Raw genomic sequence first — 57,671 nt, 5'->3', positions numbered from 1 at the left:
TGATAAATTGAGGTTCGACGCTGTCATTGCGATCGAAACGACGCAATCGAGCCTTGTTAATATCGAGGACTGCCCTCGCCTCCTGCGAGCACGAGTCAAAAGCGACGGCCGTTGATTTTATCTGATCAGATTTGCCACTCTGATCTCCGAGGGCGTCGCATCGTAGCGTTTCCGAAACGCCCTGTTGAACGATGAGATTTCGGCAAATCCGGCATTATGGGCGATGGCGGTAATGGTGCTGGATGTGGCACCGTGCTCCTTCAGAAGACGAAAGGCCAGTTCAAGCCTGCGCTCGCGAACGAAGTCCGTAAAGGTCGTTCCTTCACGCTCGAAAAGGCGTTGTATGTAGCGCGGTGTCACGCCCTGGCGTTTCGCGACAGCATCGATGTGAAGGCCATGGTCGGACAGCCGCTCCAGAATATCCTTTTGAACGAGTTTCAGTCGCGCTGTCGCAATGCTGCCTTCGTTTCGCTCGGCGCCGCCGCGGACAAATCCATCGAGGACCAGGGCGGTTAGATCGTAGACATGACGGGAGGCGACTTCACCAGCCTTGATCGAGTTCGGCGGATCCCGACGGAGCGCCTCGACATAGCTGGCCAATAGCGGCACCGATCCGGCCGTCGAAGAGATGACGTAGCTCGCCTCCAGCGCGATACGCGGGGCGAGACCGGTGAGCGACCGATGATCGAGCGAGACGACATCAACGGACATGGGCTTGCCTAGCCAGAATTCAGAGCAAATCCCTTCATTCACCAGCGTGACGTCACCGGCCGCCACCTTGACCGGCTTCTTGCCGTCGACTGATACCTCATGGTCCTCGTTGTGGATCGTCAGCAGATAATGCTCGCGCCCGTCCCGAAGCAGGTCGCGCGTCCGAGCGCCGTGCATTGGTGCGTACAGACTACGGCCGATGGTCAGCCCGCCAGGGAGCAGCATAGCTTCCAGATCGATGCGAACGTTGTTGCTGTCGGCAGGGCGAAAATAGAGTCCGCCGACATGACGCGCCACGAAATCATGCACGAAAGCCATCCGCTCTCGACGAGGAACGTCTTCCGTGGATAGTCGCTTCATCGCAAATGGAGTTGCAGTCACCGAGCGATCCCCCGCCCCATAGCGCCGGCATCAGCGCCGATCCGATCTGTGCGGCGAAAGCGGCCGCGCGGCCCCCGCGGAGCAATAGCTCCAAAGGCGCGCCCGAACCGTCTGCGAATTCGTGCAGGAGCCGGAGACCCTTGGACAGCCGGTCTACTATTACTATCACCGGTCTATTGTTACTATCATTAGACTGATCTCGCGCAAAGAAGGGACTTTCCGGGGCCTTTCGCTACGCGGTCAGATCGCCAGGCTCATCGACGGTTCGTCGGCCGCCGCTACGGCTTTTGTGGAGGGCCTGGTTAATCCGAGTGCCCGAAATCTCATTGCGACGCCCGTACGGCACTTTCTTATTCGTCTTGCTGTCCGGCCACGAGATCATTGAGCCGCGGAGCGAGGGGACGCACGATCGCCAGACTGGATTTCCCCTGCTCCCGCCAGGCGCGCAACTGCGCGGCCTGCTCCTCGATGAAGTCCAGGAGCGCGCGCTTCTGGTCTGCGTTCAGCTTGCGATCATCGTTTGCCCGCTTACGGAGCTTGCCGAGCCTCGCCTCGATTTCGGGTTCGGGGATTGAGGCAAGGAAGCCTTTCATGGTCGCGTCGAGGGCCGCCTTCCACGTCGCCTTTGTGAATCCGGCCTTGGCGATCAGGCCGCGATGGTCGCCGTCCTGCTCGAACCATGCGTCGGCGATCTCCTCGTCGTAGGCAAGACGCCCGAGGTCCGGCTTTAGCGCTTCGAGCAAGCCGACAACCCAATCTGCATCGCGTGCGGTGAGTGTCTGCGCGGCCGCAGCCACGGTCGCCCACGCGAGCAGAAGCGCGGCCAGGACGTGCATTGCTTGCTTCGAACGTTGCGCCATCATCGACAGTCGCGTTCCAACGCAGCGGCCGCATTGTCATTGGCTTGCGACTGAATGACGGAGCCGCCCATCGACGCCGCCTGGGCCGCCACTTCGCCACCGCGCCCGCCCATCCCACCGAAACCGCCGACCATAGAAAGCGCACTGCCAACAATGACGCCGTTCGTCTGGGCGTCGGCGGCCCGTTGGGCGGTTTCGGCGCAGCGGACTGCGGCCTGCTTGGCCGAGGTCCGGCCGGCCGTCGCCTGCTGGCCCATGGGCAATCGGTCGGCGGTCGAACTCGTGGTCTGATTGCATCCGGCGACTGCAACGCCGAGCACCAGAACGATCGCTATCTTCATTTGCACCGGATTCCCTTTCGACCTGTGGCGGATGGATTCCCATGACGAACGGCCTGCGACCGTCAGTCGACGGATCGGGCCGGCCAGCCAACGGTCGTGAGCCGCACCTCATGTGCGTGTACGATTCAACCGCTCGGGCGTCTTGGCGGAAGGCGAACAGAGTTGGGTGAAAGCGAACTGGCGCACGGTCCACTTCCATGGGCCGTTTGCCCCTGAACGTGCTGCCGTCCTTCGCTCAATTGGAGCGGGAGCTGGCGTCGGAGAGTGTCAGGAGCAATGTCGCGGCCACCTCCATCATGCTGGCGACGGGTCGATTGTGTTGGAAAAGTCCTCTCCGGCGTTGGGACCAATTTTCTAAGAGCCGGTCACAAAACGCCAAGCACATCAGCGTGCGGGACCCGCTTCGGCTTGAGCGGATTCCTTCAGCGCCCCTCCTCACATGCTCTGGCATCGCCAGCCTCATGAGGGCTTTGGCGGCCCGTAGGTCCAAACAAAGTTATGGACAGTCGCACTATTTTATCAATATCTTGACGTTCTGAGGGTAGGAAAGATGCAGCGGCGCGCAAAAAAGGCGGCGATTGACAGGACTGCGCCGAAGCAGGCGCGTGGCGTTGCCATGACGCCGCGTGATGAACTAAACAACCGCTTGATCTTTCGCCTGTTTCAGACAGCAAACCTCTACCAGTCAAGCACTCCGCGCGAACTTGACGTGTCTGCGGTGCAGGGTGTCCTTCTCGGCGCGCTATATCGCGATGTCGATCGCGGTATGTCGTTTTCGGATCTTTGCGGCTATTTGGCGGTCAGCCGTCAAAATCTCGATGCTGTGCTCAAGCGATTGGAAGGCATCGGCCTTGTCGAGCGGATCGAAAGTGAGGCCGATCGTCGCGTCAAGATTGTTCGCCTGACAAGGGGCGGCGTTGCTGCGTGGCTTGATCTGCACGCACGTTCATTGGAATTTTTCCGCAAGATTACGGCGACGCTTTCCGCGGCGGAGGTCGAGGCCTGTGCGGACGCTCTGGCCAAAATCGGACGTGCGCTCAAGGCGTCGCGGAAGGCTTGAAAAGCTCACTGCAGGAGGAAATGATGTCCGAGCCCACATCCGTCGCGGATATTCGCGTGCCGGACCGGGAAGATTGCGTGTTGCGCTACGTGCTGGACAAGCGCGCGCAGATCCATCCAGATCGCCCCTACATCCGCCTTCCGGACGGGAGCGCTATCACCTACCGCGAATATCGCGATTCTGTGGAGCGCACGGCTGCCGGTCTCGCCGCGCTTGGTGTCAAGCAGGGCGACTTCGTCAACGTCTGGATGCCCAACTGCGTACAGATGCTGCGCGTCTGGCACGCGATCAACTGGCTCGGCGCGACCTACGTGCCGATCAATACCGCCTACCGTGGCAATGTGCTGGCGCATGTCATCGCCAATGGCGGCGCGCAGGTGATGATCGTGAGTGCGGATCTGGTCGAACGGCTTCGCGATATCGATCGCGCGGCGCTGCGTATGCTCGTGGTGTCGGGCGATCTCGCCACGACAATTCCCGGCATACAAACCACGTCGCTGGCCGATCTCGACCGCGATCCGGCAACGCTGCCTCCGCTGTCGCGGCCGATCGAGCCGTGGGATGTCCAGTCGATCATCTACACGTCAGGGACGACGGGCCAGTCGAAGGGTGTGCTGAGTTCGTACGCCCACATGTGGCACATGAGCGGAACGGCCTCGTTTCCGATGCTCGATGAGAACGACTGCTACCTCGTCTATCTGCCCTATTTCCACGTCGGCGGAACATTGCCGGCGATCGGCATGCTCAATCGCGGCGGCTCGCTCGCCGTAGCCGGTGATTTCGAGACCGAGGCGTTCTGGCCGGCGATCCGCGCGACCGGCGCAACCTATACGATCCTGCTCGGCGTGATGTCGACCTTCCTGTCGAAGCGACCGCCCTCGCCCGAGGATCGCGGGCATACGCTAAAGAAGGTCACGCTGATACCCTTGCCCGATGACTCCAGCAGTTTCGCCGAGAGATTCGGCGTCACGGTCTGGACCCTTTTCAACATGACGGAGATCAACGTCCCGATCGTTTCCGATCCCAACCCGGCGGCCATCGGGACCTGCGGCAGGCAGCGCCCGGGCAACGAACTGCGGATCGTCGATGCGCATGATCGCGAGGTGCCGGTCGGCACTGTCGGCGAGCTGATCATTCGCAGCGATGCGCCATGGGCCCTCAACTCCGGCTATTACAAGAATGCCGAAGCCACGGCGCTGGCCTGGCGTAACGGCTGGTTCCACACCGGGGACGCATTCCGTCGCGATGCGGACGGCAATTACTTCTTCGTTGACCGGATGAAGGACGCAATCCGCCGCCGCGGCGAGAACATCTCGTCGTTCGAGGTGGAAACCGAAATCGTCGCGCATCCGAGCGTTCGGGAATGCGCCGTCGTCGCCGTGCCCAACGAGATGGCGGAAGACGACGTGCTGGCCGTGGTTGCACCGGCGCCCGGTGCGACCATCAATCCGACGGAGCTGCTGGAGTTCCTTCAGCCGCGGCTCGCCCATTTCATGTTGCCGCGCTACATCCGCATCATGACCGACCTGCCGCGCACGCCGACCCAAAAGGTCGAAAAATACGTGCTGCGGCAGCAGGGGTTGACACCCGATGCGTGGGATCGGGAAAAAGCCGGCATCAAGATCCGTCGGGAGAAGATCCGCTAGGGGCCGGAGAGGGGCGCAGACTGTTTTGACCTATTATGTAAAGATATTGACAGAAAAACCATCGTCGGAGAACATGCACCGCGGGATCAGGTTTGCGCGCGAAAAGCACAGGTCGGCGATCTCCTACAAGACGGAGGCATCATGCCGTTTCGCAAGATTCTGATCGCCAACCGCGGAGAGATCGCGCTGCGCATTGCGCGCGCGGCCGGCGAGCTCGATGTGGCCACGGTCACAATCTATCCCGCTGATGACGCCGGCTCGGCCCATGCGCGGGCCGGCAACGAGGCCCTCGAACTGCCCGGCGTCGGCGCGGCAGCCTATCTCGACATAACAGCGATCATCGATGCCGCACGACAGACGGATTGCGATGCGGTGCATCCGGGATACGGGTTCCTGTCGGAGAATGCGCAGTTCGCCCGGGCCGTCGCTGCCGCAGGCATGACGTTCATCGGACCTGCTCCGGAAACGCTCGAACTGTTCGGTGACAAGTCCTCGGCCCGCGCGCTTGCCCGCGCCAACAACGTTCGCGTGCTCGAGGGATCCGATGGGCCGGTCACGCTGGAGCAGGCGTCGGCCTTCCTCGCCGGTCTCGGCGCAGACGGGGCTATCATGGTCAAGGCAATCGCAGGCGGCGGCGGACGCGGCATGCGCGTGGTGTCCTCGCCATCCGAACTGACTTCGGCCTGGGAGCGGTGCCGCTCAGAGGCGCAGACTGCCTTCGGCGCCGACGGGCTCTACGTCGAGCGTTATCTAGCCAACGCACGTCACATCGAGGTGCAGATCGTCGGCGACGGCCATGACGTCGTGCATTTTGGCGAGCGTGAATGCACCATCCAGCGACGTCATCAGAAGATCATCGAGATCGCACCGAGCCCGGGACTCAAGCCCGCGCTTCGCGACGTGCTCTGTGCTGCGGCGACAACGATGGCATCCCACGTCGCCTATCGTGGCTTGGGGACCTTCGAATTCCTTGTGGAAGCCAACGGCGAAGGCTACGTCTTCATCGAGGCAAATCCGCGCCTGCAGGTCGAGCACACGGTCACCGAGGAGGTGTTCGGCGTTGACCTGGTGAAAACGCAAATTCGCATCGCTTCGGGCGCGCGTCTTCGCGACCTCGGACTTGATCGTTCGCCGACGCCGCGCGGAACAGCAATCCAGTTTCGTGTCAACATGGAGAAGTTGACCGCCGACGGCGGCGCGCATCCGACCGGAGGTACGCTGACAGGCTTCGTGCCGCCCTCCGGCCCCGGCATACGCATCGACACCTTCGGATATGCGGGCTATCGCACCAATCCGCGGTACGATTCGCTGCTGGCAAAGGTGATCGCCTATTCGCCCGAAGACATGTCGGATGCGATTCGTCGTGGACGGCGCGCGCTGGAAGAGTTCCGCATCGAAGGACTGCAGACGAACATCCCGGTGCTGCGTGCGATCACCGAGGACAAGGATTTTCTCGCCGATCACATATCGACGACCTTCCTCGAGACGCATGGCAGCGAGATTCTCGCCGCTGCTGCGGCCTACGAGTCCAAGGCGGCAAGCCTGGGAAAAAAGGCACGCGACGTACGCGACGTCGATCCGCTCGGAGTGTTCGACGCGTCCGCAGCGATCGCGAAGGCACGAGCCGACGTGGCGCCAGATCGTCTCGCCGTCCCGACGCCGGAGGGGCTGATGCCGCTCCCGGCGCCGCTGCAGGGCACGATCGTGGCGTGTTCGGTAGTCCGCGGCGAGCAGGTCCGCGCCGGGCAGCAGGTGCTCATCATCGAATCCATGAAGATGGAGCATCTCATCTCCATGCCGGTCGCGGGCGTGGTTGAGGAAATCCTGGTGACCCCGGGTGATACCATCTTCGAGGGCGATGTGCTGCTGCACGTGGCGCCGTCGGACGATGCGGGGGCCGGCGCGGAAACCGAGCAATCGGTCGATCTCGACCACATTCGCGGTGATCTTGCCGAGGCCCTCGCCCGGCGGGCCGAACTGCTCGACGAAAATCGGCCGGATGCGGTCGCGCGCCGGCGCAAGACCAATCAGCGAACCGCGCGCGAGAATATCGCCGATCTCTGCGATCCCGGATCGTTCGCCGAATATGGCGGCCTGGCGCTTGCCGCGCAGCGGCAGCGCCGCACGCCGGCCGAATTGCGCCGGATGAGCCCGGCCGACGGTCTGATCACCGGCATCGGCTCGGTCAACGGACCGCTGTTCGAGGAGGAGCAGTCGCGCTGCGCCATCATGGCATATGACTACTCTGTTTTCGCGGGAACGCAGGGCGTCATCAATCACAAGAAGAAGGATCGCCTGCTCGGGCTTGCGGACCAGTGGTCGCTGCCCCTCGTTATGTTCACCGAAGGCGGCGGCGGCCGTCCCGGCGACGAATGGCCGACGCCAGCCGGACTTGAGACGACGACGTTCGGCCGCCTGGGTGCGCTCAACGGCAAGGTGCCGATCGTGGGCGTCGTCTCGGGCCGATGCTTTGCCGGCAATGCCGCGCTGCTCGGCAGTTGCGACGTCATCATTGCCGATCGCACCTCGAACATCGGCATGGGTGGCCCTGCGATGATCGAGGGGGGGCGGTCTCGGCGTCTTCCGGCCGGAGGACATCGGGCCCGTCGAGGTGCAGGCGCCGAATGGCGTGATCGATGCGCTGGTCGAGGATGAAGCCGAAGGCGTCGCCGTCGCCAAGCAGTATCTCGGCTATTTCCAGGGACGAGTCCGTGACTGGTCCTGCGGCGACCAGCGCGTGCTCCGGCATGCCGTGCCCGAGAACCGCCTTCGCGCCTACAATATCCGGCCCATCATCGAAGCGCTCGCCGACACAGGTTCCGTTCTCGAACTGCGGTCATCCTTTGCCAAGGGGATGATCACGGCCCTGATCCGTATCGAAGGCAGGCCGGTCGGCTTGATCGGGAACAATTCGCATCATCTCGGCGGCGCCATTGATGCCGAGGGCGGCGACAAGGCTGCGCGCTTCATCCAGCTTTGCGACGCCTTCAACATTCCGATCGTCTCGCTGTGCGACACTCCGGGCATGATGGTCGGCCCGGAGGTCGAGAAGACCGCGCAGGTGCGGCACGTCTCGCGTCTGTTCGTGGCGGCCGCGCGCGCGACCGTTCCCATTTTCGCGGTGGTGCTCCGCAAGGGCTATGGGCTGGGTGCGCTTGCCATGATCGGAGGCTCGAACCAGAAGCCGTTCACGATTGTCGCGTGGCCGAGCGCCGAATTCGGCGCCATGGGCCTCGAGGGTGCTGTCAAGCTCGCCTATCGCAAGGAACTCGCGGCGCTCGAAGACCCCACCGCCCGCAAGGCCTGGTTCGATGACATGGTCGCCAAGTCCTACGCCGAGAACAAGGCTCTGAGCAGTGCGACGTTTCTCGAGATCGACGACGTCATCGATCCCTGCGAGACACGGAGCCGGATCGTTGAGGGACTGAAGTCGACCGCGCATGCCAGTCGTTTCGAGCGGAGAGTGACGCGCGTCGATCTGTGGTGAGCAGGCCGCGACCAGGGAGGAAGAGATGACGGAGAATAAAGCCACTTCAGACTATATGCGCGACGAGAACAGCTATCTGGCACACGCCCGTGCGCTACAGAGCGCTGCGTGGCCGGCCGACGTGCCGCGCGACCCAATTTTCCCCTTGGGGCGCAAGCCACTTGCCGAGTACTTGGGCGAATGGGCACGCCGTCAGCCGGACAAGGCTGCGGTGATGTTTTACGGGCGCGCGATCAGCTATGCCGAACTCGATCGTCTCAGCGACCGGTTCGCCGCTGTCCTCGCGCGGCTGGGCGCACGCAAGGGCGACCGTGTTGCCGTATTCCTCCCGAACTGCCCGCAGTTCTATATCTGCTTCTTCGGTATCCTGAAGGCCGGCTGCGTGCACGTTCCGGTCAACCCGATGTTCACGCGGCCCGAACTCGTCTACGAGATCAACGATACCCAGGCCCGCATCGTGATCGCACACGATCGCCTGGCGCAGCTCGTGGACGAGGTGCGCGACGAGTGCAAGATCGAGCACGTGCTCGTCACCAGTTTCCTCGACGCGCTGCCGGCGGAGCCGGAAGGTCCGTTACCGGCGGGATTGACCGATGTGCGAATCGAGGTGCCGCGCACGATCGACCTGATGTCGACGATTGCGCAGGAGGCCGGAGCGCCCCCGCAGGTCGATGTCGGGATCAACGATATCGCCGCGCTGAACTACACGGGGGGCACCACCGGCATGCCGAAAGGCTGCGTGCACACGCAATCCGACATGCTGTTCACGGGTGCCGTCATGAGCTCGATCTCGATGAGCGTGACGTCGAGTGACACTATCATCAATTTCTGGCCGATCTTCTGGATCGCTGGCGAGGACGTCGGCATCATCCTGCCGGTCCTGACCGGAGCGACCTGCGTTCTGCTGGCAAGGTGGGACCCGGTCGCCTTCATGACGGCGGTCCAGCGCCACCGCGCCACGGTGTCCAACATGGTTGTCGACAATGTCGTCGAGATCATCAACCATCGGGATGCCGGCCGCTATGACCTGTCGTCGCTGCGGGAGGTGATCGTGGCGTCCTTCGTTAAGAAGCTCAATCCCGCATTCCGGACGAAGTGGCGCGAATTGACGGGCACGACATTGCGCGAGGCCGCCTGGGGCATGACGGAGACCCACTCCTACGACACCTTCACCCGTGGCTGGCAGGACAACGATCGGGATCTTAAGCAGCAGCAGATTTTCGTCGGAATTCCTGTCCCGCAGACGGATTTCAAGATCCTCGAATTCGGATCCAACAAGCTGGTGCCGTTGGGCGAAGAGGGCGAGTTGTGCGTCCGCACGCCGTCGCTGTTGCGGGGCTACTGGAACAAGCCGGACGCGACGTCCGAAGGGCTGATCGACGGCTGGCTGCGCACCGGCGATATCGGCATGATCTCCGAGCACGGGACGATCCACTTCCTCGGACGCCGCAAGGAGATGCTGAAGGTGAAGGGCATGAGCGTGTTCCCGTCGGAAATCGAGGCGACGCTCGGCCAGCATCCCGCCGTGACCGGCAGCGGCGTGATCGGTCGCGCCGACGACACGCGCGGGCAAGTTCCGGTAGCCTTTGTAACTATCCTGCCGGAGCACAGGGCAGACGTTACGCCGGAGACGCTGACGGCGTTTTGCCGCGAACGTCTCGCGGTCTACAAGATTCCCGAAGTCCGGATTGTGGACACGCTGCCGATGACCGCCACAGGCAAGGTCAAGAAGGAAGAACTGACGCGGCTTTACAGCTGACGTAAGTCTCCCCTCTCCCCGTTTCTTACGGGGAGAGGGCTCTCTCCGCGGGCGAGGCCACCAGAGCAATCGGCCCGCGCTTACTTCTTCAGGAGCTTGCACTCGCTTTCGTCGGCCGGGACAAAGGCTTCCGAACCCGGCATTTTCTTCACCAGCGTGATCAGATCCGTCGGTCCCTGCATCGCGTCCGGCTTCTTCGCTTCGGCATAGTAGATGTCGCGCATCAGACGGCCGTCGGCACGGATGCGGGCACCCGAGGTAAAGAGATCCTCGACCGGCATCTCCTTCATTTTCGCCAGCACGGCCGTCGTATCTGTCGTCCCCGCAGCTTTGACCGATTTCAGGTAGTGCAGGACCGCGCTGTAGACGTTGGCCTGGGGATCGCTCGGCAGTTTACCGAATGCTTTCTTGAAGCGCTCTGCCCAGGCCTTCGTCTTCTCCGACTCGTCCCAGTAATAGCTGAGCACCAGAGGCATGCCCTGCGTCGCCTTGTTGCCGAGCGCTTCGATATCGACCGTGGTCAGGGAGAACGGAACGAAACGTTGTCCCGTTCTGCCGATCTCAAATTCAGCGGCTTGCTTGATCGCGTTGGTCATATCGGCGCCACCGCCGATGAACCCGATGTTCTTGGCTCCAGAACTCTGGGCGCGCAGCAGGAAGGAGCTGAAGTCCGGAGAGTTGAGCGGAAAGCGCACCGCACCAAGGAATTTTCCGCCGCCGGCTTCGATGATCTTTTGTGCGTCACGCTCGATCGAATGCCCAGCGGTATAGTCGACCGTAATAAAATACCAGGATGTGGGTTTGTCGCCCGACGATCCTTTGACCGTTAAATTCGCGACCTCGTATCCGTCATTGGCCCATTGCATTCCGTTCGGCGAGCACGACTTGCCGCCGATGTCTCGGCTCGACGCCATCGAGACGACCAGAATCTTGTTCTTCTGCTCCGCGATGCCCTGCACCGCAAGCGCGACTCCGGAACTGTAAATGTCAAATATCGCGTCGACGCCCTCGGTATCGAACCAGCGCCTGGCGATTGTCGAGCCGACATCTGGCTTATGCCCATGATCCGCATATACCAGTTCGATCGGCTTGCCGAACATCGAGCCGCCCATGTCCTCGATCGCAAGACGCGCGGCCGCGACCGAACCCGGACCGGTGATGCTAGAATAAACTGACGCTTGATCGTTCAGGACGCCGACCTTGACGGCCTTGTCCTGCGCTGCGGCAACGCCAAAAAGCAAGAATGGCGACAGAGCCGCAGCAAACATAGAAGCGGTATTTCTCCACATTGTTTCCTCCAATTCTCCGCGTGCTCTCATGCGGCCTGCGGCTTCGCCTATAGTTTCAATTGCCCGCAGAAACGTCAATATATTGACGTTTCTACATCGATCCACTAGGCTTAAGGGACAAACATCCAGCATCGAGGCGGCAAGCGGCCTCGGGCAGTCGCTGCAGACGCCGAGGACCGACGATGTCGAACCTCAGCTCGATCTGCCCATCTAACGCTGCCCATGGATGCGACTTCCGGCCTGTCGGCCGAGATGGCGCCAAAAGCTTCGCCTGGCTGGACGGGCTGCGGCGCGGCTTATCCGGCTACAAGATCGTGGATGACGGGTCTCACCCCGTCGGGCGTGACTTCGAGGCTCGCAAGCGTGATCGGCAGCCTGAAGCGTCGACGCCCGGCACTGCCGGGATTCACGTAGAGCAAGCCGTCTACGGTGTTGATCTTCGGTATGTGGGAGTGGCCGGAAACAATGACATCGATGCCCTGAGCTACGGGATCGATCTGCAGGGTGTTGAGGTCGTGCAGGACATAGAACAACCGTCCGGCGAGCCGCACGAACTCGGTTTCGGCAAATTCGGTGGCCCACTCGCCCGTGTCCGCGTTCCCTCTGATCGCCGTGACGGGGGCAATCCTCCGCAGCGCGGTGATGATCTCGGGATCGCCGATGTCGCCGCCGTGAATGATGTGGTCGGCATAGGCCAGCACGCGCAGAGCCTCCGGCCTCAGCAGGCCGTGCGTATCCGAGATGATGCCGATCGTGAAGGTCATCGAAGCGTCCGGTCGAAGCACCCTATCGCGCCACATCTCATCCCAGCGCGAAGGCTCGGCGTTCGAGATGAGCGCGCGCCGAAGTTCACAGTTGGCGATCATAGGATTCCAGCCGACGTCCGACGCGCGAGCCATTCTAGATTCGGTACCCGCAGCGGTCTATCGAGGAAATAAGCCGACTTCCGTCGCTGGCCTGTCGCCGGCTTCTTCGCCGCCGCTCGTCACCGGTATCCGCGTCGACCTTCGCGTAAACGCGTCGTTGGGAGCAAATTGTCCCTACTTTTTGAGTTCGGTATAGAGCTGCACAAGACGCTGTGGCAATACGTCGATGCGAGGTACCCGCAGGGCCCGTCGTTGTCCGAAGATCCGGTCGAGCTGTGAGAACGGACCTTGCCCCAAGCCGAACCCGAAGATATCGATCCCATTTCGAATAAGTTGATGCGCGGCGCGTCTGGCATCTTCCGCAAGATAGCGCGGATCCGGCACATCGATGTCTGATGGCTCGCCGTCGGTCAACACCAGCAAAACCTTGCGGAACGCCCGCCGCTTTGAAAGGTAACTGCCCGCGTGCCGGAGCGCGGCCCCCAACCGGGTCGAGTGGCTACTTTGCAGACCGGCAAGCCGAGCGTGTACGACTGCGTCTATATCCTCCTCAAAACTCTTGATTCGGAGATATCGAACGTTATCCCGCCCATCTGAGTTGAAGCCGTGGACCGCAATTGCGTCGGCGGCGGCTTCTGCAGCCGTCGCAATGATCGCGGCGGCCTTCCGCTCGACGTCAAGAATGGTGCGCCCCGAGCGATCACGATCGGCGGTCGATTGCGAGAGATCGAGCAGGAGGAGGAGGGCGAGATCGCGTGGACCCGGCGCATCGCGAAGGTAAACCCGAGGTTCGGCAAAGTGTCCGGCGCGTCTCTCGATCGCGAACGCAATGGAGGCGTCGAGATCGAGTGTATCCCCGTCATACTGGCCCTTGTATCGTTGTCGGCGGCCTATGGATGCATCACGCGTGACCGTCGAGGCTCTGCGGGTTGTCACTTCGTCGAGGAGCAGATCACCTGCGCGAGGCGAGATCGCCGCGTCGGCCTCCAGGACTGTTGTCCAGTCCGGGCGCTCGATCCGAGCTGCATAGTCCCATTCCGGATAGGACGCGACAGGGAGCCCGTCGAGCACGGCGATCGCTCGAGCTCTCGCGCGCCCGCTTTCCTCGGGCGGAGCCTTATCGTCCGGCCGATCTCCCTCGTCATCATGCCGCCGCTCGATGCGGACGGAATCGACGGGGAGCTCGATCTCCTGGGCCTGCCCATCCGACTGATCACCAAAATCCCATAGCGCCAGATTGTCGTCCCTGTAGGTGGGTTCGACGACATAGCTCTTGGCATTGAATTGCAGCCGCATCTGCCCGATGTCGTTGCCCAGCAGGCCTCCGATCTCGCGGCTGGTCAGTGGATCGGTCCGTCGGTCGCACGCCGCCGCGAACAACGTCCGCCCCTTCTCGATCCAGGCGTCGTGATCCTCATAATCAGGATCAACCAGGGCCCGCGCCAAGCGCACCATCAGACCTGCCGCAGTGGCTTGTGGCGAAGGCGTCGCCGTATGGAAGGGCAGCCAGAGTTGCCGCAAACCCGGCATATCGCGTAGCGCCAGCGCCTCAATACGCGCGTCCTCGATGAGGGAAATGAGTGCGATCTGAAGCGGCTTCAGGCGCCCAATAGGAAAACGCTGGTTCGAATGTACCAGGTGTGCACCGGCGTGTGCCGCTGCAGCAAGATAGAGACGCTCTGCGCGTTTTCCCTCGAAGCCAGGACAGGTCCCGGGCAGCCCAAGCAGCCCCCCTGCGAGGGATGCCCGCCGCGGAATGGTGGGCATTGCCGCGGCAGCAAGCTTGCGCAGCCGCGGCTTCTTGTTCCAAAGGGCCAGCATCGTCGCCCCGATCCGCTTCTCCAGGCGCGTAAAGTCGTCCCCCGCTCCACCATGGCCGTCTAACAGGCGCATCGAGAGAGCATCATTCAGGCCGAAGAAGGCGCGCCGGCTGGTCGCGTTGCCGCCTGCAGCACGCAAGCCGCCTGACACCCAGACGGAGAAGCCAGCGGGAGTTGCATGCCCCAATAGCCGCTCAAGCCGTCCCAGAACCAGGCCGAGAGATTCTGGTCCCTCCTCGGCAAGCTGACCAAGGGCAGTTAGGACGGTCCTCAACTCGTCGGTCGTCGCGATCCCCATGAGAACCTTTGGCAGTTCCGCGAGCGTCGCATACGCGACCCGGCTCCCGGCGAGCTGGCCAATGCGATGTACCGCCCTGCCAATTGCGACCACATCTGCAATAGGTCGTCGCGTGGGCCATTGGCCCGACAAACGCAGAAAGCTGAGCACGACGGCTTCGCCGAGATTGGCTTCGAAGAGGTCGAGAGTCACGTCGTTCCAAGGCGGAAGTTGACTAACCGCATCGCTACGTTCACCGAGCCTTTTCTGCGCAGCTCGCGCGGCCGCCAGGACGACGTCGTGCCCACGCAGCCGCTCTTCAAGCCGGCCTCCTGACCCAATATGATCGAACGGGCTGATCTGCACGACCTCGTGTACCTTAGTTCATCCTAGGCGCAGGCCTGGACCACGTCCCGTAGCGCATTCCTCGTGTCAAAATCATCGGTTAAGGGCACCACGATCGTGGTTTCGCAGGCCTCCTTCAGATCGATGCCACATCCAATCAGCCGGCCGGCGTTCACAAGCATGCGTGTGGACGCACCCTCGTCGAGCCCCTGGCCCTTCAGGTTGCGGCTGTGGGAGCCGACTTTTACAAGGAGGTCGGCGATCCGGGGGTCGATACCCGCCTCCCGCGACACGACCTCCACCTCCACGCGGTGCTCTGGGTAGCCGAAATCCAGCGCCGCGAAACGCTGCTTGGTGGATTCCTTGAGATCCTTGATCGCGCTTTGGTAGCCAGGATTATAGGAGATCACCAATTGGAAATCGGAATGTGCACGGATCAGTTCTCCGCGCTTTTCCAAGGGTAAGACCCGACGATCGTCGGTCAACGGGTGAATTACGACGGTCGTGTCCTGGCGAGCTTCCACGATCTCGTCCAGATAGCAGATCGCACCATGCCGTACAGCAGTCGTCAGCGGGCCGTCGTTCCACACGGTCCCCTCGGGATCGAGCAACCATCGGCCCACCAAGTCTGCCGCCGTCATGTCTTCGTGACAGGCGACCGTGATAAGCGGCCGAGCAAGCCTCCATGCCATGTATTCGATGAAGCGGGTCTTGCCGCAGCCTGTCGGCCCCTTCAGCATGACAGGCATTCGGCTGGCATAGGCCGCCGTGAACAGCCCGACTTCATCCCTCAAGGCCCGATAATATGGCTCGTCGGGAATACGGTACTGATCAAGCAGCAGTGGGTTACTGGACAATCTCACGTTCTCCTTGCACGCGTCCGGAACGATCGCAACGGATGATCGTCACGACGCGAGGAGCTCCTTCAGCTTGGAATCAATGAACGTGACGTCCACCGGGTTGGTGCCTGGACCTCCTGCGAAATGGCCCCACACCGAGGGGACAGACACGAGCTTGGCGTTCGGCATGTGCGCCACCTCGAACTCGCTGTCCTCCGGCGGGAAGTACAGGTCGGTCTGGCCCGGCATCACATAGGTTTTCGCCTTGATGCCGCCGAGTGCTGCCTTGACATCTCCCTTGTAGATCTCGTTGTCGCTGATGTCGCCGTTCTGCCAGGTCCACAACATCGTGAGCAGATTGTTCGCATCCTTCGGCAGGAAGAAGCCCTCCCAGAAGGCCACGAGGAAGTCCTCGAGCGATGAGTAACCGAGCGTCTTGATGTCGAGTTGTTGGCGGTAGAATGCCTGCGAGAAGCCCCAGCCGGCATAGACGCGGGCAGCCGCGCGCAATCCCCGGGCCGGCTTCTCGGTGTACCAGCCCTCGTTCCACGCGGCGTCAGCGGTCAGCGCCGCCTTGACGCCCTCCAGGAACACGAAGTTATGGCGCGAGCACTTGGCCGAACCACAGAACGGCGCCAGCAAATCCATCATGTCCGGATAGAGTGCCCCCCAGTGGAAAGTCTGGAGCGCGCCCATCGACCAGCCTACCACCAGGCGGATGTGACTGATGCCGAACTTCTCCGTGATCAGGCGGTGCTGCGCGCGCACGTTGTCACAGGCCGTCACCTTGGGAAAGCGCGGCCCGTTGTATGGCTCCGGCGTGTTGCTCGGTGACGACGACAGGCCGTTGCCCAACATGTTCGGGATGATGATGAAGTATTTCGCGGGATCGAGCGCCATGCCTTGCCCGATGAGCCACTCGTTGTCGTAGTGTTGGCCGGAATACCAGGTCGGATAGACTATGACGTTGTCCCTCGCCGCATTGAGCTGACCGAAGGTCTTGTAAGCGAGCTTGCAGTCGCGGATGGTCGCGCCCCGCTGCAAGGAAACGTTGCCTAGATTGTATATCTCGTAATCGACGCTCATCTATTGACCCTTCTCGTCTCTTTGGCCGGCCTGTTTGGCTGGGCCTTGATTGCTTCAACTATGTTTGGTTCGGCTTTGTCGCTCATGCGACGCGCGCCGCCTTCTCCACCGGAGACTCGACCCGCGCGATCATGAGGTAGGCGACGCCGGCGACGAGCGCGGCTGAGATGGCCGTCGACAGTCCCGGCATCAGGTTCTCCACGGCGAACGCGCATAGTGACCCGATGCCCCATGCGATGAACGGCTTGGAGCGCCAGTCTGCATCTGCCTGCGCACCGACGCGAAGCAGATACTGGTCGACCAGGATGATTGCGCCGATCGGCGGCACCAGAATGCCAAGCAGCGAAAGCCACTGGATGAAGTACGCCCAGACGTTGCCGGCGGCGACGATGATGCCGATGCAACCGAGCACGATCGCCATCACACGCATGTTGGTCCCGAGGATTCGCGACCATCCGGTGGCCGCGTTGTACAGACAGTGCGAGCACACCGAGCCGAGATTGGTATAGAGGAAGATGAAGGCGAGAATGCTCAGCCAGGTAAGCTGCTTGCCGTTCATGTAGCCGAACATGTTATCGACACCGAATGGGTTGGCATTCGGTACCGCCAGCGCAGCGGTCATCACGCCCCCGACCAGCATCGCTACCAGGTTTGCGAACGGAAATGCGCTGAACGTCGCCGCAAGTGACGAGCGTGCGCTCGGCGCCCAGCGGTTGAAGTCCGCCGTGACGGTGCCGGCGTCGATGAACAGCGCCAACACGACCGTGAGCCCCACACCCATCGACATGTTGGCGACACCATTGTTGCCGGCATAATTAAAGATCGCGGATGCCGTCGTAGTCGAGGCCGCATCGACCGCAACCCACAGGCCGAGAATGACGAACAGCGGCACCGAGGCAAGTCCGATCCAGTGCAGGCCCTTCACACCGACGAAAGTGATGCCGATGTAAAGCACGCCGGCCAGAACGGTCATGGCGACGTAGTTTAAGCCGTAGGTGGAAGAAATCAGCGCCCCGGTAATACCGGTCTGCACCGCATACCAGCCCAGGAGCAGGGTCGACAGCAGGCCTGAGGCAAGCACATATCCTTTGCGACCGAACACGATGCTCGCGATCAGCGCAAAGTTCATGCCCCGATTGGTGCCGATGAGGCCAAGCGCCCCGACATAGGCGAACATGATCAGATTGCCGATGATCATGGCGGCCAGCGCAGCCTTGAAACCCATGCCCAGCACCAGCAGTGATCCCGTCATGGCGCCGGTGATTATCATCGGGAAGCCGATCCAGACCATGGTAACGGAAAAGGCGCTCCGCCGCGCGCTCATCGGTACCGGCTCGTGTTCGTATTCATGGCCGAGAAGTTCGTCGATCTGCTCCTCGGCCTGGTGCACGATCCCTGTGTTCGTCTCACTGCTCATGTTATTCCCCGATCAAATCCATCTCGTGAAATGCATGTCGCCGCGTCATGCCGCACCGCCACGAAACATCGCGACGGCGCGGCGACGCATTGATCAACGGTGAGCGGCGCGCTGGTTGGGAATGCCCTCGATCGGGCAGTCCTCGGTACCGACAGTCGGCCGCGTCATGGCCTCAACCATCTCGCGGGTGCCTTCCGGATCGCTGATCCAGTTCTTGTAGAAAGTATACGGGCAGACCGCGTGGCCGCGATCGCCATCTCCCGAGTTGATCAGGCCCGTATAACCCCGGTGCATCAACTTGAAGAGATGGTTCTGAGACTGCATGTTCTGGCGTGCATCACGGATTAGCGACACCGAGAGCTGCGCATATTGGATGCCGTTCTCTTCCGTGCCGCACTCGCCGAGTGTCCGTCCATCGAACCCGATGATCGCGGAATGCCCGAAATACGAGTACACACCGTCGAACCCCGCCGCATTGGCTACCGCGACGTAGCAATTGTTCGCCCAAGCCATGGACTTCGAAATCTGGATCTGCTGCTCCTTGGCCGGATACATGTACCCCTGACAGCGAATGATCAGTTCTGCACCACGCATGGCGCAATCCCGCCAGATTTCGGGGTAGTTGCCGTCGTCGCAGATGATCAAACTGATCTTCAGGCCCTTCGGTCCTTCCGAGACGTATGTGCAGTCCCCAGGATACCAACCCTCAATCGGCACCCAAGGCATGATCTTTCTGTACTTTTGGACGATCTCACCCTTGTCGTTCATCAGGATCAGGGTGTTGTAAGGCGCCTTGTTCGGATGCTCTTCATGGCGTTCGCCAGTGAGCGAGAACACGCCCCATACTTTGGCTTTCCGGCAAGCATCGGCGAAGATCTTTGTCTCCTCGCCTGGCACGCTCGATGCCGTCTCGTACATCTCCTTGGAGTCGTACATGATCCCGTGCGTGGAATATTCGGGGAAGATAACCAGATCCATTCCCGGCAGGCCCAGCTTCATGCCTTCGACCATCTTTGCGATATTCCGCGCGTTATCGAGGACTTCTGCCTTGGTGTGCAAACGTGGCATCTTGTAGTTGACCACGGCCACGCCAACCGTGTCCTTGCTGCTCGATATGTCTCCATGCAACATTTGTCCGACTCCCTTTCAAGTGAACGACGCTTCGTTCTGTTAAACCGCCATATGCCGCTGGATGAGATCATCCGTTAGCTCGCCGATCGCGCCTTTTGCGACCACCCTTCCCTTCTCGAGCAGGGCAAACCGATTAGAGGCCCGCCGCGCGAACGAGACGTTCTGCTCCACGAGGACCACGGTGATGCCACGTTCGCGATTCAGTCGTACGATCACAGCCTCAATCTGCTCAACGATGTTGGGTTGGATACCTTCGGTGGGCTCGTCCAGGAGAATGACTTTTGGCTGCGCTAGCAGCGCTCGCGCGATCGCGAGCTGCTGCTGCTGACCGCCGGATAAATTCCCGCCGTGCCGATTCAGAAATTCCTTAAGGACCGGGAAGAGCTCGATAACCCAATCCTCGATGCCGCTTGCCGACTTTGCGGCGAAGGTACCAAGCATCAAGTTCTCGCGCACCGTGAAGCGAGGCAGGATGCCCCTGCCCTGTGGCACATAAGCGATTCCGGCTTTTGCACGTTGGTGGGTGCGCAGGCCTGATATATCGGAACCGTCGAGGCTCAGGTGCCCGGTCACCCGGTCCATCAGGCCTAGGATACTGCGCATCAGCGTGGTCTTGCCTACGCCATTGCGGCCCAGCACCGAAAGAAACTCGCCGTCCCCGACCTTGAGGTTGATATTCTGCAGTGCACGGCTGTTGCCGTAGAAGGCGTCTACATCGGTCAGTTCAAGCATTGGTGATGCCTCCAGATCCGAGATAGGCGCGTCGGACTTCCGGATGTGCCTCAACCTGAGCGGCAGTCCCCTCCGCGAGTAATTGGCCCATGTGCATTACCGAGATGATGTCGCCGATGGCTTTGACGAAACCCATGTCGTGCTCGACGACGACAAGAGTGTGCTTGCCTTTCAAGCGCCCGAATAATTCGGCTGTCTTCCGCGTCTCTTGGGCGGTCATGCCTGCAGTCGGTTCGTCCATCAGGATCAGGTCGGCATCCTGGGCGACCAGCATGCCGATCTCGAGCCATTGGGTTTGTCCGTGTGAAAGATAGGCCGCCGGCCGGTCCAGCTGCTCTGCGAGACCGACCAATTCAGCAAGGCGCTCGACATTGGGTCGCCTTGCTTGTCCCAGATCCCAGCGCAAATTGGCCCAGACACCGGGCCGTCCCGCGCGTGCGACCTCGAGATTTTCCGCCACGGTCAGATCGCGAAATACGCTCGGCACCTGGAACTTGCGACCAACGCCGGCGCGGGCGATCTCGTGCTCCTCCAATTCATGCAGAGCGGCACCGTCGAAAGTAACCGTACCCGCGGTCGGCTTGACCTTGCCGCAGATGATGTCGAGAGCGGTTGTCTTTCCGGCACCATTAGGACCGATCAGGCAGCGCAGCTCACCTTTGCGCACGCTCATATTGAACCCGTTCAGCGCTTTGAACCCGTTGAAGGACACGGAGATGTCGCGCAGGTCGAGATGCGTCGTCATGCGCTACCCTCCCTGGTCCGTCCGACGCCGTGGGCAATTCCCTGCGTGACCTGACGACGGTGCACGATCCAGTGCCATGCGACTTGTGCCAAGCCGGCAAGCCCTTTCGGCAGGAACAGCACCACCAACACAAAGAGCACTCCCATCACCAGCGTCCAGGTTTCGAGGAACGCCGCAGATTCGGAGAGCGCACCCTGCATGCCCGCCACGAGCACTGCACCGAGGAATGAGCCGACGAGACTTTGGCGGCCGCCGACCGCACACCACACAACCACCGACAGCGAGAGTTGCACCCCCAGGAAGGTCGGCGAAGCGAACTCCATTACGATCGTGTAAAGCATGCCGGCCAGCCCCGCGATTGCAGCCGACAGCGCGAAGACGAATATTTGATAGGTGGCCACATCATAGCCGAAGTATCGAACCCGACCTTCGTGGTCGCGGATCGCTTGTACGATCAAGCCGGCACGGCTGCAAGTGAAGGCGAAAGCAACGAGCAGGCTCAACATCACGCAGGTCGCGACGAGGTAGAAGGTCGCACGGCCGTAGGCATCGAACGCGATGCCAAATAGCTCGAGTTGCGCGAGGTCGGTGATGCCGTTGAAGCCGCCGGTGTAACTCTGCTGGTCAATGATCACCAGATTCAGAACCACCATGGTAGCGAGCGTGATGATCGAAACGTAGACGCCCGTGACACGGCTGCGGAAGATGAACCACCCGAGCCCGGCGGCGACCAGCGCCGGCACGATGATGCCGGCTGCGATAGCAAAGCTGATCGATTTGAACGGCTCCCAGAACCACGGCAACCGCGCCACATTGTTCCACACCATGAAGTCGGGCAATCCGCCCGAGCCGGTATGTACGGGGATTGTCTTCAGCTTTAGGGCCATCGCCATGGCGTAAGAGCCGATGCCAAAGCTCATGGCCTGGCCGAGGTTGAGGATCCCGCCGAAACCCCAGGACAGCGCGAGCGAGATCGTCAAAATGCCGAGCACAAGATACCGGGCGACCTTATTGAGCAGGAAGTCGTTGTTGAGAACCAAAGGCAGCGCAAAGACGACCGCGCAAACGATGAGGATAGGTGCGATCTGCACGCCGATCCGTGAAACTCCGAATTGAGATGATGTGCTAGCTGACATGAACAGGCGATCTGATCTCAGGCGCGAACGCGCGTTGTAAATAGCCCTTCGGGGCGGAAGCGGATCAGCACGACGATGGCCAGCAGTACGAGAGCCTTGGCGACCGTGTCGTTTTGCAAAAAGGCGATCGCGCCGGAGAGTTGACCGAGTATGAAGGCGCTCGCAACGGTGCCTGCGAGGCTCTGTACGCCTCCCAGCACCACCACCATGAAGGCGTCGACCACGTAGCCGGTGCCCATGTCCGGTGACACGCTCTTGAGCGGTGAAACCAACGCGCCGGCGAGGCCCGCGAGCCCGGCGCCGTAAGCGAACGTCAAGCCGTAAACGCGCTTGGCGTTGATGCCAAACGATGCCGCCACGGAACGGTCCTGCATGATTGCACGCAGCTTCATTCCGATTGTGGTGCGGTTCATCAGTAGCCAGGTCACCGCGAACAGCACGATCGTCACGAGAAACAGGAACACTCGATAGGATGACACTGACAACCCGACTATGACCATGCTGTCGGACAGCGAAGGCGGTAACTGCACGTACCGCAGTTCGCTTCCGACCGTGAGACGAACGCCCTGCTGGAGCACAATGCCCACGCCCCAGGTCGCCAAAATGGTGTCGAGCGGGCGATTGTTGAGTAAACTCAGCACAAAGCGCTCGATGACCCAGCCTATGAGCGCCACCGCGACAAAGATCGGGATGAGGCTCGCGAGCAGCCCAAGCCCGAAGTGGGACTGCAGGAGCCACGCTGTATAGGCGCCGAGCATCACGAATTCGCCGTGAGCCAGATTGATGATTCCCATGGAGCCGTAGATGATCGACAATCCCAATGCGACGAGCAGTAGGATCGATCCGATGCTGAGGCCCGTGATGATCTGTTCGAAAAATTGGTCCACGCCGCTTCTCCGGAAAGTCGGCCGGCGACACGAAGTCGCTCGCCGGCCGGCAACGTCCCAGCGTCAGCTCTTCTCGGCTAACCCCTTCTCGGTACAGACCTGTCCAGGATAGGCGGCATACGGAACGGGTTTCAGCCACTCCTTGGTTTCGACGAGAATTTCGAACTGGCCGTTCGACTTGCACTGCGCGATCTTCGGCCACAGCCACGTGTGGAGATTTTCGGATTCGATGCGCACTTTGCCCTGCGGGGCGATCGTCTCCGCACCCTTCACCGCGTCACGGATGTTCGGAGGGGTGATGTCGCTGGTGGCGAGCTTTTCCACGGCTTGCTTGAACAGGTAGGTCTGGAAATAGCAGGCCTCGGATACGAAGTGCGTGACTTTGTCGGCGCCCCAGCGTTTCTGGTAGGCGGCAACGAACTTCTCGTTCTCTGGCGACTTGTGAACCTGGAAGTAGGGCGCCGAAGTGAAATGGCCGGCAGCCGCGTCTCCGCCCATCGCCGCCACCTCGTTCTCTGAAGTGGTCAGGCTCGCCATCGGCATCTTCTCGGGATCCAGACCTGCTGCACGATATTGACGATGCAGTGCCACGACCGAGTCGCCGACGACAGTCGAGAAGATTACGTTAGGCTGGGTCGATCGGATCTTATTGATGACCGACGAGAATTCAGAATGCCCGAGCGGCACGTATTCTTCAGCAACAACCTCGCCGCCGTGCTTTTCCAGGAGCTTCTTGCAGTAGTTGTTCTCTTCCTTCGGATAGATGTAGTTCGAGCCGATCAGGTAGAACTTCTTACCGAATTTCTTGACCAGCCAAGGTACGAATTCGTCCTGCTGCTGGTTTGGCACTGCTCCTGTGTAGATCACATTCTTCGAGCATTCGCGGCCCTCATAGAGGGTCGGGTACCAGTAGAGATTATTTTGCCGTTCGAACACGGGCAGAACGGCCTTGCGGCTCGCTGACGTATATGAGCCGAACACGCTGACGCATTTGTCGCCAACAACGAGCTTTCGGGCCTTCTCCGAGAAAGTTGCCGGATCCGACGCTGGATCTTCGACGATCGGAACGATCTTGCTTCCCTTTATCCCGCCGGCAGCGTTGATTTCCTCGATAGCCAGGATCGTGGCCTTGTTCAGGGACTCTTCGATGATGGCCGTGGTTCCTGTGAGCGAGAACAGCACGCCGACCTTGATTTCACCTCCAGCTGCGCGTGCAAGATCCGCGTTCTTGATCCAAATGTGAGGAAATCCCGCGCCAGTAAACGCGCCAAGCGCAGCTGCATTTTTGATCAACGTCCGCCTAGAAATGCCCATCTCTCTTGCTCCTGGAATGAAAAACAAAAAAGCCCTCCCGATGCGCGCTTACGCGAGCATTGGGAGGGCTTTGTTGCCGATTGTCAGACTAGCGGCAGTGTCGCCGCCGAATCCCCGCTATTGGGGATTAATGTTGAGGATCGTAGCCAAGCAATTCGAAGGAGTCAACGATCGCCGCAGCGACAGCGCTCGCCGACACGCGCCGATCCATCGCTTGCCGGCGGATGAAGCCGTAAGCCTCGGTCTCCGGCATCTGCCGCGTTGCCATGAGTATAGCTTTCGCCCGCTCGACCGTGCGCATCGAGCGGAGGTTCTCGTCCAACTTTTCGATTTTGCTGCGCAGGCGACGTTCATAAGCGAACTGACTTCTCGCCAGAACTAGACTTGAAAGCACTGCATTCGGCGAAAACGGCCGCGGCAGCACGGCGTTGGGCGTTGCATGGGACAATGCTTCTGCCTGAACGGGCTCCGTGGCCGGAACGATCACGACCAGCGCCGATCGCGCATCACCTGGGATCCAAGGCAAGCGCCGGGCAAGATCCGGGCAATACTCGCAAAACACGATGTCTGCATCGCCCGGAACGGTCGTAGGCATCGGCCAGACCTGCTGCACGCGCATGCGATAGCGCTGCAATTCTCGTAGCAACAGAGTTGCTTGATCATCCATCGGGGCAAGAACGATCGCAGTCAGATCTGCGAGCTCCTGCACCATCGTCTTGCGACCGATCGCCTCTCGGTTGCCGGCGGGCTTTCGCATGGCCTCGTTCATTGGACGTTTCCTGCCTGTGCGGTCGCACGTCCATACCCGATCAAGAACGGATCGGCGTGCACGGCTTCTCTTGACTGATTGATAACGTCAAATTGCCCTTGCCGATTGGCGCGGCCGATACGGGTCCAGAGGTCGGCGTGACCGGAATTGGGGTTCACCGTGACGGTCCCCTGCGGCGCATCAAATGTCGTTCCCAGGACCATCGCTCTCAGAACTTCGGTGTCGAGGGTGTTGGCCTGTTCAAGAGCCTTCGCGAAGAGATGCAGCTGAAAGTAGGAGGCTTCCACGCACATATTGGTCGAGGCATCCTCCCCGAACCGTTTCTTGAATTTTCTCACGAAGGAGCCGTTGGCCTCCCCCTCGATGCCCTGAAAATATGAGGCCGCGGTGATATGACCCTCTCCAACATCGAAGCCCATGGCAGCGATCTCAGCTTCCGTCGTGGTGAGGCTCGCGATGGGCATCTTCCGGGGGTCGAGCCCGACGTTGGCATACGCCTGGTAGAGGAAGACGGTCGCCTCGCCGACGACTGTCGAGAAGATCACATCGGGCCGAAGACGGCGGATATCCTGCACGATCGGCAGGAAATCCTGCCATCGAGCGTGGACGCTCACGTAACGCTCGCCGACGACCGATCCTCCATTGGCCTTCAAAACCTCTCTCATCACGCGATTTGATTCTCGCGGATAGATGTAGTCGGACCCCACGAAGTAGAAACGGCTCCCGTAGTTGTCCATCAGATGCCGACAGAGAGCGAGGCTGTTCTGATTGGGCGAAGCGCCGGTGTAGATCACATTGGGCGACGCCTCAAAGCCTTCATAGAGCGTTGGGTACCACAACAGACCATTGAGCCGTTCGACTACTGGCAATACTGCCTTCCGGCTTGACGACGTGTAACAGCCGAAAATCGTGCTGACTTCGTCCTCGATCATCAGACGCTTGGCATAGTGCCCATAGGCCGCGGAATCGGAACCGGGATCATAGGATACGGGCACCAGTTCGCGGCCGCATATTCCACCGGCAGCGTTGATCTCTTCGATCGCCAGCAAAGTCCCCTGATATTGGGTCTCCTCAATCACAGACATGAACCCTGTTCGCGAGAACAGCACGCCGATGCGCCAAGGGGCGGTTGTATGTTGCAACGGGTAGGACATGATTTAGCCCCCGAAGTCGTGGGAAGGACGGGAGGATCGCTTGTGATGCTGTTGGCTTGTCCGGCAACAAAGGATTGCACGGTGCCTTCACTCCGACAAGGAAAAATCGGAGCGAGCGATCGACGCGGTCGTAGCCCTGGCGGCTGCTTAACAGTCGTCGAGTTGGTCGGTCTTGTTAGCTAGTGCAGCAAAAGAAGGCAGAATGCACATATCCTTTGCGGCCTGGGGATCTCACTCCGTAATCTGAGCGCGGCTTGCGAACTCACCGATACATATCCGCCTGCGGCCATCGACATCGCTCCGGCCACGAGCACGGCAACTCCGGCTACCAGTATTTCTTGGGGGCTACCGTTGCAGCCGCCACGCCGACGATCAGGCTCGATGTCGAGATCAAGCCGTCGTTGGCACCACGATATTCATCGTAAGACGCTCTGCAGTCGTCTAATCTGTTAAATGTGGGCTTTCAGGAGATTGCTCATCCGTCCTGGATGAGGCAGCTGAAATTGTTCCGGATTGACGGAGCACGCGTCGCCGTCACGCTCGCTCGAAAGTGACCGTGCCGACGCCCTCGAATCTTCGGGCCCGCGCCCAGCGCGCGAAGTCCTCTAGTCCCGACACAACGGTCGCAAAGACCGTGAGCGTGTTCAGGCCGGATGGCAGCTTGGCTTCCGCGGTCCCGTAGGTAACGGTGATCTCGTTGTACTTAGGGTCGAATGCCACATCGCCGGGACGCGGCAGGCGCGTCAGGTTCTCCTCGCTCGAAATGCCGATATCGACGGGGCGCGCGCCCATCAGCATGTCCCCGCTCCACGCCACGTGGACCATCGGAAGCGACACCGGCAGCTTGGCAAGAAATGCTGCGGACGTCAGGGGCACGCCCTCATCATAGACCAAGACTGCGGCGGAGCCGCCCGGCCAAGCCATACGCAACCGCGTGGCGCCCCGCCGGAAATCGCTCCAAGTTGTCTGCCAGTACCAGCTCTCGGCTTCACTCATGTTTATTCTCCCAGAATTTGCGAGCGGCGCGTGTAGAGACGTGTTTTGAATTTCACCTGACTGCCAAACGGGCCCCAGCCGCGGCGCGACGCGAACTCCGCGCCTTTCAGTGCTTCCGGCGCATCGAGCTCATAGACCGACACGTAGGTTCGGCCCTCGTCGCTTTCGGAAACATAGCGCTGGCCGGAGCGGAAGCCCGGGCAATCGACGATCTCCGGCAGATGGACCTCGTCGTACCAGCGGTTCCATTGATCTTCCACGCTTGGATCGATTACTGCCTCGACGATCAGCAAGTTCTCCGGCAACGGCATGCAATGCTCCTTCTTCAACCACCAAGATAAGCTTCGACCACGGCGGGATCGCGCAGCAGCGCGCACGCCTCGCCCGATTTAACGACGCGCCCGGTTTCGAGCACGTAGGCATCATGCGCGATCTCCAGCGCAAGACTGGCGTTCTGCTCCACGACGACCACAGACAGACCGCGCCGGTTTAGTTCGACGATCTTTTCCAGAATGAACTCGACCATCATCGGTGCGAGTCCGAGGGACGGCTCGTCAAGGAGCAGCAGGCGCGGTTGTGCCATCAGCGCGCGCCCGATCGCCAGCATCTGCTGCTCTCCTCCGGACAGAGCGCCCGCTTCGCCGGCTCGCCTCTCGGCAAGGACGGGGAAAAGGACGAATACCTGTTCAAGCCCGGCTGAAATCTCGTTGGCCGGCCTCGTATAAGCGCCCAGCTTGAGGTTTTCCTCGACGCTCAGCGCGCCGAAGATTTGGCGGCCTTCCGGCACCTGCACCAACCCAACCGCCACACGCTTCGCCGCTGCAAGTCGCGTGATATCTGAACCTGCAAAGACTATGCACCCCGCCGCGGCGTCATGGATACCCGAGAGTGTCCGCAGCAGCGTCGTCTTGCCAGCACCGTTGGATCCGACGATGGCGACGATCGTGCCTTCGCGCACGGCGAGCGAAACATCATTGACCGCTGATACACGGCCGTAGCGGCAACTCAGCCCGTCAACCTGCAACAGCATGGACCTGCTCCGCCAAGTGGCTTTGGGTGGTGCCGAGATAAGCTGTGATCACCTTGGGATCAGCGCGCACCTCGGACGGCGTTCCCGTGCTCAGAATTCGGCCCTGCGCAAGCACGGTGACACGATCCGACACTGCCATAACAAGACGCATGTCGTGTTCGATCAATACGACCGACACCGCCGATTCTCGGGCCGCGTTGCGAATGACCTCGGCAAGATCGCACTTCTCGCTCTGGGTGCATCCCGCGACCGGCTCATCCAGAAACAGAAGCTTCGGGCGCCCCGCCAACGCGCGGGCGATCTCGAGCCGCTTGAGCTCACCATAGGCGAGCGCGTCGGCGGGATTATTCGCCTTCGCCTCAAGGTTGACCAGGCGCAGCAGGCCGAGCGCCGCCGTCGTGAGCTCGCGTTCTCGGCGAACGAGCGCTGGGCCGCGCAAGAGACCGCGCAGAAATCCGGCGCTGCTGTCGAGATGAAATCCCGCGAGCACGTTCTCCAGTACCGACATGGTCCAAAAGATCTGTAGATTCTGAAACGTCCGCGTCACTCCGAGCGTCGCAAGCTTGTGGGCTGGCAGTCCCGTGATGTCATGCCCGTCGAATAAGACGCGGCCCGCGGTCGGCGCGTAAACGCCCGTGACCGCGTTGACCAGTGTGGTCTTTCCCGCACCGTTCGGTCCGATCAACGCATGGATGCCACTCGACCCGAACGTCAGATCGACGCCGTCAAGGGCGCGGATGCCGCCAAAATGGACCTTGAGGTCGTTGATCGAGAGTCCGCTCATCGTCCACCTCCGACGGCTATCAGACGCAGCGTCGGCACGATGCCCTTACGCAGCAGATAAACGACAAGGATGAGCAGAACGCCGAAGGCGAGATTTTCGTAATCGCTCAAGCTCGATAGAACCTGTGGAAGCACGATGAGGATCGCCGCCCCCACCAGACTGCCATAAACGCTGCCGAGGCCGCCCACGACGATCATCACCACGAATTCAACCGAGTGCAGAAAGCTCGCCTGGTCGGGCGTCACGAAAGCGAGAGCGTGCGCATACAAACTCCCCGCAAAGCTCGCGAGGCCAGCAGACGCCGCGAAGATCGCAACCTTCATCTGGTGGACATCAATGCCGGCCGCGGCGGACGCAGGCTCGGAGGCGTGCAATGCGCGGAGCGCCCGGCCCCACGGCGACGACATGAGATTCTGCGCGCCCCAGACCACGACAAAGAGTGCACCCGCCACGATGCAGTACCAAGCCCACTCACCCTTGACGCGCAATCCGAAGATGGTCAGCGCCTTAACCGCGCGGCCGTCAGGGCCGCCGGTGATGCCTGCCTCCTGGATCAGAAGAAGCTGAATGACCAGACCGACCCCCAAGGTCGCCATTGCAAGGTAGTGGCCCTTGAGGCGCAGGATCGGCCAGCCGACGGTGGCTGCCAGGACGCTCGTGATCAAAATGCCGGCAAACATGGCCAGAATGCCGTTCCAGCCGTAATCGCCCGTGAACACGGCGCTCGCGTAGCTGCCAATGCCGAAGAACGCCGCATGGCCCAGGCTGATCTGGCCGGCCACGCCCACGAGCAGGTTGATCCCGACGCAGACGATCGCACTGATACCGATGAGGATGAGAATGGAGAGCTGGTATTTGCCGCCAAATAGGAACGGCAGAGCAACAAGGACTAGGCCGAGCACGGCCAGAGGCAGTTTGTGTGCCGGGAAAAATGGCATCAGACCCTCCCCGTGCTGCGGCGTCCGAAAACGCCTTCCGGTCGCGTCAGCAGCACGACGATGATCAGGAGGAATGCAATCGCATCCTTGTAGGCCGACGAGACGTAACCGGCGCTCAAAGACTCAACTACGCCGAGTAGGAGGCCGCCCGCCACGACGCCGGGAACACTGCCCAACCCGCCGAGAATCGCTGCAGCAAAGCCTTTTAAGCTAAACGCGAGGCCGGACTCGAAATGCACCATTGCAAGCGGCGTGATCAGCAGGCCCGCGATCATGCCAAGCAGACCCGCGATCAGAAAGGTCGCGGTGTAGACGTGACGCAACTCGATGCCGACGAGGCTGGCGGCCGTCGGATTGATCGCGGCGGCAAGCATCGCCTGACCGAAGCGCGTTCGCCGGAAAAACCACTGGAGTCCCACAACCGCGCCCACGGTCGTCACCAAGATCAAGATAACCTGCGGCATGATCGCGACCCCGTAGACATGTAGTGGTTCGGAGCCGAAAGGCGACGGAATCGAATGGAAGTTACGCCCCCAGGCCAACTGGGCCGCGCCGCGCAAGGCAACGGAAGCCCCGATGGTCACGATGATCAGCAACAGCGCCGGTGCAAACCGCGCCAGCCGGATGACGATCAAATCCAGCACCAGCGCGGCAACACATCCGGCAACAAGTGCCGACAGGATCGCCAACGGCATCGGTAGAGCGAAGCTCAGGGCTCCCGCCGTTCCCAGGCCGCCGATCATCACGAACTCACCTTGCGCGAAGTTCACAATGTGAGTTGCGCGATAGATCACGGAAAAGCCGAGGCCAACCAGAGCATAGATCGCGCCCTGGCTTAGACCGGCGACCAGGAATTGCAGGAAATCGACCATCGCCTTTATCTTCCTACGCGTCAGTCGACTTTGCGGTAGCGGCCATCCTTGACCTCGACAATCCACATAGAATCTGCCGAGAAGCCGAGATGGTCCGTTGCTGAAAAGTTATAGATGCCGTTGACACCCGGAATGTTCTTGAGGCCTTCAAGCGCATCGCGAACCTTGGCCTTGTCCGTCGTGCCGGCGCGGCGCAGCGCCTCGACAGTCAGCAAAAGCGCGTCGTAGGCGTAACCGGAGAATGCTGACGGCTCTTCCTTGTAGCTTGCGACATAGCCATCGTGCAGCGACCTGCTGACATTGTAGATCGGATCGTCCTGCATCATGTCAGCAAAGGCCAGGATCGCCGATCCCGTGACCCGAGAACCTTCCGCGGCGGGACCGGCAGCTTCGATGTAGGCCTGCGAGGCAACGCCCACGGTCATATAGAGAGGCAGGGTCAGGCCCAGCTGCTTGTAGTTCCTAGCGACCAAGGCCGACGGCGCGCCGGCACCGCAGTAAATCAACGCGTCCGCTCCGCTGCCGCGGATCTTGGTTAACTGGGTGGTGACATCGGTATCGCCCGAGCCATGCTGCTCGTCGGAGACGATATCGATGCCTAGGCGCGCCGAAAGTTCCTTGGCGTTCTTGCGGCACGACTGGTCGTAGCCGGCCGCACCCGAAAGCAGCGCGACCTTGCTGCGCTTCTCCTTGCGCAGCTGCGCATAGATCTTCTCGACTGACATCTGATCGGTGTGCGGCGTCTTGAACACCCACTTCTTCACGGGGTCGACGACGACCGATCCGCCGGCCAACGCGATGAACGGAATATTTGCTTCCTCGACAAACGGCACGACGGCCATCGCCTCGCCGGTCGTGTTGGCGCCGATCAGCACGTCGACCTGGTCTTGGTCGATGAGCTTTCTAGCCAGCGACGCGGCTTCCTTTGGATTGGTCTTGGAGTCGTAGAGCACGAGCTCGATCTGACGGCCGTCGACGCCACCGTTCTTGTTGAACTGCTGCGTGTAGAGTTCAAACGTCTTCTTGGAAGCATCGCCTAGAAATGAACCGGGACCGGTCACGGCCACGAATACACCGACTTTGATCGGCTTTGACGTCTGCGCCTGAGTGGCACCGCATGTAACCAACACCAAACCCAGAACTGCGAGAGATCGATTGATTATCGACATGTCTGTTTCCTCGTGAAAACGGCGGATGCTCTAAGCCCTGGACGGGCTCATCGAGAGTGGCGGGAATTGCTGGAATGCCCCCCGGAAGAAGCACAGGGGGTCCTCATCTCCCGCCCCGAATTCAACCACTCTGCCCAGCACGATGAGATGATCGCCGGCCTCGTGCACGGACCATGGTTCGCAGGCGAGCCAGGCCAAGCTGTCGGCGAGGAGCGGCGACCCGGATTCGCGCCGCCACTCAAGCTCGAAGGTCAGGGAGGCGCGTCCCGCGAAGTGGCGCGCACACTCGCCTTGCCGCGCGTGCAGGAAGTTGACCGCAAACGAGGCGCCGGGAAGCAAACCAGCCGCACGGGAGTTGATGCCGACGCAGATGAGTACCAGCGGCGGGTCGAGGGAAACCGAGGTGAACGAGTTGACGGTCAGCCCTCGCGGACCGTCAGGTCCATCGTAGGTGACGATCGCAACACCCGTTGCGAAGTTGCCGAGGCATCTTCGCAAGGTAACGGCCGCATCCGGCCGAGAAGCCGAGTTCTTTGACATCGCAAACTCCGTTCGCAAAGAGCAGCGATGTCATTCAGCCGCAACCGCCGTACCGCTTTGCGCGGCAGGCAGGTCATAAGAATCCATCAGCGAGGCCACGAGGCCTTTCGCGCCATCCCAGTCGAAGGCCTTGAAGGCGTGCCCGCGCGTAACAAATGTCGGGCCCGAGTAAAAGATTTCATACTGGTGATGGCGCGAACCGAACTCCGAACCGATCGCATCCCAGGCCAGCTTAAAGAATTTCACGCGTTCCTGCGGGGAGACGATCGAGGAGCGTTGCGTCTTCTCGATGATCCGCGCGAACTCCGGATTATGAAAATCCTCGGCCCGCGAAGGCAGCATGATGAGTCCGCCGCCAGCGAGGGTACGTAGGGTCTCGATGACTTCGGGATAGATTTGCTGAGAAATCGCCTGCGATGCCGCAACCATCGCGCGGTTCGGCAGAAAGTATTCGCCGAACTGTTCACCGGCCGCTTCCATCGCGATGACCATTCCCTCGACCCCTTGGATCTTTGCGGCGAGCAGGCCAAGGGTTTCGCGCACGGCTGGGTAGTTAATGATGCCATTGATTTCCGCGATTCGACGCGCGATGCCCGCGAGGAACCGCAACTTGACCATCAGGCGAACCTGGCACTGATAGTTCTGGTAGACGTGCGCACGGGTGTCGTACCACTGTGCTTGCGCCATCTGAACGTCGCGATGGACAAGCACGCGCTCCCACGGAATCTTCACGTCATCGAAATAGATGACCGCGTCGTTCTCATCGAAACGGCTTGCTAGGGGATTGTCGAAGGTCGACGGTGCCGCCGCCTCGTATGACTTGCGCGAGAACACCTTCAAACCTCGCGCGCTCATTGGCACCATGGCGGTGAAGGCGAAATCCTCTTCGCCGGCCTGCAGGCCCATGAAGCCCGAAACCATGAGCTCGTTGGCAAAGATCGTGCTGGTGCCGAGCATCTTGGCGCCGCGAATGGTGATGCCCTGCGTATCCTCATCTACAATCCGCGCGACAAGGTCGCCGCCCGGCTGGTCAGACGTCGTCTTTGACCGATCGGCTTGCGGGTTGATGATAACATAAGAAAGATAGAGATCGTTATCCCGCGCATACTCGAAGTAGTCCGCCAACGCCTTGGCACGGGCCGGATTGTACTGTTGGAAGATCTTACGCCCCATGTACATCGCGGCGAGCGACGATCCTACATGGTCCGGCGAACGCCCAATCATGCCGCATGTGGTTTCGGCCCATGCCTCGAGGGCGCGGCGGCGTTCGATCAGCTCGGCCCTCGTCCGAGGCAGCTGCCAAAGCCGGTTGACCCTCTTGCCGCTCGTCGGCGATTCAAAGGTCATTCGCTCCAGGTTGTCCGGAGATGATTGGTAATCGTACAGCCCGCAAGCTGATGCTACTGAATTTCGGAAGGCGTGATGGACGGTGACGTCCTCCACCTTCTGGCTATCGATGTATACTGATCTGCCATCACGCAGCGACTGCAGATGGTCGTGTCCCGTCTTCACCATGCCGCTTCTCCAGCGTCTTGGTGGCGGGCGCCGAGCTCCTGCTCTTTGCAGCCTACCGCTTTCCGTTTTTCGAAGTCCCGCCCCCCATTATCGGGGATATGACGTATCGGCACGCGCCGATGCGAACTCCCACGTATATGTCTTCATCTTGGAGGACATATCAAGAGAAAAATGATCTTGAGCCTCTCATCCTCGGACCAGCGCCCCCGCCGGCCTGTGTCCACGCCTCAAGTCATTCGACTTGGGCACCTCGTGTATCCCATTGGTGCGTTCCTTGGTCGCATGTTGCTCCTTGCTTTGGAATAACGCGAGTCCGTCAAACTACTCGCCAAGCAAAACCTCGATTCGACTATCGATTTGCCGGATCTCATACACCTTCACGTCGCAATCGACCGGCTCACACAGTGCTTGCCCCGTCTTGATGTTAAACCTGCCGCCGTGCAGCGGACATTCGACGACATCGTCATCCAGAAAGCCGTCCGTCAGCAGCGCCATGCCATGCGTGCACACATTGTCAGTTGCGAAAATCTCGCCGTTCACCTTGTAGAGGGCGATCTGAAACTGGCCGACCTCGAAGGGCAACATCCCGCCCTCTTTGAGATCGCTACCCTGACAGATCGCGCGCCAACCATCTTCGCTCATCGTCTTCTCTTCTTGTGCATTTTGTAGGGAATGTCGCAACGGCTGGTCACATTTCAACGAAGACCGTTGCGTCTTCGACGACGACCGGGAATGTCTCGGCTTGAAGCTCGCGTCCTCCGACCACGGTCTCGTTCTCGACGCACGTCTTGTATTGCTTCGTGAACAAGCGCTCTGGATCGCAATGCGACTTGCCTGTCTTCAAATCGAATTCCCACCCGTGCCAAGGACACCGGAGAATTTCACCAGGCCGCGAGAGCTTGTAACAGCCGGGCGTTTCCGATTCCGGCAACCCAACGACAACACCACGGCTGAGCTTTGCGCCCTCATGCGGGCAACGATTGAGCAGCGCGAAAAAGTCACCACCCACGTTGAAAACGCAGATTTCACGGCCGCGAATGTTCACGACTTTGTTGCTCCCGGGCGGGATTTCCTTGACGAAAGCGATACGATGTTTCGGCATGCTCAGAACCGGTAGAACTGTTCGGCGTTGTCGCGGCAGATTTGTCGGCGCTCTGTGGGCGTCAGCTTGATGTTGAAGGCGTACGCAGGATCATCCTGATCCCAATGCGGATAGTCGGTGGAGAACAGCAGCCGGTCCCAGCCGACCCAATCGAAAGTGCGGCGCAAGTCGTCCCGCCTGCCCGGCTCCTCCATCGGTTGGGTCGTGTACCAGAAATTTCGCTTCACATAATGTGACGGCGGATGAATCAGATGAGGGATTTCGCTGCGCATCCGCTCCCACAAACGATCCATGCGCCAGACAAAACTGGGCACCCACGCGAAGCCGATTTCCACCAGAACAACCCTGAGCTTGGGGAAACGCTCGAACACGCCTTCAAGAACGAGGCTGCTCATGGTCGCCGGCCCGCCCATCGTGGTGGCGTAATGTTCTTCCATATAGAATGACGGCCAGCCGCCGCCTGTCGACGCGTGACCGCCGATGCCATAGGAATGAATGCCAAGCGGCAGGTCGTGAGCTTCGGCCGCTTCATAGATCGGCCAGTAGCGTTGCCGCCCGAGCGGCTCGCTGCTGCGCGGCGCCAACATGATCTGAACAAAGCGCCGGTCTCGTGCGCAGCGTTGGATTTCCTTCACCGCGGCAACGGGATCGTCCTGCGAAACGACAAGCGTGCCGCGCAGGCGCGATTCCTTGTCCAGCCATTCCGCTACCTGCCAATCGTTGTGCGCCGTGGCGAGCGCTTCGGCGTAGCCGAGGTTACGCTCGCTTCCGACGTTTCCGAACAGCGGGATGAGAATGCCGTTGATGATGTTAAACGGATCGAGATGCTGCTCCCGCATGAAGTCGAGATCGGAGCCCGGGGGGGCCGCCGGATGGTGGCCATGCATCGCGGCGGCAAATCAACGGCGCCGAACGCGGATACTGCGTCGTGTTAATGAAGGGTTGCCGCAGATGCCCGCCGAATTGCTCGGAATGCTCCTGCCACCGCTTGGCCAGAAACGGGTACAGGCTCTTGGGGCTCTTCGGAAGCGGATGAATATCGCAATCGATGATTCCGGCATCCACCTTCCTCGCGGTTCCCACTTGAGGGCTCTCGATCACCGTCATGTCAGACCTCCCGCAACCGAGCGTAGGTTTCAAATGGATTTTCCGTGCGAAGCTTTCGCATCAGATCCGGTTGCCCTCTTAGCGGCACGGCGTCAGTACCGTCGAAATTCCAGCGGGGATAGTCGGTTGAGAAGAGCAGCATGTGTTCACCAATCTGCGCGACCAATTCCTGAATCACTTGCGCATCTTTGGGACCATCGAACGGCTGCAGCGTCAGGCGTACATGCTCCGAAACAATTTCTGTTGGAGACCTCTTGAGCCAGGGGACTTCCATCCGCAGGCCTCGCCAAAGCTTGTCAATGCGCCACAGGAACGGCGGAAGCCATGTCACGCCGGAATCTATCAACACGACCTTCAGCTTCGGGTACTCTTCGAACACACCTTCGGTAATCAGACTGAGCAATTGCGTCTGCACACCGACGCTTTGTGCGGCCTGATCCTCGATGTGATAGGAAGGCCATCCATTGGTCCAGGGTGCAAACCGATAGGTGGTGCCGGCATGAATCCCGACTGCAAAGCCGTGGGCCTCGGCAGCCGCATAGATCGGCCAGAGGGCGCGACGGCCGAGCGGCATATCGCCCATGGCGATCATCGACACTTGAACAAATCGCCGGTCGGATGCGAGCCGCTCGATTTCCAGCGCGGCCTTCTCCGGATGCTGCCAGGGTAAGACGATCGATCCGCGCAGCCGTTCGTCCTTGCTCAGGAACTCTTCGGCAAGCCAGTCATTCATCGCACGACACAACGCCACGGCGAGGTCTGCATTGTAGACCGCCTGAGCGCCATAAAGGCAGTTGCAGATGGCGATATCGGTGCCGAACGGTTCCAGCGCCAGAGTCCGGACGGTCTCAACATCGCTGCTCGCCTTCCAGTCCGGCCGCAAGGCCGGACTGATGTTCGAGATGTCGCTGGTCAGTTCCAGACGATCGATTCCACGCGTAGTGACCTGCTCACGCCAGTAGTCGTCGAGATACGGCACCAGCTTCGCTGTCGTCGGCAATGTGACATGAACGTCACAATCGATTTTCTTCTCGGAGACCAGGGATTGTAGCATGAGCGCTCTTCTTCCGATTCAGGAATGACAGATGACAAAAGTCAGTCAGCACTGATGCCCGCGGCGCGAATGGTGGCACCCCACTTGTCGGTTTCCTGACGAATGAACGCAGCAAACTCTTCCGGTGACGAACCAACGGGCTCTGCCGCCTGCTTCCTGAATGCCTCCTGCACAGCGGGTGACCTAATCGCATCCACGATCGCGCCATTCAGCTTAATGATGACATCCCGCGGCGTCCCCGCCGGCACCACTATGCCGGTCCAGCCAGTCGCCTCGTAGTCCGGCAGCCCGCTTTCGGCGATGGTTGGCACGTTGGGAAGCACTGGAGAGCGCTTTTTGCCTGTGACTGCCAGCGCGCGTAGTTGACCACCCTCAACGAGCGGCATGGCCGTAATCATGGAGTCAAACATTAGCTGAACATGTCCGCCCATGAGATCGTTGAGCGCAGGCGCACTGCCCTTGTATGGAATGTGAGGTGCATCGATGTCGGCCATCTTGACGAACAGTTCGCCCGACAGATGCATCGACGTACCCATTCCACCGGATGCGCGATTGAGCTTTCCGGGATTTTTCTTGGCGTACTCGATCAGTTCCTTGACCGAGTTCACCGGCAAGCTCGACGAAACAACAAGCATCAGCGGATATTGCACCACCAGTGAAACCGGCTCGAAATCCTTGATCGGATCGAACGTCAGCTTCTTGAACAGTGTCTGGTTGATCGCGTGCGTGCCTGTTGTGGCAAACAGGAGCGTGTAACCATCCGGTGCACTTTTCGCGACAAAGTCCGCGCCAAGATTGTTCCCGGCGCCGGGCTTTGGCTCGACGATCACCGGCTGGCCGAGAGATGCCTGCATCTTTTCCGCGAGCATCTGCGCAGTGATATGCGTGGGGCCGCCGGCCGCGGCGGGTACGACGATCTTGATCGGCCGGCTCGGAAAATCCTGGGCCAGCGCGGTGGAAGCCGCCAGACAGGCCGCGCCCAGAGCCAGAACCTTCAGCAAATTAAACGATCGTCGCATCATCTCCCCTCTTCCAATGTTCGACTGTCGAACTTAAAGTCGACTATCGAACAACGATAAGCCACAAGCCGAGGGGTTTGGCAATATAATGCCCGTACGTGTCAGCGATCCGTGGACAGACATCTCGAAGTGGCCGGGCGGCAGCGACACCTTTGTCGAAGCTTTCGCGAAGGGGCTCGCCGTCATTTCGACGTTCGGTGATCACCGCAAGCTAACCCTCACCGATGTCGCACGGCACGCGAATCTGCCGAGGGCCGGCGCCCGCCGCCTGTTATACACGCTGGTCACTCTTGGAATGGCACGCCAGGAGGGTGACGACTTCATGCTGACTCCGCGCATTCTTCAACTGGGCTTTTCGTATCTGTCGTCGCTATCGCTGCGGGAGGTGGCGCAGCCCGTGATCGAGACACTATCCCGCAAGGCCGACGAGGTCGTCGCCATCTCGGTGCTCGACGGCGCAGATGTCCTCTACATCGCACGCGCCGAGGTCACGAGCGTACTGCGACGCGGATTGACCACCGGAAGTCGTATCCCGGCATTCTGTACGTCTATGGGACGCGTGCTTCTTGCAGGTCTGCCGAAGGACGAATGCTCGGCGGTGCTGGTCAATTCGGAAAGGCGTCAATGGACGCGAACGACGGTGACCGACGTTCGCAAGCTCGAACACGAAATCGAAAAGGTCCGCTTGGAGGGCTGGAGCATGGTTGTCGAAGAACTCGAACTTGGTGCGTTCGGCATGGCCGTCCCGATCTACGGCGCTAACGGCGGCACGGTCGCCGCTATCAACCTGTCCACAAATCTGGCGCGCCATTCTCCAAAGGCGCTACTCAAGAAATATATGCCCGCACTGAAGGCTGCGGCGGACGATATCTCCCAACACTTGATCGCATACCAATAGTAACGCCACGCGTTGTGGAGCTAGGCACCCGCGCTTTGGCGGAGGGATGCTGGAGCATTCCTAGCCGACAGCTCCGGTCCGCGGTGGTCGCGTGAAGGCAGTCGCCGCGCTTCAGTTTATCTTCCCAAGCGAAATTCCTGTTGTTGCCGGCGAAATTCCCTGGATCACGCCGTGATGACGCATCCGGTTGACTTGTCGAACAGATGCGCCTTGTCGAGATCGAGCGCGACGTCGAAGGGGCGATCCGGCTCCGCGGCGACGCCGACTTGCATCTGCGCGGTGAACGGAACGTCGCCGATCTTTCCGATCACGAGGGTGTGGGGACCGAGCGGCTCAACATCCTTCACGACCATGCGGATCGCGCAACCGGCCGGTGCACCGTGGTGGCTAATATGGTCCGGCCGCACGCCAAGGACGACGGGCTTGCCTACGCTGCGCGCATAGGCGGCCTCACGGATTTTCGGCAACGTTAGCATCGTGCCGGACGGCTCGGTGAAGCACAGCGCTCCATCACGCGCAACGATCTCGCCGTGGATGAAATTCATGCTGGGCGCGCCGATGAACCCGGCAACAAAGAGATTAGCGGGCTTCTCGTAAAGCGTAATCGGATCGGCTGCCTGCTCGATGCGGCCGCCGTTCATCACGACGACGCGGTCCGCCATGGTCATGGCCTCGACCTGATCGTGAGTGACATAGACAATGGTCTTGGCAAGCCGCCGATGCAGCGCCTTGATCTCGGTGCGCATCTCGATCCGGAGCTTGGCATCGAGGTTGGACAACGGCTCGTCGAACAGGAAGACGTCCGGGCTGCGCACGATGGCGCGGCCGATAGCCACGCGCTGGCGCTGGCCGCCGGACAATTGCTTGGGGCGGCGATCGAGATATTGCTCGAGGTTGAGAACGCGCGCGACGTCCTTGACGGCCTTTTCGACGGCGGCGCGCGGTTCGCCCCGCACTTTCATGCCGTAGCCGATATTCTCACCGACGGTCATGTGCGGATACAGCGCATAGTTTTGGAACACCATGGCGCAGTTGCGCAAGCCGGGGCGAAGGTTCGTCACGTCACGGCCGCCGATGCGGATGGTGCCGCCGCTGACGGTCTCCAGCCCCGCGATCATGCGCAGGGTCGTCGTCTTGCCGCAGCCCGACGGCCCCACCAGCACGACGAACTCCTCGTCGCGCACGGTGAGATCAAGCCCTTCGATGATCTTGTAGGGTCCGTATGCCTTGGAGACGTTATCGATTTCGACGTTAGCCATGGAGTCCTGTTTTGTCTCATTGGCGCGCGATCGAGGCCCGGATGGCGCTTGCGAGCCATCCGGGCCTCTCGCCAGCACGTTAGTTCTTGGGTGGCAGGCCCATCGCCGCCCGATAGGCAGCGAGCTGCTTGGCGCGGCCGAACTCGTCGGTCAGCCGATTCCATTCCTTCGCCACCGTGTCGAGCGCGGCCTGCGGCGTGGTCTGGCCGGCAAGAGCCTTGCCGAGTTCGATCTCCACCACTTCGGTGTAGGAGAAATAGCCGGGTAAACGCATGTCGAGCGCGACGTTCTTGCCGTTGACGGAGTCCGCCTGGGCGCCGAGATACTCCTTGGCCTCCACGGGCGTGAAGATCTTGTTCCACAGCTCCAGGTTAGCGGTGTGCGACTTGCGATAGGGATTGACGCCGGTGCCGCCGGTGATCGCGGCCTGGCCGGACACCTCGGGGCTGGTCAACGTCTTGATGAAGTCCCAGGCCGCCTTCTGGTTCTTGCCGGCCTTAGGCACCGCAATCTGCCAGCCGCCGAACGCCATGAAAGGAGCCGGCAGCACCGCCGGGAATTTGTCCCACTTCTTGGTCTTCGCATTCCAGATCTCGTCGGAGCCGGGCAGCACCGCCGAACCGACCTTGCCTGATATCTTCGACTGCTTGGGGTCGGCCGCGATCACGCCAGTGTCGCCCCAGCCGATCGACTCAGCCACCTGGCCGCCGGCCACGGCTGCGTTGACCTCGCCGAAGGAGAAGTTCAGCGCGTTCGGAGGACCGAGCTTCGAAGCGCGGATGTACTCCTCGAGCCCCTTCACCCAGCCCGGATTGTTGATCTGGGCGTCCATCGTTTCGGGGTCGAAGAACATCGCGCCCAGATAGTTCGGATTGTTGGTGTAGGCGGCCGCGTGGCTGAAGAAAAACCAGAACTGCTGACCGCCGCGGCGGAAGGCTTCGGCCGTACCCCACAGCCCCTTGTCCGGCCGCTGGAAAAACTCGGCGATGTCGAGATACTGCTTCCAGGTCTTCGGCGGCGCGAGGTCATAGCCATACTTGGCCTTGAACGCGTCCTTCTCCTTGGGATCGTCGAACAGATCCTTGCGGTAGGTGTAGGTGTGAACGTCGCCGTCCATGGACTGCGAGTAGATCTTGCCTTCCCAGACCATCAGGCGCTCGCGATAGGCGGCCTCGACGTCGTCCCAATCCTTTCCTGCCTGCATTTCTTTCGGCATCTCGCTGAGATAGGCGACGAAGTCCGGCAACCAGGCCGGCGCAAAGCTGACGAGATCGAACGTCGCGTCGTTCGCGGTCAGCGACGTCGCGATCTTCGGATAGAGCTCCGACCATGGAAATTCGACAACATTGACCTTGCCGCAGGTCTTCTTGGTCCACTCGTCCGCACCGAGCTTGAGTGCCGACGCAATGTACGGGCCGGTCTGCGATGCCACCGTCAGCGTGACGCCGGTATAGTCAGGACTGCACGCAGCGTAGACATGGCTGCCGCCGCAGACGGTTGCCAGCGACGTCGCAAGCATCAGAAACGTTCTTCTCAGCATGATATTCTCCTCCCTACGAAAGCTTTCTATTTGATCGCGCCGAGCAAGAGGCCCGAGCGCATCATGCGGCCGAGCAAGCCCGCCATGATCATCATCGGAATGATGGCGACGAGGGCCGCAGCCGAAATCGCCCACCATTCATCGCCGCGCTGGCTGTTCTGTCCCGCCACCAGAATCGGAAGCGTCTGCCATCTGGAGTTGGTCAGGAACAGCGCGAACAGGAACTCGTTCCAGACGAAGGCCAGCGTGATCATGAAGGTCGCCAGTAGCCCGTTCATCGACATCGGCACGACAATGCCGACGAAGATGCGCCAGCTCGGCACGTTGTCGACCATCGCCGCCTCTTCCACTTCGATCGGCACGGCTTCGAAGAAATCACGCATCAGCCAGACGACGATCGGCAGCGAGAACGCGACGTAGCACAGCGTCAGGCCGACATAGCTGTCGATGAGCTGGAACCCCAAGCGCCCGATCTCGCTATAGAGCAGATAGAGCGCAAAGGCGGTGACGATCGGCGGAAACATGCGCTGGCTGACGAACCAGAAGAGAATATCCTCATTGCCGAGGATCGGACCGGGCAATGGCAGGCGGTTGACCACGACCGACGCGATGAGCGCGACGGGAAACGCCAGCAGCAACGCCTGCGGCCGGGTGAAGCCGAGCGTGTTGTTGAAGACCAGATAGCCGCCGAGCGCGAGCAGGAAAAACACAAGGCCGGCGCCAAGGCGAACCTTGAATTCAAAACGCACCAGCGCATATGCCGCCATCGCACCGATCGCGGTCGCGATCGCCGCCGCCGACAGGCCCACAATGGTCGAGTTCAGGAACGTCCGGAAGAACTCACCGCGGATCCCCTGATAGAGGTCGATGAAGGGCTGCAAGGTCGGCGTGAAGTCGATGAACGGCAGATAGGTGGGGCCGCCGACCACGCCCGGCGGCGTCTTGAACGCCGTCACCACCACCCAATAGAGCGGAAACACCGTGATTAGGCACCACGCCAGGCAGCCGATCGCAACCAGCCGGCGTCCCCACGGCGACAATCCCGTCAGCGCGCGCGCGCTCATCGGCGTTTCTCCAGATGCGGCCGCAGCAGCGCCAGATAGGTCACGCCGATGATCGTGATGGCGACCAGGAACAGGAAGCTCAGCGCCGAGGTGTAGCCGAGATTGAACTTCTTGAAGCCTTCCTGATAGGCGAACAGGGTCAGCGTCTCTGTGTCGACGCCCGGTCCACCACCGGTCATGACGAAGACGGTGTCCATGATCTTGTAGCTCTCGATCAGGCGGATGAAGACGACCGCGGCCGATATCGGCAACATCATCGGGAACGTGATCCCCCAGAACTGCTGCCAGCCGCTGGCGTTCTCGAGCTCGGCCGCCTCGTAGACGTCCTCCGGCAGGGTCTGCAGGCCTGCCAGCAGCATCAGGATCACGAACGGCGTCCACTGCCAGATCTCGACCGCGATGATGCAGGCGAGCGCCCAACGCCCGTTGGTCAGAAATGGCAGGTTGGCGAGGCCGAACTGGGTCAGGAACTGGTTGAGCGGCCCCATCGTCGGATTGAAGATCATGCGCGCAACCAGCGCGACCGCGACCGGCGCCAGCAGCATCGGCAGCAGCAGCGCGACACGAAACAGCCGCTCGCCCGGCACGCGCGCATTCAAGGCCAGCGCCACTGAGAATCCGATCGCGTACTGCAACGCGACCGATATGAACGCGATCAGCGTCGTCGTGAGGATCGCGTTCCAGAAGCGCGGCTCCTGCAACAGCGATACATAGTTGCCAAGCCAGACCACGCGCGGCGGAATCGGCGGAATCAAGCGGTAGCTGAGGAAGCTGGTGGTCAGCGAATAGATCAACGGAAAGATCGAGATCGCAAGCACGACGAGCACGGCCGGCCAGATGAAGACGTGCTTGATCGGATCATTCCGCATCATGTGGCGGCATGCTCCTTCAGGAGCGATTCGATCTCCGCGCGCTGCGGCATCGCGGGCGCGGTGCCGGCGCGCGTCACGGAAATCCCAGCCGTCGCCGAACCGAAACGAACGGCCTCGAGCGGATCCGCGCCACTGGCGAGCGCCGCGGCGAAACCGCCGACGAATGCATCGCCGGCTCCGGCGGTTTCCACCACCTTGCCGGCGGCAAAGGGCGGGACATGGATCGAACGATCGCGCGCGTGGAACAGCGCGCCGCGCTCGCCGAGCGTGATCAACGCGGTTCCAGCCCCCTTGGCGAGAAGCGCGTCGCCGGCGCGGCGGGCGGCCGCAAGGTCTCTCACGGCAATGCCGGTCAAGGTTTCGGCTTCGGTCTCATTGGGCACCACGTAGTCGCTGAGCGCGAACAGCTCGCTATCGACCGCCATGGCCGGCGCAGGATTGAACACCGTGATAGAGCCGGCGCTGCGTGCCATTTCGAGCCCGCGACGCGCGGCATCCACGGGCTGCTCGAGCTGGGTCACGAACACGCGGCTTCCGCGGATCGCATCCGCCGCCGCATCGATATCCGCCGGGCATAGATGGGTGGCCGCACCGGGCACCACGATGATGGCGTTGTCACCGCGGGTCTCGTGGACATAGATGAATGCTGCTCCGGTCGGCGCTGTCGTCCGTGTCACCCGCGGCGAAATCCCCTCGGCCTCCCAGGTCTTCATCGCAAGCTCGCCAAAGGCGTCGCTGCCGATCCGCGAGATGAAGGTCACGCTGGCGCCGGCGCGCGCGGCCGCAACCGCCTGGTTCGATCCCTTGCCGCCCGGCCCCATCGCGAAACCCGAGCCGGCGATGGTCTCGCCGATCGCCGGCAGGTTGCCGGCGCGGAAAGCCAGGTCGACGACGAAAACGCCGAGGACGGCAACGCCTGTCTTGCCCATGGTCACAGTCCTCCCTCCGGCGGGATGACGCCTTTCGTGAACAGGAAGCAGCCGTAGAAGCGGCGCTCGCCGGTCGCGATCACGCAATAGGCGCCCTTCGCCTTTTCATAGAAGGCGTGACGCTCGACGCCGACCAGCGGCCATGATTTCCCTTCGGCGCGGTCGACCGCGGCCTGCACCTCGCGCTGGACCGGCGGCACTTCCTGCGGCTGTCCGACGATCTCCATGCGGATCGCCGCATCATCGACGAAGGTGTCGAGCGGCAGCACCGAGAGCACCGCGTCGACCGCTCTTGCAGCGCTGACATTGTCGATGCGAAGCAACCGGCCGAGGACGGTCTGGCGCGCGATCGAGTCAGCCGGAAAATTGGTGTCGCAGATGACCAGCCGATCGCCGTGCCCCATGGCCCGCAAGGCATACAGCACGTCGGCATTGAGCAACGGATCAATGGTCTTCAGCATTTTGCCTCCCTTCGTCCCTTCGGTTGGTCCGGGCTCTGGTGGCCCGGATCTGCAGCCGGCGTCACCGCGCGGCGGTATCTCTAGTCTCCATAGGGAATCCATATGTTCTTCACCTGCACCGCATGACGAAGCAGGATCGGGCCCTCGCAGGCAGCGCGATCGTTCCAGTCGGGCGCCAGGCCATGGTCGACTAGCGTGCGCTTGAGATTGCCGACGGACAGCCGCTCGGCGGCTGCCGAGGCCTCCTTCGAACCGAACACCCAGAGTGCATCGACATCGTCGTGTTCGGCGAGGACCCTCACGAGACCGTTGCGGCTACCGGTGACGATGTTGACGACGCCCGCAGGCACGTCCGACGTCTCCAGCACCTGGTAGAAATCGGTCGCCGCGAGCGGATGGCGCTCGCTCGGAACAACGACAACCCGATTGCCCACCGCGATCAGGGGCGCGACCAGGCTGATGAAGGCAAGCAGCGGCGCCTCATCGGGACAGGCAACACCGACGACGCCGATCGGCTCGTGCATCGCGAGCGCAACGCCGCGCAGCGGCGGCGTATGAACGGCGCCCTCGTACTTGTCGGCCCAGGCGCCATAGCTAAACAGCCGCTCAACGCTTGCGTCGACCTCCGCTTTGGCCCTGGCGTTCGGCAGTCCGGTCATGGCAGCGATGCGCGTCCCCAACTCGTCGCGGCGCGTCGAAAGGTTCTCGGCAAGGTAGTAGAGGATTTGGGCGCGATTGTGCGCCGTCGACTTCGGCCATGCTTCCGCGGCGCGCGCGGCGGCAACCGCGTTGCGGATGTCCTTGCGATTGCCTTCGCCGACTTCGCCGAGGTGTTTGCCCTTCGGCGACAGCACGGCACGGGCGTAATTGCCGTCGGGCCGCGCCTGCTTGCCGCCGATGTAGAGCTTTGCCGTCCGATCGATCGGCGGAATCTCGAAGCCAGAGCCGGCGGTCGGGCCGGACGGCACCGGCGATTCGGGTCCCAGCTTGCGCTGACTCCAGGCCTTGGGCTTGAGATACTCGTAGATGCCTTCGCGGCCGCCTTCCCGGCCGAAGCCGGATTCGCGATAGCCGCCAAAGCCGACGCCGGCATCGAACAGGTTGGTGGCGTTGATCCAGACCACGCCGGCGAGCAGCTTGGGCGCGATGTCGAGCGCCAGCCCGATCGTCTCGCTCCACACGCTGGCGGCAAGGCCATAGCGGGTATTGTTGGCGAGCATCACGGCTTCATCCGGGGTCCGGAACGTCATTGCGACCAGCACCGGACCGAAGATTTCCTCAATCGCAACCGTCGACGAAGGCTGCACGTTCCACAGCAGCGTCGGCGGATAGAAGCATCCCTGCTGCGGCAGCGCGGCGGCAGCCTGATATTTCTCGGCGCCCTCCTTCACCCCCGTCTCGACCAGCGATTTGATCCGCTCGAGTTGCACCGGCGCGACCACCGCGCCCATGTCGATCGCCTTGTCGAGCGGCGAGCCGACGCGCAGCGTCTCCATGCGACGGATCAGGCGCTTGCGGAACGTCTCTGCGATCCCTTCCTGAACCAGCAGGCGCGAACCCGCGCAGCAGACCTGCCCCTGGTTGAACCAGATGGCGTCGACCACGCCTTCGATCGCACCGTCGATGTCGGCATCGTCGAAGACGATAAAGGGCGACTTGCCGCCGAGCTCGAGCGTCAACGACTTGCCGGAACCTGCGGTCGCCTGCCGGATCAGGCGCCCCACCTCGGTCGATCCGGTGAAGGCGATCTTGTCGACGCCGGGATGATCCACCAACGACGCACCCGTCGTGCCATCACCGGTCACGATATTCAGCACGCCGGGCGGCAGCCCGGCTTGCGCGGAAAGTTCGGCGAACAGCAGCGCCGTGAGCGAGGTGAACTCGGCGGGCTTCAGCACCACCGTATTGCCCATCGCGAGCGCCGGCGCGATCTTCCACGCCAGCATCAGCAACGGGAAATTCCAGGGAATGATCTGGCCGACGACGCCGAGCGGCACGTGATCGGCGAGCTCGCGCTCCTGCAACTGTGCCCAGCCGGCGTGGTGCAGGAAGTGGCGCGCGGCAAGCGGCACGTCGAGGTCACGCGTTTCCCGCAACGGCTTGCCGTTGTCGATGGCTTCCAGCACCGCGAACAGCCTGGAATGCCGCTGTAACATCCGCGCCAGTGCGTAGATATGGCGCGCGCGGCCATGGCCACCGAGCCCCGCCCAGAGCGGCTGCGCCTTGCGCGCAGCGGCAACGGCCGCCTCGACGTCGGCTGCGGACCCCTGTGCAATCCGGGCCAGCGTATTGCCATTGGCGGGTTCGATCGTAGTGAGGTGCTTGCCGTTCTTCGGCGCGACGAACTCGCCACCGATGAAATGGCCAAACACCGCGCCGTGTTTCTTCAGCCAGGCGCGCACCTCGCCGTCCGCCTCGGGCGCGGGACCATAGTCCATGGTCTCGTAATAATGTGCGACGCTCATATCCGGCTTCATCCCACGGGGTGACGGTTGAAGGCCGAATAGCGGCCGGTGACGTGATGCTCGAGCTGGCGTTCGATGTCGGCGAGCAGGCTCGAGGCGCCGATGCGGAGCAGATCCGGCTCGAGCCAGTCGCGCCCGAGCTCCTCCTTCATCAGGAACTGGTAGTTGAGCACGTCCTTCGCCGTCGAGATTCCGCCGGCGGGCTTGAAGCCGACCTTGTAACCGGTGCGCTCCTGATAAGCGCGGATCATCCGCAGCATGACCAGCGTCACCGGCAGCGTCGCATTGACGCCTTCCTTGCCGGTGGAGGTCTTGATGAAGTCCGCACCCGCCATCATACAGACCATCGACGCCTTGGCGACGTTGCGCAGCGTCTTGAGATCGCCGGTAGCCAGGATGGTCTTGAGATGCGCTTCGCCACAGGCGGCGCGAAACTCCTTCACCTCCCGGTAAAGGGCTTGCCAGTCGCGCTTCAGCACGTGCTCACGGGTGATAACGACGTCGATTTCGCTCGCGCCGTCCCGTACCGATGCGTCGATCTCCCTGAGCTTGAGGTCGTGGGGCACCAGACCTGCCGGGAAACCGGTCGAGACCGCTGCAACCGGGATGCCGGATCCTTCGAGCGCCTCGACTGCGGTTGCGACGAAGCGATGATAGACGCAGACCGCGCCGGTGTGCACGATGCGGTCAGCAAATCCGAGCGCATCAAGGATGTCGGCTCGCACCGGGGCCCTCGCCTTGGCGCAGAGTCGCTTCACCCGTCCGGCGGTGTCATCACCGCTCAGCGTGGTGAGGTCGATGCATGCAACGGCCTTCAGCAGCCAGGCGGCCTGCGCATCGTTCTTCACCGTGCGCCTGCCGGACAGACTCGAAACGCGGCGCTCGGCGGCGGAGAGGTTGATGCGGATATCGTCGACCCAATCCATTTCCAGCTCGCAACCCTCGTTGCGCGGAACGGATCCCGCATGGACGTCCCGCGGATTGGGAGAGCGAAACGGCGCAGCGGCCGGGCTCGGTATCAATGCACTCTGCGACATCAAACGTCACACCCGTCCTAGCGAATCGATCGCGCGGCCACGTACAGTGCCTGTCTCGATTGCAACACTTGCTCCTCCCGGACCCGGTTCGAGGCGTTTGCCGTCCGTTGACGTCGAATCGAACCAGCCGATCGTCACGGATTGCGGAAACAGCGCCGAAGCGTAATGTTATGATTCTAACATTTGCCGTTTCAGAAATCACACTATTGTAAGATCGCTGTCAACCGGATAGATAACGAGAAATGGCTGAACTATCGAGTGCACGCCGAAGCGAGACACGCGCGCAGCGCCTGTTGAGGCTCCGACGCGCTGTGGAAACCGGCGGTGCGCTGCATCTGAGGGGAGCAGCCGAACTGCTGAACGTGTCGGAAATGACGGTACGGCGCGACCTCGCCGGCTCCGAGACCGCGCTTGCGCTGCTCGGCGGCTATGTCGTGAATGCGACCTCGCCGACCGGAATCAAATATGCCTTCGAGCAAGAGATCGACCAGCATACGCAGGACAAGCGACTTGCCTGCCGCTCCGCCGCCGCGTCGATCACGGCCGGCGACACGATCTTCATCGACTGCGGAACTACGATGCAGTCGCTCGCGGACTGCCTGCCAGAGGATCTGCCGCTCTCAGTGATCTGCTATTCGATGAACGTCGCCGCGATCGTCACGCGGCGGCCGATGACGCAGGTCATGCTGATGGGGGGGGCTGTACCACCCCTCATCGCAATCCTTTTCCTCCGAGGAAGGCCTTTCCTATTTGCGCAAGCTCGGCATCAACAAGGCATTCATCTCTGCGGGCGGCGTGCATCCGGCGCGCGGCGCGAGCTGTTCCAACTTCCACGAGATCGCTGTCAAGCAGGCCGCGATTGAGACCGCGATGGAATGCATCCTGGTGGCCGACGCCAGCAAGCTCGGCAGCCTCAAGCCCGCGTTCTTTGCCAATCTCGACGCCTTCTCGCGGATCATCATCGGCGGCTCCGTCTCCAGCGAGATGCGCAAGCTGTTCAAGAGCCTCCCGGTCGAATACGCGCGAAAGGCTGATTAATCCGCGTGGCGGCCGGCGAAGTTCGCCGGCCCGGGCCGATATGGCGATGCGCGACCCGTGAGCCGGATCGCGCGTCTTGATCCCCGATCAGTTACACGCGGGCTTCGCCTTGTTGCAGGCGTCGACCAGTCCGGCGGGCGGCTCCTTCTTGAACACGGTCTGGTAGGATTCCAGCACGTTCGACTGCACCACCGGCAGCGACTGCACGCCGATCCAGGCCGGTGTCGTCTTCCCGATCAGCGCGTTCATCATGGCCATGGCCTCCGCCACGCCTTGATCATAGGGGCGCTGCGAGCCCGTCGCCTTCAACGGACCGCCCTTCGCGATCTCGATCGCCGACTGCAGACCGAGATCGACGGTCGTCACGGGAATATCGATGCCCTGCGCGCGCATCGAGCTCAGCGTGTCGAGGGCCGGCTGGTCCCACACCGCGAACAATCCCTTGACGTCGGGATTGCCGGTCAGGAAGTCGCCGGCGATCTGCGAGACCTTCGGCGGGTCGGTGAAGTCGACCTGCTTCATCTTGATGTCCGGCCGGTTCTTCGCCATCCACTCCCTGACGCCCTTGGTCCGTTCGTTGGTGCTGAAGTAATCAACACCAAAGTTGACCAGGCCGATGGTGCCGCCCTGCGGGATGCAGGACGCCAGGATCTGCGCGGCGATCTGGCCGTTGCCCTGGCTGTCCGCGGAAACCATCGATGCATATTCCTCGGGATGCTTGAGACCCGTCGGGATGCTGTCCATCAGAACGAGCTTGATGCCGGCCTTGGCGATCTTCTTGTAGGTTGGCGCGGTCGCGGTGAAATCGACCGGGATCGAGATGATGCCGTCTGGGTGCTGCTGGATCGTGTTTTCGATGTCGGCGATCTGCTTGTCGACCTGATACTCGGCCGACGCCACGCCGGTGACGGTCACGCCGTATTTCTTCAGAGTGTCCGTGATGCCCTGGATCTGAAGCTGCGACCAGTCGAGGTTGACCGTCTGCATGGAAATGCCGACCTTGAAGTGACCGGCCTTCACCTTCGCGGCGTCGGCTTCCGAGAGCGCAAGCGCATCGGGCGATGCGGCCTTTTCGCCGTGTGGTCCCTGGCCGATGATCGATTTCGGTCCAAGCGTTGCCAGATCCACGCCCTTGACGCAGGTCGCGGGCACTTCAGCGGCCGCCGAAGTGGCGATGGAGACCGCGGCAGCTAGGATGGATGCAGTCAGCACCGGCCGTTGTCGCGAGATGAGTTTCATTGTTTCCTCCCGTCTTCCCTCTTGATCGCCAGTTCACTGGGGTCGGCGACCTTGCCCCGTAGACGCCGCACGCAAGCTCGTGCAGCGCCGGATTCCGGCTAGCGCTTCGTGAAGGCGACAGCGGCAATGATGATCGCACCCTTGATGACCAGCTGCATCGGCGAGCTGACGCCGAGCAGCACCAGGCCATTGTTGAGCGTGCCGATGATCAGGCTGCCCAGCAGCGTCCCCAGGATGAAGCCGCGGCCGCCGAACAGGCTACAGCCGCCGAGGATCACAGACGCAATGACGTCGAGCTCCATACCCTGGACCACATCGGGCCGCGCCGCGTGCGACCTTGCCGAGAGCACCAGCGCGGCAAGACCGGCAAGCATGCCCGTCAGCACGAAGGCGAGCGTCGTCACCTGCCTGGTACGAATGCCCGAATAGAGCGCCGCGGTCGGGTTGCCGCCGACCGCATAGATGCGCCGCCCGAAGATGTTGTAGTGCAGCAGCAGGATGCCCACGATCGTCGACGCCAGCGTCCAGGCGATCGGTGCCGGCACGCCGAGGAACGAGCCCTCTCCGAAAATTGCAAAGTAGGTTTCGTTGGTGATGATCACCGGCTTGGTGTTGGTGACCATCATCGCAAGCCCGCGCGCCATGCTCAGCGTGCCGAGCGTCACCAGGAACGACGGAATCGCCAGCTGCGTGGTCAGGATGCCGTTGAGCAGCCCGACGAGCGCCCCGGTGCCGAGCCCGGCGACCGCTCCCACGATCCAGTGATTATGGACGTTGGCCATCGCGAGCGCCGCCGCCATGCCCGACAGCGCCAGCGTCGACGCCACCGACAGGTCGATCTGCCGGGCGATGATGATGAAGGTCATGCCGACGGCAACGATCGACACCAGCGTCGTTTGCCGACCGATATTCATGAAGTTGTCGACCGACAGGAACCAGGGCGAACTCAGGCTGAAGACGATCAGGAGGACAACGAAGGCGATGTAGAGCATGTAGGGCCGCTCGCCACGCAGCAGCACCTGTAACAGCTTCTGCAGGCGGTTCGGTGCAGGCGTCGACAGCGCGGTGATACGGGACGCGATGAGGTCGATCATGCTGACAACTCGTATGGCGGACGTTGGTCCTCGGCCTGGGTTAGCTGAAGCAGGTGATGGAGCTCCTCGGCATTGGCGATGGCGCCGCGCGACAGCGTCGTGACGATGCGGCCTTCGACAACGAGGGAAATCCGGTCACAGAGCAGAAGCAGTTCGGCAAGGTCGGAGGAGACGACGAGCACGCCGGCACCGGCGCCCGCCGCGTTTCGGATCACGCTGTAGATTTCCTCGCGCGCGCCGACGTCGACGCCGACGGTCGGCTCATCGAGCAGCAGCACGCGCGGCGGCGGATTGCTCCATTTTGCGAAGACGACCTTCTGCTGGTTGCCGCCCGACAGCGTCTTGACCAGGCTGGACGGTCCCGGTGCCTTGACGGCGAGCTTGCGAATGACGGTGGCAGCGTCCTTGGCCGCCGCGCCCTGCTGCATCCACCCCCAACGCGCGAACCGGCGAAGGCGCGCCAGCGCGACATTGCGTTCGATCGAATGCTCGAGGATCAGCCCCTGCACGTGGCGGTCTTCGGGCACAAGCGCGATGCCCTGCTCGATCGCTTCGGTCGGCGTCCTCAGCGGCTGCGGCTGGCCGTCGACCGCGATCTCTCCGCTCTCGACGCGGCGCAGGCCGAAAATTGTCTCCAGGATTTCCGTGCGCCCGCTGCCGATCAATCCCGCAAGGCCATGGATTTCCCCCTTGGAGACGGTCAGGTCCACGCCGGAGAGCCGGTCGTTGGAAACCCGGAAGAGCGAAATCGCCGGCGCCGGCTTCCCGGCGAGGACTGCCGAAGCCACAGGCTCAGGCGTTGCGGTCTGGTCCGCGTGGCCTGGACCAACGATCGCGGCGACCAGGCGCTTCATATCGGTTTCCGGAGTGACAAAGGTGCCGACATTGGCGCCATCGCGAAGCACCGTCACCCGCTGCGAGATCTGGAAAACCTCATCCAACCGATGGGTCACGTAGATCACGCCGACACCGCGGCTCGTCACCCTGGCGATTGCATCGAACAGCACCTGCACCTCGTCGCTGGTCAGCGACGAGGTGGGCTCATCGAGAATCAGCACGCGCGCGTCGCCCATCAGCGCCTTCGAGATTTCCGTCATCTGCCGATAGGCAAAGGGCAGCGAGCCGACGATGGCGCGGGGATCGAGTTGAATGCCGTGCCGCTTCAGGAACGCACCGGCCTCGGCCATCAGCTTCTGCTTTCTGAGAAAGCCGAAGCGCGTGAGCGGCTCGCGCCCGAGCATCATGTTGGCGGCGACGCTCAAGGATTCGACCAGGCTCAGATCCTGGTAGACGACCGCGATGCCGGCTGCGCGAGACTTCGCCGGGCCGTCGAAGGCAACAGGCTGGCCGGCGATCTCGATCGTGCCGCTGTCGCAGGCATGCACGCCGCTGAGGATCTTGATGAGGGTGGATTTCCCGGCGCCGTTCTCTCCCAACAGCGCATGTACTTCTCCGGGCCGAACCTCCAGGCTCACGCCGCGCAAGGCACGCACGCCGCCGAAATTTTTCGTGACGCCCTCGACCCTGACCAGCGGCTCCGTTGGCCGGATCGCCGCCGCCTCTGCATTTGGCTGCGGCCGAAACATGCGACCTTCGCCCTCCCCTTCGTGATAGCATTGTAACATTACTGATAGTCTTGTCACTTTTAATGTTATTTTTCTATCACAACCAGACAGGTGTCAATGGCCGGCGGCCCGGCGCGCCGGGTGGTCGATCCCCTGACTGTTGCGGTTACAGCTCCTTTTCGGCGAGCGTGCGAAACTCGTCCGGCACCGAACGGGAGAGACCGAGCGCCGCTGAGCCGTATCCGATCGCATCCCATCCGAAGCGATCCCGGATCTTGTCGATGGCACAGTCTGCCGCCCAACGCGCCATGCCCTGCCTGCTGCCGGGGCGGCGTACTTCATCTTCAAGTCCAAGCGGAAGCTCCAGCTCCAGATCCCAATGCTCCTCAAGATGCGACACGGAGATCGCGAGCAACGAGATGGTCCTTTCGTTCGGATGATCTGCAAGGATCGCGCGTACCAATTGCTCAGCGAGCCTGGCGAGGATCAGCGTGGCCGAGATCGGCGCGTCGAGCGTGACCGAGCGCGTGACCGAGTGCAGATCGGCAAAGCGGACGCGGACCGTCACGGTTCGGCCGGGCCTCGACTTCGCCCGGAGGCGCGTGGCGACGCGGTCTGCAAGATGAAGCAGGGTCGGACGAATGATGCGTTCGACGGCAGGTTTCCTGCCGATCGCGGACTGCGCGCCTGCCGACTGGGCCCGTCGGTGAGGCTTGAGCTGCCGCGGGTCGCGATTCCACGCCAGCGCCGCGAGCTTGTCGCCTGCAGCAGGGCCGAGCAGCCGCTCGAGCGCCCGCTCTGACGTCCTTGCCAGCTGGCCGATCGTCAGCACGCCGATCTCGGCGAGCCGTGCCTTCGTGACCGGCCCCACGCCCCACATCAGCTCGACATCCAGTTGGTGCAGGAATTCCAGCTCAGTGTCGGGGTCGACGACCATCAATCCGTCGGGCTTGGCCACCTGCGAGGCGACCTTCGCCAGATGCTTGGTGCGTGCGACCCCCACCGAGATTGGAAGGCCAAGCTCGGTGCGCACGCGCCGGCGGATTGCCGTTGCAATCTCGGCCGGCGTGCCGAAGAGGCGCGTGCAGCCAGCAACGTCGGCAAAGGCCTCGTCGATCGAGATCCGCTCGACGAGCGGCGTGAAATCGCCGATCACCTCGATCGCGGCATCACCCAACCGCTGATAGTCCTTGAAATGGCCGTCGACAAAAATCAGTTGCGGACAAAGCTCGTGCGCCCGGCGGCCCGGCATGCCGCCATGGACGCCGAACGCCTTTGCTTCGTAGGACGCGGCCAGCACGACCCCGCCACCGACGGCGATGGGTTTGCCGCGTAATGAAGGGTCGAGCAATTGCTCCACCGAGGCATAGAAAGCGTCCAGGTCCGCATGAAGGATGGTTGCTGCTGTTGCCATCCCGATCGTTCGCCCGTGGCACTTGGCCCAAACCTGACGGCACAATTGACGCGAGAACAAAATAAGAACATACTGCAGGTCGGTCAACCGGGAATTTGAGCATGTCGGCCGTTTCAAGCGCGCTTTCAGTACCTGATCAGCTGGATGCAGCTGCCGACCAGGTGATCGCGGCGTGCGACGGCGACGTTCGTGCGGCTGTCCGCGCACTGATCGTTGCCAAGGGACTTCTGGAAGCGGAATTGAGGGACGCATGCGCAGCGACCACGAAACGATCCGCTCGCGGCCGAATTGGTCGGAGTAAACCGGGCGCCTGATTTGCGTGGCGAGCTTCAACGCGTTCGCAAAAGCACCACGCAGTTCAAGAACGGCGAAGCCTGACCTCGACTCCAGGCGGTCTTGTCGACCTTGGTATGAAACGCGTCGACATCCTTGCGAGACCGAGCCTGGCCTAGGCGAGTTTCCAGATCGAGTTGAGCGGCCATACGGCGCGCCGTCACACGGCTCGTCGTCTTCAGGCTCAGAAAAAGATGCGGACAGGGAAGCAAACTGGCAAGCGACCGCGGAGGACGGCGGCGCCAGTAATACACAGCATTCCTCCGAAAAATATGCGCAACCATGGTCACAACACCTGTGCAGCAGTGATGTGTCGCAGAGCTGTGCAGCAACTCCCCAGCCAGGCCGGTTTCGTCAGCAATTTCAGGGGACGCGGAGCGTCTGGCTGACGATGCAGTGCTGATCGCACCCGTCTCCGGCCAAAATTCCCTGCAAACAGGGATTTTTTCAGGGAATTATGCATTCTGGGACCTAAGAACGAGCTTCCGTCAGCAAGAAACCCCTGTGCGGCAGACGTTTTTTACGGAATTCCCCAATCGAGCTAGCAGGGAATAAATTTCGAAGAACAGGAAATTCTTATCTGCCAGCACGGAAGACTTGCCGCTAGAACGTCCTTCTGAATGAATACTTTTCTCTGTAATTTACTCGCCGCTGAGAGCGCTGCCCGATTGCCCCGGCGTGTTGCGGCTCAATGGCCTCCTTGCCGATATCCTGTGTTCCTTGGCTCGCACGACGTGCGATTTATTACCGGGGAAACCGTCCACGCCAACGGCGGGCTGTATTGTGGTGACGGCCTTGGTCGCCGCCACAACGTCAGGGATGCGGCTCCACGGCCCCGCGGTCAAAAGCGCGACCTCCTGTGACTCACCAGCGGCTGCATGATTTTCGGCCGGAATATTAGGCTACCGTTGGGGTTAGAGAAACAACGCCGCCCAACAATCCGGGAGGTCATCGTGGTCGACAAATTCCTCCGTGTGCTCGCAGCCGTAGGCTTCGCCCTTTTCTCCTTTGCGCAGCCTGCAACCGCCCAGGACACGATGCGCATCCGCGGCATGGTTGAGCGCATCGAGGGTCCGATTTTTATCGTCAAGACCCGCGACGGATCGGAAGTGAAGCTGACAGTCACCGATAGGCCGCTGTTCGTCGTAATCGTCCCGGGCAAAATGAGCGATATCAAACCAGGGATGTTCGTCGGCTCAGCGGGAATGATGCAGGGGGACGGCAGTCAAAAGGCGATCGAGGTCCATATCTTTCCCGAATCGATGCGCGGCACCGGTGAGGGGCACTACGACTGGGATCTCCTGCCGAAAAGCAAGATGACCAACGGCAACGTCGAGCAGGCCGTGACCGGCGTGGACGGACCGGTGCTGTCGGTCAAGTACAAAGACGGCGAGAAAAAACTTGTCGTGACGCCGCAAACGGTGGTGGTGACGTACGAGATGGGGAAGCGGGAAGAAATCCAGCCAGGTACCAAGATCTTTGTCGCCGCCGCCAAGAAGCAGGCCGACGGCACATTTCAGACGCCGAGGATTACGTATGGCAGAAACGGCGAAGGCCCGGCTTTCTGAAGCAACGGGCTGAACGCGAGCATACCGCTGAGTCTTGCGTGGTCGAACTGGCCGTAAACCTCAGGACAAAAGAAACGCTCAGTCTTGTCGTGCCGCCTTCGTTGTTGGCGCGTGTCAGTGAGATGATCGAACGATCATGGTATTGCTGCGGCGCATTAGTCCGTTCTTGGCGCCAGGAGCTGCCCTCCCCGCCAAGTCGCAGTTTGACCGAGTCTGCCCCGGAACGGACGAATGACACCAGCCTACGAGTCGGGGGGTGAAGAGTTCGAATCTGTTCGGGCGCGCCTTTCGTTGGCGCAAATTCTGACAATTCGGCTGACCCATTCGCCAAACTTGACTTGCCTAGTGCCCCGAATAGATTGCGAGCTTTTCCGCGGGCACGCGCAGGTGGTCTGACCGGAATGAGACGCGCGGGCAGCGGGTCATCAGGGAGGACATCCAATGACGTCCAGACCCGTTTGGATGATGCCGGTCGTCAGCATGCTGCTGGTGGCCAGTTGGGGCGGCGCGTGGGCGGATACCAGTGACGTCAAGGCCCCCGCCCCGGTGATCGTGGGAAAGTCTGGCAAGCACTGCAAGGACGATCCGCATTGCTTTAATCGGTATCATTTCGCAATCAAGCCCGTCGCCCGCGTAAATCCCGAGCAGCTCTTTGTACTCGAAACGCGCGATGCGCTCGATTCCGACCTCACCTTCGATTCAACGGCGCAGGATGTG

53 protein-coding genes and 2 pseudogenes are annotated in these 57,671 nt (G+C 61.5%); 9 read left to right on the top strand and 46 right to left on the bottom strand.

The window, feature by feature from the left end; all coding sequences use genetic code 11:
* Positions 1-117: 117 nt before the first annotated feature.
* The 3 genes from AC629_RS22190 to AC629_RS22180 all read right to left on the bottom strand — a co-directional run bounded on the left by AC629_RS22190 (position 118) and on the right by AC629_RS22180 (position 2,293).
* Positions 118-1,029 (bottom strand): AraC family transcriptional regulator, encoded by a 912-nt coding sequence (locus tag AC629_RS22190; RefSeq protein WP_245331965.1) that lies wholly within the window; start codon positions 1,027-1,029, stop codon positions 118-120.
* 413 nt (positions 1,030-1,442) lie between these two features.
* Positions 1,443-1,928: a hypothetical protein gene (locus AC629_RS22185; protein ID WP_143199345.1), complete on the bottom strand. Its 486-nt coding sequence runs from the start codon at positions 1,926-1,928 to the stop codon at positions 1,443-1,445.
* A gap of 23 nt (positions 1,929-1,951) precedes the next feature.
* Positions 1,952-2,293 carry a hypothetical protein gene (locus AC629_RS22180; protein WP_084807100.1) on the bottom strand — a complete coding sequence of 114 codons (342 nt, stop codon included), beginning with the start codon at positions 2,291-2,293 and terminating at the stop codon, positions 1,952-1,954.
* Positions 2,294-2,843: 550 nt separating this feature from the next.
* Here AC629_RS22180 and AC629_RS22170 point away from each other — a divergent pair.
* The 4 genes and pseudogenes from AC629_RS22170 to AC629_RS22155 all read left to right on the top strand — a co-directional run bounded on the left by AC629_RS22170 (position 2,844) and on the right by AC629_RS22155 (position 10,245).
* On the top strand, positions 2,844-3,353 hold the full coding sequence (locus AC629_RS22170; RefSeq protein ID WP_210419089.1) for a MarR family winged helix-turn-helix transcriptional regulator: 510 nt from the start codon (positions 2,844-2,846) through the stop codon (positions 3,351-3,353).
* 23 nt (positions 3,354-3,376) lie between these two features.
* Entirely contained in the window at positions 3,377-4,999 is a 1,623-nt protein-coding gene (locus AC629_RS22165) for an AMP-binding protein (RefSeq protein WP_084807125.1), read from the top strand.
* A gap of 141 nt (positions 5,000-5,140) precedes the next feature.
* Positions 5,141-8,486, top strand: a pseudogene (locus AC629_RS22160) (carboxyl transferase domain-containing protein).
* Positions 8,487-8,511: 25 nt separating this feature from the next.
* Complete coding sequence (locus AC629_RS22155; protein WP_084807098.1) at positions 8,512-10,245, top strand: AMP-binding protein; 1,734 nt, start codon at positions 8,512-8,514, stop codon at positions 10,243-10,245.
* 80 nt (positions 10,246-10,325) lie between these two features.
* Here the strand turns inward: AC629_RS22155 and AC629_RS22150 are convergent, their stop codons facing one another.
* The 30 genes and pseudogenes from AC629_RS22150 to AC629_RS22005 all read right to left on the bottom strand — a co-directional run bounded on the left by AC629_RS22150 (position 10,326) and on the right by AC629_RS22005 (position 38,181).
* The gene (locus AC629_RS22150) at positions 10,326-11,666 is read right to left on the bottom strand and encodes an ABC transporter substrate-binding protein (RefSeq protein WP_143199344.1); all 1,341 of its coding nucleotides are present in this window, start codon (positions 11,664-11,666) and stop codon (positions 10,326-10,328) included.
* Positions 11,667-11,830: 164 nt separating this feature from the next.
* Positions 11,831-12,298 (bottom strand): metallophosphoesterase family protein, encoded by a 468-nt coding sequence (locus tag AC629_RS22145; RefSeq protein WP_084807124.1) that lies wholly within the window; start codon positions 12,296-12,298, stop codon positions 11,831-11,833.
* Positions 12,299-12,574: 276 nt separating this feature from the next.
* Positions 12,575-14,863 carry a nitric oxide reductase activation protein NorD gene (locus AC629_RS22140; RefSeq protein WP_143199343.1) on the bottom strand — a complete coding sequence of 763 codons (2,289 nt, stop codon included), beginning with the start codon at positions 14,861-14,863 and terminating at the stop codon, positions 12,575-12,577.
* A gap of 23 nt (positions 14,864-14,886) precedes the next feature.
* Positions 14,887-15,684, bottom strand: a complete 798-nt coding sequence (locus AC629_RS22130; protein WP_084807123.1) for a CbbQ/NirQ/NorQ/GpvN family protein — start codon at positions 15,682-15,684, stop codon at positions 14,887-14,889.
* 63 nt (positions 15,685-15,747) lie between these two features.
* A complete protein-coding gene (locus AC629_RS22125; protein ID WP_084807094.1) occupies positions 15,748-16,767 on the bottom strand; it encodes an alpha/beta fold hydrolase in 1,020 nt (339 codons plus the stop codon).
* 82 nt (positions 16,768-16,849) lie between these two features.
* Positions 16,850-18,184, bottom strand: a complete 1,335-nt coding sequence (locus tag AC629_RS22120; RefSeq protein ID WP_084807093.1) for a purine-cytosine permease family protein — start codon at positions 18,182-18,184, stop codon at positions 16,850-16,852.
* A 93-nt stretch (positions 18,185-18,277) separates the two neighbouring features.
* A complete protein-coding gene (locus tag AC629_RS22115; RefSeq protein ID WP_084807092.1) occupies positions 18,278-19,315 on the bottom strand; it encodes an aliphatic amidase in 1,038 nt (345 codons plus the stop codon).
* A 39-nt stretch (positions 19,316-19,354) separates the two neighbouring features.
* A complete protein-coding gene (gene urtE / locus AC629_RS22110) occupies positions 19,355-20,047 on the bottom strand; it encodes an urea ABC transporter ATP-binding subunit UrtE (protein WP_084807091.1) in 693 nt (230 codons plus the stop codon).
* Positions 20,040-20,792 carry an urea ABC transporter ATP-binding protein UrtD gene (gene urtD / locus AC629_RS22105; protein WP_084807090.1) on the bottom strand — a complete coding sequence of 251 codons (753 nt, stop codon included), beginning with the start codon at positions 20,790-20,792 and terminating at the stop codon, positions 20,040-20,042. The genes urtE and urtD overlap by 8 nt, the downstream gene beginning before the upstream one ends.
* On the bottom strand, positions 20,789-21,883 hold the full coding sequence (gene urtC, locus AC629_RS22100; protein WP_245331964.1) for an urea ABC transporter permease subunit UrtC: 1,095 nt from the start codon (positions 21,881-21,883) through the stop codon (positions 20,789-20,791). Before urtC ends, urtD begins: the two co-directional genes overlap by 4 nt.
* Positions 21,884-21,945: 62 nt before the next feature.
* A complete protein-coding gene (urtB, locus tag AC629_RS22095) occupies positions 21,946-22,815 on the bottom strand; it encodes an urea ABC transporter permease subunit UrtB (RefSeq protein ID WP_084807088.1) in 870 nt (289 codons plus the stop codon).
* Between the two features lie 63 nt (positions 22,816-22,878).
* Positions 22,879-24,156: a transporter substrate-binding domain-containing protein gene (locus tag AC629_RS22090; RefSeq protein ID WP_245331963.1), complete on the bottom strand. Its 1,278-nt coding sequence runs from the start codon at positions 24,154-24,156 to the stop codon at positions 22,879-22,881.
* A 100-nt stretch (positions 24,157-24,256) separates the two neighbouring features.
* Positions 24,257-24,898 (bottom strand): ANTAR domain-containing response regulator, encoded by a 642-nt coding sequence (locus AC629_RS22085; RefSeq protein WP_084807086.1) that lies wholly within the window; start codon positions 24,896-24,898, stop codon positions 24,257-24,259.
* Positions 24,895-26,052 (bottom strand): transporter substrate-binding domain-containing protein, encoded by a 1,158-nt coding sequence (locus tag AC629_RS22080; protein WP_084807085.1) that lies wholly within the window; start codon positions 26,050-26,052, stop codon positions 24,895-24,897. Before AC629_RS22080 ends, AC629_RS22085 begins: the two co-directional genes overlap by 4 nt.
* A 251-nt stretch (positions 26,053-26,303) precedes the next feature.
* A pseudogene (locus tag AC629_RS22075) lies at positions 26,304-26,461 on the bottom strand (VIT1/CCC1 transporter family protein); the annotation flags it as partial.
* Positions 26,462-26,586: 125 nt separating this feature from the next.
* Positions 26,587-27,048, bottom strand: a complete 462-nt coding sequence (locus AC629_RS22070; RefSeq protein ID WP_084807084.1) for a DUF3830 family protein — start codon at positions 27,046-27,048, stop codon at positions 26,587-26,589.
* A 2-nt stretch (positions 27,049-27,050) separates the two neighbouring features.
* Positions 27,051-27,359 (bottom strand): DUF4286 family protein, encoded by a 309-nt coding sequence (locus AC629_RS22065; RefSeq protein WP_143199342.1) that lies wholly within the window; start codon positions 27,357-27,359, stop codon positions 27,051-27,053.
* A 14-nt stretch (positions 27,360-27,373) separates the two neighbouring features.
* Positions 27,374-28,075 (bottom strand): ABC transporter ATP-binding protein, encoded by a 702-nt coding sequence (locus AC629_RS22060; protein ID WP_210419090.1) that lies wholly within the window; start codon positions 28,073-28,075, stop codon positions 27,374-27,376.
* On the bottom strand, positions 28,062-28,862 hold the full coding sequence (locus tag AC629_RS22055) for an ABC transporter ATP-binding protein (protein WP_084807081.1): 801 nt from the start codon (positions 28,860-28,862) through the stop codon (positions 28,062-28,064). Before AC629_RS22055 ends, AC629_RS22060 begins: the two co-directional genes overlap by 14 nt.
* Positions 28,859-29,800 (bottom strand): branched-chain amino acid ABC transporter permease, encoded by a 942-nt coding sequence (locus tag AC629_RS22050; RefSeq protein WP_084807080.1) that lies wholly within the window; start codon positions 29,798-29,800, stop codon positions 28,859-28,861. The genes AC629_RS22055 and AC629_RS22050 overlap by 4 nt, the downstream gene beginning before the upstream one ends.
* The gene (locus AC629_RS22045; protein ID WP_084807079.1) at positions 29,800-30,672 is read right to left on the bottom strand and encodes a branched-chain amino acid ABC transporter permease; all 873 of its coding nucleotides are present in this window, start codon (positions 30,670-30,672) and stop codon (positions 29,800-29,802) included. Before AC629_RS22045 ends, AC629_RS22050 begins: the two co-directional genes overlap by 1 nt.
* Positions 30,673-30,692: 20 nt before the next feature.
* Complete coding sequence (locus AC629_RS22040; protein WP_084807078.1) at positions 30,693-31,841, bottom strand: ABC transporter substrate-binding protein; 1,149 nt, start codon at positions 31,839-31,841, stop codon at positions 30,693-30,695.
* Positions 31,842-31,871: 30 nt separating this feature from the next.
* Complete coding sequence (locus AC629_RS22035) at positions 31,872-32,381, bottom strand: flavin reductase family protein (RefSeq protein WP_084807077.1); 510 nt, start codon at positions 32,379-32,381, stop codon at positions 31,872-31,874.
* A 30-nt stretch (positions 32,382-32,411) separates the two neighbouring features.
* A complete protein-coding gene (locus tag AC629_RS22030) occupies positions 32,412-33,896 on the bottom strand; it encodes a 4-hydroxyphenylacetate 3-hydroxylase family protein (RefSeq protein ID WP_084807076.1) in 1,485 nt (494 codons plus the stop codon).
* 321 nt (positions 33,897-34,217) lie between these two features.
* Entirely contained in the window at positions 34,218-34,538 is a 321-nt protein-coding gene (locus tag AC629_RS22025) for a non-heme iron oxygenase ferredoxin subunit (protein WP_084807075.1), read from the bottom strand.
* A 46-nt stretch (positions 34,539-34,584) separates the two neighbouring features.
* Positions 34,585-34,998, bottom strand: a complete 414-nt coding sequence (locus AC629_RS22020) for a Rieske (2Fe-2S) protein (RefSeq protein ID WP_084807074.1) — start codon at positions 34,996-34,998, stop codon at positions 34,585-34,587.
* Positions 34,999-35,000: 2 nt separating this feature from the next.
* Complete coding sequence (locus AC629_RS22015) at positions 35,001-35,837, bottom strand: amidohydrolase family protein (RefSeq protein WP_502693050.1); 837 nt, start codon at positions 35,835-35,837, stop codon at positions 35,001-35,003.
* The gene (locus tag AC629_RS50655; protein WP_502693049.1) at positions 35,809-36,105 is read right to left on the bottom strand and encodes a hypothetical protein; all 297 of its coding nucleotides are present in this window, start codon (positions 36,103-36,105) and stop codon (positions 35,809-35,811) included. The genes AC629_RS22015 and AC629_RS50655 overlap by 29 nt, the downstream gene beginning before the upstream one ends.
* A 1-nt stretch (position 36,106) precedes the next feature.
* Positions 36,107-37,159 carry an amidohydrolase family protein gene (locus tag AC629_RS22010; RefSeq protein ID WP_084807073.1) on the bottom strand — a complete coding sequence of 351 codons (1,053 nt, stop codon included), beginning with the start codon at positions 37,157-37,159 and terminating at the stop codon, positions 36,107-36,109.
* Positions 37,160-37,200: 41 nt separating this feature from the next.
* Positions 37,201-38,181, bottom strand: coding sequence for a Bug family tripartite tricarboxylate transporter substrate binding protein (locus tag AC629_RS22005; RefSeq protein WP_245331962.1), 981 nt, complete (start codon positions 38,179-38,181; stop codon positions 37,201-37,203).
* An 85-nt stretch (positions 38,182-38,266) separates the two neighbouring features.
* Here AC629_RS22005 and AC629_RS22000 point away from each other — a divergent pair, with 85 nt between their 5' ends.
* Positions 38,267-39,076, top strand: coding sequence for an IclR family transcriptional regulator domain-containing protein (locus tag AC629_RS22000; RefSeq protein WP_084807072.1), 810 nt, complete (start codon positions 38,267-38,269; stop codon positions 39,074-39,076).
* Between the two features lie 164 nt (positions 39,077-39,240).
* Here the strand turns inward: AC629_RS22000 and AC629_RS21995 are convergent, their stop codons facing one another.
* The 8 genes from AC629_RS21995 to deoC all read right to left on the bottom strand — a co-directional run bounded on the left by AC629_RS21995 (position 39,241) and on the right by deoC (position 48,592).
* The gene (locus AC629_RS21995) at positions 39,241-40,335 is read right to left on the bottom strand and encodes an ABC transporter ATP-binding protein (protein ID WP_084807071.1); all 1,095 of its coding nucleotides are present in this window, start codon (positions 40,333-40,335) and stop codon (positions 39,241-39,243) included.
* Between the two features lie 79 nt (positions 40,336-40,414).
* Complete coding sequence (locus AC629_RS21990; protein WP_349531183.1) at positions 40,415-41,854, bottom strand: extracellular solute-binding protein; 1,440 nt, start codon at positions 41,852-41,854, stop codon at positions 40,415-40,417.
* A 47-nt stretch (positions 41,855-41,901) separates the two neighbouring features.
* The gene (locus tag AC629_RS21985) at positions 41,902-42,939 is read right to left on the bottom strand and encodes a carbohydrate ABC transporter permease (RefSeq protein WP_084807069.1); all 1,038 of its coding nucleotides are present in this window, start codon (positions 42,937-42,939) and stop codon (positions 41,902-41,904) included.
* Complete coding sequence (locus AC629_RS21980; protein ID WP_084807068.1) at positions 42,936-43,811, bottom strand: carbohydrate ABC transporter permease; 876 nt, start codon at positions 43,809-43,811, stop codon at positions 42,936-42,938. Before AC629_RS21980 ends, AC629_RS21985 begins: the two co-directional genes overlap by 4 nt.
* A complete protein-coding gene (gene rbsK / locus AC629_RS21975) occupies positions 43,808-44,740 on the bottom strand; it encodes a ribokinase (RefSeq protein WP_084807067.1) in 933 nt (310 codons plus the stop codon). Before rbsK ends, AC629_RS21980 begins: the two co-directional genes overlap by 4 nt.
* Positions 44,741-44,742: 2 nt before the next feature.
* Positions 44,743-45,201, bottom strand: a complete 459-nt coding sequence (locus AC629_RS21970) for an RbsD/FucU family protein (RefSeq protein ID WP_084807066.1) — start codon at positions 45,199-45,201, stop codon at positions 44,743-44,745.
* 80 nt (positions 45,202-45,281) lie between these two features.
* Positions 45,282-47,666: an aldehyde dehydrogenase family protein gene (locus tag AC629_RS21965; protein ID WP_084807121.1), complete on the bottom strand. Its 2,385-nt coding sequence runs from the start codon at positions 47,664-47,666 to the stop codon at positions 45,282-45,284.
* Between the two features lie 8 nt (positions 47,667-47,674).
* The gene (gene deoC, locus AC629_RS21960; RefSeq protein ID WP_245331961.1) at positions 47,675-48,592 is read right to left on the bottom strand and encodes a deoxyribose-phosphate aldolase; all 918 of its coding nucleotides are present in this window, start codon (positions 48,590-48,592) and stop codon (positions 47,675-47,677) included.
* A gap of 353 nt (positions 48,593-48,945) precedes the next feature.
* Here deoC and AC629_RS21955 point away from each other — a divergent pair, with 353 nt between their 5' ends.
* Together AC629_RS21955 and AC629_RS48915 are read left to right on the top strand one after the other, a co-directional pair.
* Complete coding sequence (locus tag AC629_RS21955; protein ID WP_245331960.1) at positions 48,946-49,566, top strand: DeoR family transcriptional regulator; 621 nt, start codon at positions 48,946-48,948, stop codon at positions 49,564-49,566.
* Positions 49,454-49,741, top strand: coding sequence for a DeoR/GlpR family DNA-binding transcription regulator (locus AC629_RS48915; protein WP_245331959.1), 288 nt, complete (start codon positions 49,454-49,456; stop codon positions 49,739-49,741). Before AC629_RS21955 ends, AC629_RS48915 begins: the two co-directional genes overlap by 113 nt.
* Positions 49,742-49,828: 87 nt before the next feature.
* On the opposite strand, the gene AC629_RS21950 is transcribed toward AC629_RS48915, so the two are convergent.
* From AC629_RS21950 to AC629_RS50650, 5 genes are all read right to left on the bottom strand, one after another.
* Positions 49,829-50,980: a substrate-binding domain-containing protein gene (locus AC629_RS21950; RefSeq protein WP_084807064.1), complete on the bottom strand. Its 1,152-nt coding sequence runs from the start codon at positions 50,978-50,980 to the stop codon at positions 49,829-49,831.
* A 98-nt stretch (positions 50,981-51,078) separates the two neighbouring features.
* Entirely contained in the window at positions 51,079-52,074 is a 996-nt protein-coding gene (locus tag AC629_RS21945; protein ID WP_084807063.1) for an ABC transporter permease, read from the bottom strand.
* Entirely contained in the window at positions 52,071-53,660 is a 1,590-nt protein-coding gene (locus AC629_RS21940; protein ID WP_084807062.1) for a sugar ABC transporter ATP-binding protein, read from the bottom strand. The genes AC629_RS21945 and AC629_RS21940 overlap by 4 nt, the downstream gene beginning before the upstream one ends.
* Before the next feature lie 145 nt (positions 53,661-53,805).
* Positions 53,806-55,386, bottom strand: a complete 1,581-nt coding sequence (gene dinB, locus AC629_RS21935) for a DNA polymerase IV (protein ID WP_502693048.1) — start codon at positions 55,384-55,386, stop codon at positions 53,806-53,808.
* Positions 55,383-55,670: a DUF6538 domain-containing protein gene (locus tag AC629_RS50650; RefSeq protein ID WP_502693047.1), complete on the bottom strand. Its 288-nt coding sequence runs from the start codon at positions 55,668-55,670 to the stop codon at positions 55,383-55,385. The genes dinB and AC629_RS50650 overlap by 4 nt, the downstream gene beginning before the upstream one ends.
* A gap of 669 nt (positions 55,671-56,339) precedes the next feature.
* Here AC629_RS50650 and AC629_RS21925 point away from each other — a divergent pair.
* Positions 56,340-56,954 (top strand): hypothetical protein, encoded by a 615-nt coding sequence (locus AC629_RS21925; protein WP_084807059.1) that lies wholly within the window; start codon positions 56,340-56,342, stop codon positions 56,952-56,954.
* Positions 56,955-57,395: 441 nt separating this feature from the next.
* Positions 57,396-57,671 (top strand): acetamidase/formamidase family protein (locus AC629_RS21920; protein WP_210419088.1); only part of this gene is annotated, 276 nt, incomplete at its 3' end.

It is taken from the genome of Bradyrhizobium sp. NAS80.1 (assembly GCF_001908205.1).
Lineage (GTDB): Bacteria > Pseudomonadota > Alphaproteobacteria > Rhizobiales > Xanthobacteraceae > Bradyrhizobium.
The sequence above is the reverse complement of the archived record's forward strand: the minus strand, read 5'-3'. Positions and strand labels throughout refer to the sequence as shown.

Coding starts and splice junctions, on each gene's coding strand:
- AC629_RS21995 (WP_084807071.1), bottom strand. CDS start 40,335: ATGGCTAACGTCGAAATCGATAACGTCTCCAAGGCATACGGACCCTAC.
- AC629_RS21990 (WP_349531183.1), bottom strand. CDS start 41,854: ATGCTTGCGACGTCGCTGGCAACCGTCTGCGGCGGCAGCCATGTCTAC.
- AC629_RS22030 (WP_084807076.1), bottom strand. CDS start 33,896: ATGGTGAAGACGGGACACGACCATCTGCAGTCGCTGCGTGATGGCAGA.
- AC629_RS22065 (WP_143199342.1), bottom strand. CDS start 27,359: ATGCCGTTGCCGGAGAACTTGCTGATCGTCGAGGCAGTAATCGATCCA.
- AC629_RS22040 (WP_084807078.1), bottom strand. CDS start 31,841: ATGTCGATAATCAATCGATCTCTCGCAGTTCTGGGTTTGGTGTTGGTT.
- AC629_RS22120 (WP_084807093.1), bottom strand. CDS start 18,184: ATGAGCAGTGAGACGAACACAGGGATCGTGCACCAGGCCGAGGAGCAG.
- AC629_RS21965 (WP_084807121.1), bottom strand. CDS start 47,666: ATGAGCGTCGCACATTATTACGAGACCATGGACTATGGTCCCGCGCCC.
- AC629_RS22125 (WP_084807094.1), bottom strand. CDS start 16,767: ATGAGCGTCGATTACGAGATATACAATCTAGGCAACGTTTCCTTGCAG.
- AC629_RS22070 (WP_084807084.1), bottom strand. CDS start 27,048: ATGAGTGAAGCCGAGAGCTGGTACTGGCAGACAACTTGGAGCGATTTC.
- AC629_RS21945 (WP_084807063.1), bottom strand. CDS start 52,074: ATGATCGACCTCATCGCGTCCCGTATCACCGCGCTGTCGACGCCTGCA.
- AC629_RS22180 (WP_084807100.1), bottom strand. CDS start 2,293: ATGAAGATAGCGATCGTTCTGGTGCTCGGCGTTGCAGTCGCCGGATGC.
- rbsK (WP_084807067.1), bottom strand. CDS start 44,740: ATGGGCAAGACAGGCGTTGCCGTCCTCGGCGTTTTCGTCGTCGACCTG.
- urtD (WP_084807090.1), bottom strand. CDS start 20,792: ATGACGACGCATCTCGACCTGCGCGACATCTCCGTGTCCTTCAACGGG.
- AC629_RS21970 (WP_084807066.1), bottom strand. CDS start 45,201: ATGCTGAAGACCATTGATCCGTTGCTCAATGCCGACGTGCTGTATGCC.
- AC629_RS22020 (WP_084807074.1), bottom strand. CDS start 34,998: ATGCCGAAACATCGTATCGCTTTCGTCAAGGAAATCCCGCCCGGGAGC.
- AC629_RS22010 (WP_084807073.1), bottom strand. CDS start 37,159: ATGCTACAATCCCTGGTCTCCGAGAAGAAAATCGATTGTGACGTTCAT.
- AC629_RS22080 (WP_084807085.1), bottom strand. CDS start 26,052: ATGTCCTACCCGTTGCAACATACAACCGCCCCTTGGCGCATCGGCGTG.
- AC629_RS50655 (WP_502693049.1), bottom strand. CDS start 36,105: ATGACGGTGATCGAGAGCCCTCAAGTGGGAACCGCGAGGAAGGTGGAT.
- AC629_RS22115 (WP_084807092.1), bottom strand. CDS start 19,315: ATGTTGCATGGAGACATATCGAGCAGCAAGGACACGGTTGGCGTGGCC.
- AC629_RS22035 (WP_084807077.1), bottom strand. CDS start 32,381: ATGTCAAAGAACTCGGCTTCTCGGCCGGATGCGGCCGTTACCTTGCGA.
- AC629_RS22165 (WP_084807125.1), top strand. CDS start 3,377: ATGTCCGAGCCCACATCCGTCGCGGATATTCGCGTGCCGGACCGGGAA.
- AC629_RS22150 (WP_143199344.1), bottom strand. CDS start 11,666: ATGCTGGATGTTTGTCCCTTAAGCCTAGTGGATCGATGTAGAAACGTC.
- AC629_RS22155 (WP_084807098.1), top strand. CDS start 8,512: ATGACGGAGAATAAAGCCACTTCAGACTATATGCGCGACGAGAACAGC.
- AC629_RS22025 (WP_084807075.1), bottom strand. CDS start 34,538: ATGAGCGAAGATGGTTGGCGCGCGATCTGTCAGGGTAGCGATCTCAAA.
- AC629_RS22050 (WP_084807080.1), bottom strand. CDS start 29,800: ATGCCATTTTTCCCGGCACACAAACTGCCTCTGGCCGTGCTCGGCCTA.
- AC629_RS22185 (WP_143199345.1), bottom strand. CDS start 1,928: ATGCACGTCCTGGCCGCGCTTCTGCTCGCGTGGGCGACCGTGGCTGCG.
- AC629_RS22190 (WP_245331965.1), bottom strand. CDS start 1,029: ATGGCTTTCGTGCATGATTTCGTGGCGCGTCATGTCGGCGGACTCTAT.
- AC629_RS21985 (WP_084807069.1), bottom strand. CDS start 42,939: ATGAGCGCGCGCGCGCTGACGGGATTGTCGCCGTGGGGACGCCGGCTG.
- AC629_RS21955 (WP_245331960.1), top strand. CDS start 48,946: ATGGCTGAACTATCGAGTGCACGCCGAAGCGAGACACGCGCGCAGCGC.
- AC629_RS22085 (WP_084807086.1), bottom strand. CDS start 24,898: ATGAACGAGGCCATGCGAAAGCCCGCCGGCAACCGAGAGGCGATCGGT.
- AC629_RS22005 (WP_245331962.1), bottom strand. CDS start 38,181: ATGATGCGACGATCGTTTAATTTGCTGAAGGTTCTGGCTCTGGGCGCG.
- AC629_RS22015 (WP_502693050.1), bottom strand. CDS start 35,837: ATGCGGGAGCAGCATCTCGATCCGTTTAACATCATCAACGGCATTCTC.
- AC629_RS21980 (WP_084807068.1), bottom strand. CDS start 43,811: ATGATGCGGAATGATCCGATCAAGCACGTCTTCATCTGGCCGGCCGTG.
- AC629_RS50650 (WP_502693047.1), bottom strand. CDS start 55,670: ATGGTTGCGCATATTTTTCGGAGGAATGCTGTGTATTACTGGCGCCGC.
- AC629_RS22000 (WP_084807072.1), top strand. CDS start 38,267: ATGCCCGTACGTGTCAGCGATCCGTGGACAGACATCTCGAAGTGGCCG.
- AC629_RS22145 (WP_084807124.1), bottom strand. CDS start 12,298: ATGACCTTCACGATCGGCATCATCTCGGATACGCACGGCCTGCTGAGG.
- AC629_RS21940 (WP_084807062.1), bottom strand. CDS start 53,660: ATGTTTCGGCCGCAGCCAAATGCAGAGGCGGCGGCGATCCGGCCAACG.
- AC629_RS22170 (WP_210419089.1), top strand. CDS start 2,844: ATGCAGCGGCGCGCAAAAAAGGCGGCGATTGACAGGACTGCGCCGAAG.
- AC629_RS21950 (WP_084807064.1), bottom strand. CDS start 50,980: ATGAAACTCATCTCGCGACAACGGCCGGTGCTGACTGCATCCATCCTA.
- AC629_RS22055 (WP_084807081.1), bottom strand. CDS start 28,862: ATGAGCGGACTCTCGATCAACGACCTCAAGGTCCATTTTGGCGGCATC.
- deoC (WP_245331961.1), bottom strand. CDS start 48,592: ATGGATTGGGTCGACGATATCCGCATCAACCTCTCCGCCGCCGAGCGC.
- AC629_RS22045 (WP_084807079.1), bottom strand. CDS start 30,672: ATGGTCGATTTCCTGCAATTCCTGGTCGCCGGTCTAAGCCAGGGCGCG.
- urtE (WP_084807091.1), bottom strand. CDS start 20,047: ATGCTTGAACTGACCGATGTAGACGCCTTCTACGGCAACAGCCGTGCA.